Below are 56,829 nucleotides of genomic sequence, written 5' to 3'. Positions count from 1 at the left end.
CTGGTGGGGCGGTGGGTCTCGTGGAGGGACCCGCCGGTCTCGTTCATCGACCCGGTGGTGCCACCCCCGCAGACCGTCGAGGAACAGAACGCCAGCCCCGACGGGTCGGGACGATCCACCGGATTGCCGGCCCCGTAGCTGTACGGGTTCCACTGGGCGGGGTCGGTGACGTCGATGATCGGGTCGGGCTGGGTGAAGGTCCCGGTGACCGGGTCGTAGTCCCGCGCGCCCAATCTGAGGGTTCCGGCCACGGTGTCGGTGATGCCGGCGGCCATGCCCCGGGCCCCGGACCAGCCGCCAGGCTGGGGGCCGCGCAGCCCGCCGAACGGATCAGCCCGGCGCACCAGGGGTGCGGGGGTGGTGGCGGCGTCGACCTGCCAGTCGGTGCCGCTGCCGTCGGTCCATTGCCAGGCCAGCCGGTTCGCCCCGGTGGTGGCGGTGCGCCGGGCGATGGCGGCGCCCTGATACTGGTAGATCCTGGTCGCGGTGACCTGCCCGCCGGTCAGGGACAGTTCGGTGCCGCCGGGCAGGTAGACCGTCTGGACCCCGCCGATACTGGTGGCGACCCGGTCCCCGTCGGCATCGTAGGCGTAGGCCGACGACCTGCCCCCGTTGGTGTTGGTGGCGGCGGCCAGGTGATTCTCGGCGTCGTACTGGTTCTCCACGGTGCCGGTGGCGGTGCCGGCCAGCACCGATCCGGAGACCCGGCCGGTGGTGTTGCCCCCGGCGTCGTAGCCGAAACTCGTAGTCACCGGCGTGGCGCCGGGGGCGGCCACGGTCTGGGAGACCGGCGCGTGAGGCCGGGCGGCAGTAGCCGCCGGGTAGGTCCACGTCGTGACCGTCCCGGAGACCTGGTCGTCCTGGCGGGTCCGGTTCCCGGCCGCGTCATAGGCCCACGACAGCGAGTAGGGCGCCGGCCCCGACGGGGAGGCCGGCGCCGACGCCGGACACGTCGCCGAGGCCACCGTGTAGGCCGTGGCCAGGCGCCCGGCGAAATCATGACCGAAGCACTGCGTGTCGGTCGCCGCCCCGGCCTCCGGCTGGGCGGCCGAGATGCTGCGGGTCAGCCCCGAATCCGTGTAGCGGTACGAGATGTCGGCGTCCGCCTTCGCGGCGTTCTCCCGGTCCAGGCGCAGCCGGGCCAGCCGCCCGGTCGCCGGATCATGATCCATGGTCTGCCAGGTCAGATGGCCCGCCGAGGTTCCCGAGGCGCTCTGGGCCAGCCGGTCATCGGCGTCCAGCACCGCATCGGCCACATACGCCGCGTTCCCCAGCAGCACCGTGTGCCGGTCCACCGCGTCATAGCCGTACCGCAACTCCTCGGCGGCCAACGGACCCGCCCCCGGCAGCACCGTGCGTTTGAGGGTGCCATTCGGGTTGTAGACGAACGACTGGGTATAAGTGCCCGCCAGACGGGCATCGATCAGACCCGCCACCGCCCCAGCACGTCGAACAGTTCGACGACGACCATCATCGAGATGCAGTGGCGGGTAGTACCTCTATGGAGTTGTCAAGGAGCGTGGGCGATACGACCTTGGCGGACGTGCCCTGAGATCAGCGGGTCAGGAGCATTGCTCCCGATCTGCCCGGAATGTCGCGCGTTCCTGGTAGGTGGTGTGGATGGTGACCTTGTCGATGGCCCCTGTCCAGGTGGTGCCTCCCCAGCCGATGCCCAGGGTCTTGCCCTGGGCGGGGGTGATGCCGGTGGCCTGGTAGGTGTCATCGTCGAGGTCGACGTAGAGGTTGGCGCGTCCGGCCCCGTCGTAGGCGATGCCGACGTAGGCCCAGGTGTCGGCCTCGGCGGCGGGGCCGGTGATGGTGGCGTCACCGACCGATGCGGTCCAGTGGCCGTCGGTGATGGAGATCATGAAGGCGCGGTGACCCGGGGGCGGTGTACCAGAGGGCGAAGTGCTCTCCCGCGGCCAGGTCGGCGGATTCGGGGCGGATCCAGGCGGCGGCGGTGAACGCCTGCGTGGAGATCAGTCCGGCTCCGGTGGAGTCCAGCAGGCGGACGTTCTGGCCGCCTGGGTGGAAGGCCTGTCCCTGGGCGGCGGGGCAGCCGGGGGGTGTGACGCCGCCGGTCCACAGTCCGGTGCCCTGGCCGTCCAGCGGCAGGTTGAGTAGCACGGCGGGGTCCCCGGTATCGGTGCCGTCGCCGTCCAGCAGCCATCTGTGGGCCAGGGTCTGGGTGCCGGCGGCCTTCAGGTCCAGGTGGGCAGTCGGGGACTGGTTGCCGGCCCGGTCGACAGCGAGCCCGTAGAGCGTGGTGGGGCCGAGCGGGGGTTTCAGCTTCACCGTCACCCCGGCGCTGGTGCCGGGCACCGCGGTGCCGGGCGGATTGGTGATCCCCCACCGGTAGCCGGTGACGTCGGACGTGGGTGAGGTGAGTGCGTAGCCGGTGGCCTGGTTGGCGACGGGATTCTGTTCGCCGGTGATCACCGGGGCCACCGGGGCGGTCCAGTCGGCGGTCACGGCGTAGGAGCCCGACCAGCCCGAGCATCCGCCGCCGGAATTGGAGCAGGCCTGGACACGGTAGGAGTAGGCGCCCTCTTTCGGCGGTTTCCAGGTGGCGTTGACCGTGCCCGCCCCGGTGATGTATCCGGAGTTGAATGTGGTCCAGGTTCCTGATCCGTAGGGCGAGACCCCGAACTTCGCGAACAGCTTCGAGTCGGTCTTGTCGCCCGAGGCGATGGCCGCTGACAGCGTCAGGGTCTTCGCCGAGGTGTAGGGGGTGCCGTTGTACAGCGGGGCGACGTTCGCCCTGGCGGGGGTGTTGGGGGTGACGTGGTAGACCACGGTCAGCGCGGGGGCCTGGCCCGCGATGGTGGCGTAGCGGCGCCACCCGTCCCTGTTCGATTCGTTGGCCGAGCGCAGCATGAGGGTCATCGCGCCGGTGGTCTGGTAGCCCTTGACGCCCTGGGTCACGTTCCATTCTGTGCGCGAGTAGCCGGGGCATGAACTCGAATGGCCGTGGGCCACCGTCGCGGTGGACTGCAGGATCTTGGCGGCGGGCTGTTTGCTCCACGTTGTGGCTGAGGAGATGGGGTCGGTGGTCCAGGCCTGAACGCCGGGGCCGTAGGTGGCCAGGTTGCAGTTGAAGTTCGCCGAGTGGGTGTTGCGGTGGGCCAGGGTCGCCGAGGCGATGACCCGGCCTTTGAGGGAGGCGAGGTTGAAGCGGTAGTAGACCCGCGAGACCTTGTTGTCACTCCAGCCGTCGTAGCCCACCCGGGCCTCCTCGGTCGATCCCCAGAAGGTCTGGCCGTTGTTCCACACCATCGTCCAGGCGGCCTGCCCCACGGTCATGGCCGGATCCACCACGACCGGGAACACGGTGCCGGGGTCGTCCAGCATCGCGGTGTCCACGCCGAGGGCCAGCCGGTGCCCGTCGACGGCCGCGGTGATCTGTCGGCGGTGGCCGTCCCCGCCCGTGGTGGCCACCGCGGCGGCATCGGAGCGGGCGGGGGCGGGTAAGTCGGAGGCGTCCCACATCGCCAGGCCGGGCGCGGTGAACACCAGGCCGCCCTCACCGTCGGTGACTGTCAATCCCTCACGTGAGGCGTTCAGTGACAGGCCCGGCGAGGCAGCCCACGTGTAGGCCAGGTTCGCCACCACGTCGGCGTCGGCCGCTGCCGCGCTGGTGATGACGAGGTAGGTCGCCACACCGGTCCCGGTGGCCCGGGCCACCAGATCCACCCCTGGTGCGACGTCGCGGTATACGGCGGTGTCCCCTGGTGACCACAGGTGTGGGTAGAACTGTGGGCCAGGACAGCTGGAACCAGCGCCCCGCCTCGTCGGCCAGGCGGGCCAGGACGGTCCCGCCACCGGCCTCCAGTGACGCGTCGACCGCGCCGGCCCGGGGAGCCAGTCGCCCCGCAGCTGGGGTGAGGTCCTGATCGACCGGCCTCCACGCCCCGTTCTGCTTGACCTGGGCGGGAGCCGGCGTGATCGTGGCCTCAAGCGTGCCATCGGGTCGGGCGGCCACCAGTGATGTCTGGGTGGTGGAGGCCGCCACCGGCACCGTGGCCCCGCTGGCCTTCGCCTGGGCCAGCGCCTCGGCCTCAGCCGGTGTCGCCGGGACCCCGGTCGGCTCATTGTCACCGGACTGTGGCTCGGCTGTCGCCGAGACACTGGGGTCAGGCTCCGGGCCGGCCCACGCGGCGGAGGTGGGTGCGCACATCAGCGCGGCCAGGCAGGCCACCGCTGTGAGGCGGCGGCGCAGCAGGGATGTCATCACAAGGGGGCCTCTCGAGTACGGTCGCGTCGTCGCGGCCCGGGTTCTCCGACGACCGGAGCCTAGCCATTAGCACACGAACCTGGCAAAACAACCATTTTCGACAGTGGATGGAGTGTGATCAGCCCGTCTACTTGCGCTGTACGCGGAATCTGGTCCATGCTTCTGTCCATCACGGCAGGCCGGACGCCGATGTGCGGCCTGGGGGTCCGTGACCGCCCTCGACAAGAGAGTCCCCACGATGACGCGCTCACCGCTTCCCGCCCTGTCGACCCCCGCCCGCCGGATCATGGTCACGCTGGCCGGGATCGTGGCCGCCACGGTCGCGGCCACCTGCATGCCCGCCGCCCCGGCCCACGCCGACCAGGTCCGGCGAAAGCGCCCGGCGACCACGGGCATGACGCTGACGGCGGCGAAGAAGGTGAAGGCCGGTACCGATCGTGCCGCGAGCCTGCCGGCACCGGCGTGGAAGGCCCCGTCCGCCCCTCTGCCGGCGGCAGGAGCGGCCTCGGTGGCCCCTGCGGCCACGATGCGGCGAGCGGGTTCGCTGCCGGTCCGCATCGGAACCCTCGCCGCGGCCCCCGCGGGCCTGAGAGCCCGGGCCGGCCGGACGGCGGCCGCGGCATCGGCCCCGGCCAGTGTGACAGTGACCTCACAGGCCCCTGCCACTGCGGGAGCCCCGTCGTGGCGGGTCAGCCTGGCCACCGCCTCGCCGGGGTCGGTGGCGCTGAGTCTGGATGTGGCATGGTTGGGCACCGCGGCATCCCGGGCGCGCCTGGTCCGCCTGCCGGCCTGCGCGGCGACCACACCCGACAGGCCGGCCTGCCAGACCGGCACCGAAGTCCCCACTGCTGCGGTGTCGCGGGGACAGGTGACCGGCGTGGTGCCCCTGGCGGCCGGGACCACGGTGATGGCTCTGACCACTGGGGCGTCGGGGACCGGTGGCGATTTCGCGGCGACGTCGCTGGGCGCGGCCTCGGCGTGGAGCGCGGGCGGGTCGTCGGGGGATTTCACCTGGTCCTACCCGGTGCGCACGGTTCCAGCTCCGGCAGGGACGGCTTCGGGCGTGGGGCTGGCCTACTCGGCGGCCTCGGTGGACGGGCGCACGGTGGCGACGAACAATCAGGCCTCGTGGGCCGGGGAGGGCTGGGACCTGTCCCAGGGCTTCATCGAACGGCGCTACACGCCGTGCGCCGAGGACATGACCGGCTCCAACACGGCGGCGAAGACCGGCGACCTGTGCTGGGACCAAGCGAATGCGACCGCCTCATTCGGCACCCATTCCGGGGAACTCGTCCAGGACGGCACATCGGCCCGGTGGCGGTTGCGCAACGATGACGGGACCCGCTTCGAACTGCTGACCGGAGCCGCCAACGGCGACAACGACGGGGAGTACTGGAAGGTCACCGCCCCCGACGGCACCCGCTACATCTTCGGCCAAGGGGTCGCCGGGTCGGAGAAGACCGCCACCAACTCCACCTGGACGGCCCCGGTCTTCGGAAACCAGCCGGGCGAGCCCTGCCATGCCACCTCGTTCGCGGCATCGGCCTGCAGCCAGGCGTGGCGCTGGAACCTGGACCAGGTGATCGATGCCCACGGCAACGCGATGGCCGCCTTCTACGCCACCGAATCCAACCGCTACGGCCAGAACCTCAACACGAAATCGGCTGCCTACATCCGTGGCGGCTATCTGACCCGGATCGTCTACGGCTACCGCGAGGGCGCCGCGACCACCAGCGCCCCGGCCAGGGTGGAGTTCACCACCGCGGACCGATGCCTGGACGGGGCCGCGTGCGGCGCCCCGTCGACGGCGACCGCCTCTCACTGGCCCGACGTGCCGGTCGACCAGATCTGCACGTCGGCCACCTCGTGCCCCACACTGTTCGCCCCGACATTCTTCACCACCAAGAGGCTGGCGCGAATCGCCTCGCAGATGAAGACCTCCTCCGGGTACACCGATGTGGACGTCTACACCCTGACCCACTCCTTCCCCGACCCCGGCGACGGCACTGCCCCGGCGCTGTGGCTGTCCCGCATCGACCACTCCGGGGCGGGCGGAGCGCTGCCCGACGGGGGCACCTCATTCGGCGGTCAGGCCTTGCCGAACCGGGTGGACGGGGTCGAGGACACCACCGGGGCAGTGGCCGCCCCGTTCTACAAGTACCGGATCGTCGCGGTCACCGAGCCCGGGGGCGGCCAGACCATGGTCGACTACCAGACCGCCCAGTGCACCCAGGCCTCGGTGGCCTCCTTGAAGCCCGAGTCGAACACATCGCGATGCTTCCCGACGTGGTGGACCCCGCCGGGGGCCACAGCACCGGTGCTGACATGGTTCCACCGCTACCCCGTGGCCAGGGTCGCCGAGCACGACACGACCGACGCCACCACCCCCGACGTGGAGACCAACTACTCCTACGGGGCACCGGGATGGCGCTACGACGACTCGGCGCTCACACCGGCCAAGTACCGCACGTGGAGCCAGTTCGCCGGCTATGCCAGCGTCGCGACCATCACCGGCAAACCGGGCCAGGCCGACTCCCTGAAGTCGGAGACGGTGTACTACCGAGGGCTGAACGGCGACCGGGCAGGGCCCACCGGAGGCACCAGGAGCGCGTCGGTCTCCTCGACCTGGGACAGGCCGGACACCGATGACTGGTGGAAGGCCGGAACCCCCCGCCAGACCACCACATACAACGGCATCTCCGGGCCCGTGGTCGATCAGACGGTCACCACCATCGGCGGCCTGACCACCACCGTCACCAATCCCGCGGGACGGGCGGCTGGCTACGCCCCGACCACCACGACCATTGACCACACCGTGCTGGCCGCCGGGGGCCGGCGCAGCCACAAGACCGTCGAAACGTCCGATCAGTACGGGAACCTGACCTCGGTCGACGACGCCGGTGACGTCGCGAAATCCGGGGACGAGCTGTGTACCCGCGCCACCTACGCCACATCGGCCTCCGGTCCGCTGAGTCTTCCGGCGACCACACGAACCCGCGCCACCAGCTGCGCCGGTTTCGAGGCTGCCAGCGCCTCCCAGGTGATCGAGGACACCCGCTACTACTACGACGCACAGGCCCTGGGCACAGCGGTGAAAGGTGATCTGTCGGCCGCCGAATCCCTGGCAACGGTCGCCTCTGACGGGGCGATCACCCGCCAGGTCGCAGCACGGGCCACATACGACGGGCTCGGCCGGCCACTGACCCTCACCGACCCGCTGGGCGCGGTGACCACCACCTCCTACACCACAGACGCCGCCACCGGCCTGGTGACCGGCACCACCACGACCAGTCCCGATCCCGACGGCGCCGGGCCACTGAAACCCCACGTGACCACCACCACCCTGGATCCGCGCTTCGGGACCCCCACCAAGACCGTGGAACCCGGCCGCGAGACCACCGAGACCACCTACGACGCGCTGGGGCGCACCACCACGACTTGGCTTCCGGGCAGATCGAAAGCCACCTATCCCACCAGCCCCTCGGTGTCCTACACCTACCAGGCCGGCGGGGTCGGGACACCGGCCGCGACCACGACATCGACGCTGTCGACGACTGGATCACGACTGGTCTCGACCGAACTGTTCGACGGGCTCGGGCGCTCCCGCCAGACCCAGCGTCAGACCATCGACCGGCACATCGACGCCGACGGCAACCCGATCGAGGCCGTCGGCCGGCTCGTCTCCGGCATCCGCTATGACAGCCGCGGCCTGGCGAGTGTGGAGAGCAGTGGCGTGCTGAAGTCCGGGGCTCCGACCTCCTCCTGGGTCCAGGTGCTGGATTCCGAGGTCGATTCCCAGACCGTGGCGACCTTCGACGGGGCCGGGCGCCAGAGCGCGGCGACCCTGTACTCGAAACAGACGAAGAAGTGGGCCACGACCTGGTCCTACGGCGGGGACCGGGTCACCGTCACCCCACCGGCCGGATCGATGCCCTCGACCACCGTCACCGACATCCGTGGCCGAACGGTGCAGAAGATCGCCTACAAGACGTCGAGTACCACTGGGCCGGCCCAGACCTCGGCGTGGACCCGGACCCCGGCCGGCCAGATCGCCTCGATGACCGATCCCGCCGGATCGGTGTGGCGCTACACCTATGACGCCCGCGGCAACCAGGTCAAGGCCGTCGATCCTGATGCCGGGACATCGACGGCCACCTTCGATGCGGCGGGGCGCAAGATCACCGCCACTGATGCGGGCGGCCGCACCCTGGCCTACACCTATGACGCGTTGGGGCGGGCGACGAGCCTGCGCGACGCGACGCCGGCGGGGAACTTGCGGGCCCAGTGGGACTGGGACACCCCGATGGTCGGCTATCTGGGTTCGGCGTCGCGGGTGCTGGCCGGTGGGGCCCGGTGGGTCCAGGCCACCACGGCCCGCGATGCGGCGGGGCGGCCGACGGCCACCGCGACCACTGTGCCGGCGGTGGCGGGTCTGATCGATGCCCGTCTGGCGGGTACTTATGCCCAGTCGTTCGTCTACTATCCCAACGGGATGCCGCGGCGCACGGTGCTGCCGGGGGCCGGTCCGCTGGCCGCCGAGGAGTTGCGGTACGGCTATGACGCGGTGGACCGGCACACGGTGCTGCTGGGGAACGCGGCGTATGTGGCCGATGCGGTGCTGGACGCCGATGACCGGCTGGCCCAGATCGCCTCGGGAACCTCGGCGGGCCATCTGACCTGGCAGACCATGGATCATGATCCGGCGACCGGGCGGCTGGCCCGGCTGCGCCTGGACCGGGAGAACGCCGCGAAGGCGGACGCCGATATCTCGTACCGCTACACGGATTCGGGGCTGACCCGCAGCATCTCGGCCGCCCAGCCGGAGGCCGGGGCGGCGACCGACACGCAGTGCTTCGGTCATGATTTCGCCGGGCGCCTGGCCACGGCCTACTCGGTGGCCTCGGCGACGTGTCCGGCGTCGGCGCCGGCCTCCCCGTCGGGGCCGGCGCCCTACTCGCTGTCGTGGGCCTATGACGCGGCCGGGAACCGGACCCGCCAGGACGACCAGGTCTCCGGGACGGTCACGACGTGGACCTACCCGGCGGCCACCGGTGTCCGGCCTCACGCGCCGGTCTCCCAGACCGTGGCCGCCCCCGGCGCCACGCCGGTGACTACGAGTTTCGGCTACGACGCCGGGGGCAACACGACCGGGCGGGTCTCCGGGTCGGTGCTGGCCGGCACCGCCACCGGGACCGTGGAGAACCAGTACGACGCCGAGAATCACCTGGCAGCAGCCACCAACACCAACGGGGGCAGGTCGTCGGCCTACGCCTACGATGCCGATGGGGACCGGGTCGCCACCAGTATCGGCGGGACCCAGACGGTCTACCTGCCCGGCGGCACTGAACTGTCGGTGTCCGGCGGGCAGGTCACCGCGACCAGGATCTACACCTATCAGGGCGCGGCCATCGCCCGGCGCACCGCCACCACCGGGGCGAACCGGCTGGCCTGGCAATGGACCGACGGGGCGGGCAGCGACTGGCAGGTCGATGCCGCCACCACCCCCGCACCCCTGATCCGGCGGGCCGATCCGTTCGGGGGGCTGCGCGGCCCCCAGCCTGGCGGCTGGTCCGGGGCCCGGGGCATGGCCGCCGGCATCACCGACACCGTGGCCGGGACCCTGCGGCTGGGGGCGCGGGACTACGACCCGGTCACCGGCGCCTTCACCCAGCCCGACCCGATCATCGACGTCACCGACCCCGCCCAGTGGAACCCGTACAGCTACGGGGCCGGCAATCCGGTGGATCGTCCCGACCCCTCGGGGTTGGCGTTCTGTTCCTCGACGGTCTGCGGGGGTGGCACCACCGGGTCGATGAACGAGACCGGCGGGTCCCTCCACGAGACCCACCGCCCCACCAGCAGCAGCGGCGGGGGCGGCAGCCGTAGCGGTGGTGGCGGGTCTGGGCGCGGGGGCAGCCGGTACCACGGCGGGGGATACAACGGCGGGGGCCACCGCGCCTACCGCTACACCACCCCCCGACGGGCCCCGGCCCGCCACGCCGTCTCCAAAGCCCGATACAAGGCTCCGGCCAGACCCGCGGCCGTCACACCCCTGCCCCCACCACCCAACCCCTACCTGCTGTGCCTCGGATGCGTTCCGTTCGGTGCCATCGCCCAGGGCGCGGCACTCGGCGCGGTCGAAGGAGTCGCTTTCTACCTCATTGTTCAACTCATCCTCGGGGAACCCATCACCGGCAACGGCATCCTGACCTCCGCCGGGATCGGCATGATCTTCGGAGCCGCCGCCCCCTTCATCGGCCGATGGCTCGGACGATTCTTGCGGGGGAGCGAGAGCGAGTTCAAGAATCTTCAGTACGCCGAGAAATACCGGATCAAGCCGTACAAGGAGCAACGGGGCCACACGAAGGGAACCGGCGGCGATCTGCAAGCACACCACCTCATCGAGAAGAGATTTGTCCGAGCCATGGGAGGCGGGAACACGGATGAATGGCCCACAATCGTGGTCACCCGGGCAGAGCACCAGAAATTCACGAACGCTTGGCGCAAAGAGATACCCTACGGTCCAGGCACCAGTAATGCCACAAGAGAAGATGTGGAGAACGCTGCGAGGAAGATCTACGCGGATTATCCGGAGATACTCGAGAAGTTGGGACTGAAATGAGAGAGTTTGTGGAACTTGAGGCCAAGAGAAATCGTGGCTGGCCATGGCCCGAGAAGTCGTTCGGCATGGATCCGATGTTCGGGGCCGGGGGCTGGTGCCATTCCTGCGGGATTCCCCAGGGCCCGCAGACCGGATCCTTGACACTGCAGCGGCGCAACCTCACCCCGGTCGGGGCCTGGGTGCCCTACTGGATCTACGACTTGATCTGCGTGGATGACGGTCTGGCCGAGACGCTCCGGGGCCGGTTCTCACTTGACCTGCGTCCCGTGGCCTGGCCGGCTACCCCTGCCGGGGACGCCTGGCAGATTGTCATACCCACCGTCGGCCAGTCTTGGTATGCCCCCGAGGACCTCCGCCGCCAGACCCTCGCCCGGCACCGGCGCACAGGGGCGAGGTGCCCCGTCTGCGGCACATGGAAGTGGCTGCCCCTGGCCTCCGAGCTCCTCCCTCCGCTGCACATCACTCCGCCCCTGGGAGATGTCGACATCGCCGCCAGCCCCGAATGGTTCGGCGACAGTCTGAGTTACTTCCGGAAGATCCTGGTCCGCCGCCAACTCGCCGAGACCATCACCGCGGCCAGTCCCAAGGACTTCCTCATCCGGGAAGTCACCTGACCCCGACGGGCCAGAACTGACGCCTCCAACCCGTGGGCACCAAGATGGATACCCCTTTCCCCCGATAAGGAGACCGACCCCGCCGTCCCTCAGTTTCGCCTGAATCCCTCACCAGGATCCCGTCCATGCGGGAGCTGGCCCGGCCGCAGGGCTGGCCCGATCACCGCGTCGGCCCGGCCCTCGCGGTGCGGATCGCCCGGTCCGGGGCTCCGGGCAGCGAGACCCGCGGCATCAGTTTGACCGCCACGCCCACCTCGACGACGAAATCCACCGCAGTGGCGTCCACCGCACACGAGACCACGGTGGCGTCGTTGGCGACCGCCGTCCTGCGGGCCGCAGTACAGGCGTCGCCGGAGACCATCTGCGCCCTGGCGCCCGCCAGGGCCGACAGGTCGGCGACCTCGGAGGCGCGGCGCGCCCCGCCCAGCCATCCGAGTAGGCACACGCCCATCCACATCGCTGCGATCACCAGGACTCCCAGGCCGCCGACCAGGATCGATCCCGAGCCTCGTTCATCCCGGCGTCCTCGATCGCCACGCTGGCCCGGGCATCGCCGGCCGGTCATGGCGTCTGCCCCGGCTCCAACGGCGCGGACGCCGTACCGACCACCGTGATCGGGCCCACCCTGCCCATCGACCGCTCCGCGGACACACGGACCCTCACCCAACCTGCCGAGGTGCTCGTGGACACCGTGGCGCCCTGAGGCACATTTCCCCGGGCCTTCGCCGCCACTGTCTTGTCACCACGGGCCAGCTGGTCGGCGATCTCCGAGGCGCTGGAGCGGCAGCTCCCCTGCAACGACACCAGTCCGACCACCCATGCGGCCAGGCAGACCAGCACGGCGGCCGACAGCAGGCTCACCGCCAGCTCCGCAGTCACCATGCCGCGCTCAACCGACCGCGCCGCACCGGGCTTCCAGATACCCGGTTCTGCCCGGTCGGGGCTGCCGGGAGGGTTCCCCCTCCCGGCAGCCCGCATGGTCCGGTATCCGGTCACTTGATCTGCGCTCCGGCCTTCTGCAGGATGCCGAGAACCAGCTTCAGCATCTCGGAGGCGAACTGGGCGCCGGTGAAGATCTTGAGCAGCACCAGGGCCAGCGCCACCGCCGCCAGGATGCCCACCGCGTACTCGGCGGTGGCCATGCCCCGCTGGACGGTCGTCCCGAGCCGGTCGGCGCCGCGGCTCAGGCGGGATCTGCGGCCCCGCCAGGAGACGGTGAGCGGGTGGTCGGCGTTCAGCACTTCGATTGAGGAGGTCATCTCGGTTCCTTTCGTCGATCCGGGTGTTCCCGGATGCGGGATCTCACTTCTCACCTCAGTTATCGCTGTCGGACCCCCCGATCTGTCGTCGGATCCGCAATCTGTGGACAACTTCTTCCGGCCCCTCGGCCCTGTGGACAACTCGCCGTCCCCACCCCTTGCCGCCGCACCCCTCACAGGGCCCGCAGCACGGTCCCGGCGATGATCGGCACCACTCCCACCAGCAGGAATGCCGGCAGGTGGCAGCAGACGAGCGGCATGGTGGAGCTCACCCCGACCTTCCTGGCGCGCTTCTCCGCCTCCTCGGCAGCCGCGCGCCGCATCTCCTCGGCGTGACTTCCCAGCACCTCTGCGACGCCCTCCCCCGACCCCACCGCACGCGCGACGTCGCGCGCCGCGTCCTGCCAGCCCGGCACCTCGGCCAGTCCCAGCCAGGCGTCGGACTCGCCCACCCCGGCAGCCAGCCGGGAGCGCACGGTTCGCAGGTCCTGGGTGCAGGGGTCGTCACCGAACTCGGTGACCCGGTCCAGGGCCGCGCGCAGCGGCACCCCGGCCTCCAGCACGCCGGCCAGCAGGGCGAGGGTGTCGGGCATCGCCAGGGCCCGCCGGGTTCTGGCCCGCCGGGCGGCCGCCGACTCCAACCGCCCGGCGGCGACCACCACGACCACCGCCACCGGCGGCCCCAGGGCCGCCCCGGCCCCGCCGGGCAAAGTCGCCAGCAGCACCACGCCCGCCAACACGCCGCCCAGCAGGCGGGTCCGCAGCGGAGGCGCCCCGGACCGGGGCCGAGCCCAGGCCGGCAGCACGATTCTGGGCCCGGGCCGGATCCTGGCCGACGCCGAGGGCCGACCGGCCAGCCACACCGCCAACCCGGCGAGCAGACCTGCGAGAACACCCGTGCTCATGGCAGCACCTCCCGGTAGACGCGGTCGGCGATCGACTCGCTCCACAGCACCCCTGCACACGACAGCCCCACGGCCGCCAGCACGCAGATCCGTCCCGGCCAGGAGCCGACCAGGAAGCCCGCCGGGCCGGCACCCACGGTGTGGGCCATGAGCAGGCCGGCCACCGGGAGCAGCCCCATCAGCCGCCCGGATGCCCTGGGCCCGGCCAGTTCGGCCTCAAGGGTCGCCTCCAGGCGGGTGCGCCGCCTCATGGCGTCGGCGACGGCGCTGGTGGCCCCGGCCAGCGGGGCTCCGGTGAGCTGGGCCATCCGCCACGCCCTGGCCAGCCCCGCGAGGGACTCCTGGCCGGGCACCCCGGCGGCGGTCATCAGGGCGGCGGGCACGTCTGCGCTGACCACCTGGGCCCGCAGGGCTGCGGCGAGCACCGGCTGCTCCCGCGCCACCGACGTCAACGCCACCGAGGGGACGTCGCCGATCGACAGTCTGCCGGCCAGGGCGCGGGCGGCCTCGGCCACCTGGCGTCCCCGTGTGCGCCGCAGCGACCGGCGGCGGTGCTCTCCACCGACCCGGACGACGGTGGCCGCGATGATCGTGGCGCCCACCGCCCAGACCGCGCCGCTCGGGCCCGCCGCCAGGGCGGCGATCACGATCGCCAGCAGGGCGGCCACGCCTTCCAGCATCCGGGCGGGAATTCGGCGCCGGGTGGGTTCGGTCAGGCCGCGGCGCCCAGGAACTGCTACCCAGGCAGCAGCAGCTGTCAGAGCCGCCGTCAGCGCGGTGATCATGACAGTCTCCTCACCACCGCGTCCGCAGCCGGGCCGGGCAGGTCAACGAGCAGGTCCTCGACGGCCGGGCGCTCCGGCTCGTCGTCCCATGTCCGGCGGGGCTCCGCGACGGAAGCCTCGAGACCGCCCGCCGCAGCCTCGGAGCCGGCATCCGCCACAGCCTCGGGACCGATGAGCCCGGCGAGCCGCCGATACCCCGGCCCCCTCTGCTCCTGGCCGTCCTCACCCCAGGCCAGAGCCACCTCGACCTCGAGCCTTTCGGCGTCCCCGGTCAGCACGCCGATCTGGCTCACCATCCTCCCCACGGCGGTGCGTCGAAGGTGGACGACGACGTCGAGGGCTGCGGCGATCTGGGCCCGGGCGGCGTCACGGGACAGGCCGCCGAGCGCCGCCAGGGCCTCCAGGCGTGCGGTCACCTCGGCGACGCCGTTGGCGTGCACGGTGCCGCAGCCTCCCTCGTGACCGGTGTTCAGCGCCATCAGCAGATCGCGCAGCTCGGCCCCGCGCACCTCGCCGAGCACCACCCGGTCGGGTCTCATGCGCAGCGACTGGCGCACCAGCTGGGTGAGGCTCACCTCCCCGCGGCCCTCGGAATTGGCCGCCCGGGCCTCCAGCGACACCCAGTGCGGATGGTCCAGGGTGAGCTCCCGGGAGTCCTCCACGACCACCACCCGCTGATCGCCGGGCAGCCGGGACAGCAGGGAGGACAGCAGCGTGGTCTTCCCGGTCCCGGTGCCGCCGGTCACCAGGAAGGCCAGACGGCGGTCCAGCACCTCGGTGAGGATCCGGGCGCAGCCCGGCGTCATCCCTCCCCCGGCCACCCAGTCGTCGAGGCTGAGACGCCGCCGGGCCGGGATCCGCAGCGACAGGCAGGTGCCCGGTCGGGCCAGCACGTCCAGGACGGCGTGGAAGCGGGTGCCGTCGGGCAGCCGGGCGTCCACCCAAGGACAGCCGTCGTCGAGCCGGCGCCCCACCCCCGCCGCCAGCCGCACCGCCAGGGAGCGCAGCTCCTCCTCCCCGGTGAACCGCACGTCGGTGGTCTCCAGGCCCCGGCCGCGATCGATGTACACCGCGTCGGGGCCGTTGACCAGCACATCGGTGACGCCGTCGATCCCCAGCAGCGGTTCCAGGCGACCGGCGCCCATGCTGGTGCGCCGCAATTCCTCGACGACGGCCAGCACCAAGGCGTCGGAGGCCACCTGTCCCAGGTCGACCAGGGCTGCGGCGACATCCATCGGCGTCCACGGATGGGCCAGGACGGCGACCGCGGAGCGGACGTCCTCCACCAGCTTGTCGTCACTCATCGGGGACCACCGCCTCCCGCAGGTCGTGGCAGGCCCGTCGCCAGCGCCGGCCCGCCATCACCCATGGGGCCTCCCCGATCTCCTGGCCCTTCGGGAGCCTGCGATCGTCGGGCACCTCCAGCAACGGCTCGACGCCCACCAGGGCGGCGGCGTCCGGGATCGACATCCGGCGCCCGGGGCCGTGCCGCAGCACCGGGGTGGCCCCAGACATCCCCACGGCGCGGGCCGCCATGAGGGAGCGCAGGTCGGCGCCGACGATCTCGACGCGACGGTCGACGCTCAGGCCGGCGACGGCCTCGGCGGGCAGATGGCCCCGGTCGAGAATGACGAGATCGTGGTCGGCGGCCAGCGATGCGACGACGGCGGCCCGGGCGGCCTGCCCCACCTGGCAGGGCTCCCGCCCGGCCGAGACCAGGATCACGCCGTCGAGGGCGGGCAGGTGCTGGGCCAGCTCCCTCACCGTGCCTCGCGCCGAGGCGAGCTCGGGCCAGCGCCAGCCCTCGACGCGTTCGGCCCCCAGCAGCAGATCCATGCCTCCTCCGCCGGGATCCAGTTCGACCAGGGCCGTGCGCAGCCCGGTGGCCGCGGCGTCGGCGGCGACTCCGGCACCCAGCGTGCTGGCGCCGAGCCCGCCTCCGGCCTGGTCGATGAGCATCACGGTCCCCCGACCGGCCTCCTGGACGCCGTCGCGCAGCAGCTCGGCCAGCGTCGCATTGCCCTGGGGGATGACGATGACGCTGGCCCCCAGGGCGGCGGACCATCGCGCCGCCTGCTCGGCGTCCTCGCCGACGACATGGATCCCCTGGCGGACGGGAAGCTGCCAGGCGACCGCGGCGGAGGCGCGGTCCTGCCCCACCAGGAGCGGCCCTGGGGCGTCCCAGGCCGCCACGACGTCCTCCCTGGTGCCCACCGCATGCAGCGCCACGCCGATGCTGGCCGCCACCGATCCGACCACCTCCGCCAGCCGGGGGTCGCCGCTGACCAGAGTGACGGAGGGTTCGGCGGACGGTCCGGGCCTGGCCCGGACGTGTTGTTGAGAAATGTCCTTCATGTCCCAGTTCTAGGTGCCGGGACAGCCGATCTGTCGACGCCGACCACATCTGTGGACAACTTCTCGGTCTCCCCGCGCCTGTGGACAACCCGGCACCGCGGCGGACGCGCCCCTTCCGGGCCGCCGGGTGGCGGCCTCCATGGTGCGCATTGAACCTTCTAGAATTGGCCCCATGCCGTCCTCGTCGAGCCCCGAGTTCCCCCAGCAGGCTCTCGACTGGCTGGCCGGGGGACACGCCGGCCAGGGGGATCGCGTCCTCACGCTGGGATGCGCGCCCTCCTTCTGCCGGATGCTGTCGCGCCGCGGCGTCGACCTGTTCGCGGTACACCGCGAGCCGAAGGTCGCCGCCGTCTGCCATCGGATGGAGCACACGACGGGCATCTGCGCGCTGGCCGAGTCGCTGCCGCTGGATCCCTGCACCTTCGACGCCGTACTGATCCACCAGGCCTTCCAGCACATGGCTCCCGGGCTGGTGCTCTCGGAGATGGCGCGGGTGCTCACGCCGGGATGCTGCGTCGGGGTGTCGTGGATGACCCGCGACGACACGGTGCCGTGGGTGCGCCGGCTGGCCGCCCTGCTGCGCGCCGTCGACCCCGGGGCGATGTCGGGCGGGTACGGTACCGAGGCGGTGGAGTCACTGCTGTCGAGCAAGTACTTCCCCACCGCCGAGCGCACCCAGTACCGCGTCTGGGTGCCGGCCACCCGGCAGAGGCTGGTGGACATGGCGGCCTCGCTGCCGGCGGTCAAGGCCCTGCCCCGGGAGCATCGGGCGGAGCTGCTGAGCCAGGTCGGGGCCCTCCATGACGACTCCGCGGGCCCCGGTGGGCTGAGGCTGCCCTATCAGCTGGAGTGCTGGCGGGCATGGGTGAGCCACGACGAACTCACCGCCTCCATCGACGTCGACGACTCGGGACTCACCATCTCCCTGTGACTCGTCGAGGATTGAAGTGGAATAGGCTGGGCCCACCAGACCGCTGATCCGGAGGCACCCATGGCAGAAACGCGCCAGCTCGGCGAAATCGTCGCCACGCTCAAGAGCGACGGACAGTCGCTGATTCAGGACAACATCGCGTTGGCGAAGGCTGAACTCAAGCCCGCCGCGATCCATGCCGGGATCGGGGGTGGAATGTTCGGCGGCGCGGGATACTTCGCGATCAACGCCGCGACGCTGCTCTACCTGTGCGGCAGCTTCGCCCTGAGCCTGTGGGCGCAGTACCTCTGGGAATGGGATCTTCTGCTGTGCCTGGTGGCGGGCTTCGGCGCCGGTGGCGTCATCCTGCTGGTGCTGGCCGGCATCCTCGTCCTGGTCGGCAAGTCGCAGATCTCCAAGGTCGAGCCGCCCCGCCAGACCGTCCTCGAGGCCAAGCAGAGCGTCGCCTCGCTGAAGTCGGCGTTCCAGCACGGCAAGTACAACGCCACCTCGGCGGCTCTGGCCGAGAAGGAGCACAAGGACGCGGTCCACAGCCGATCCTGAGTTCCGCCCGACCTCGATCTGAAGCACCGTCCCTGCTCGCAGGGGCGGTGCTCCCGTCCCGTGCTGCCCCCGGTGCCGGACTCGCCGCCGGGACTCAGCCGCGCAGACCGCCGAGATAGTCGTCGGGGATCTCCACTGTCCGGCTGCGGTTCCACTGGCGCGACCATCCTCCCCGGACCAGCAGGCGGTCGAGCAGCTGGGCGGTGAATCCCCAGACGAACAGGTCGGGGATGAGGAAGGCGGGCCCGGTGAACCCGGAGGGATGCCGCGCCCGCGCCCGGTTCGCCGGATCGGCCAGATCGACCATCGGTACGCGCCGGACCGACGCCACCTCGGCCGGGTCGACGACGCCGAGCGGCCCCGACCCGTCCCAGCTGGCCACCACGGTGGTGACGTCGGCGGAGCTCACCGCGATGTGCGAGGTGGGCATGGTGCCGACCACCCGGACTCCCCCGACGTCCACCCCGACCTCCTCGTGGGCCTCGCGCAGCGCCGTCTCGACGAGTGTGGTGTCTCCGGTCTCGGCCCTCCCGCCGGGCAGCGAGACCTGACCGGCGTGATACCTGAGCGTCGCATTCCTCCTGGTGAGAACGATGTCGGGCCGGGTGGAGTCGCTGATCAGCGCCAACACCGCCGAGGGGCGTCCGCCTCCGGCGCGGCGTCCCTGGATCGGCCCCGCGTCGTGGCCGGTGGTCCGGATCGAGCGCACCAGAGTGCGCAGGGATCCGAGATCGGAGCCGGCGACCTCGCCGACCGGTTCTGCACTCATGACACCTCCAGGTCCTCGCGGACGGCCCGCCTCAGCTGGTCGGCGGACGTCCATGCGCCGTCCAGCCGCCGGGCAACCGTGCCGTCCGCCCTTACCAGTAGCGTCACGGGGAGCCCGGTGATTCCCCACGCGGACTTCGTGACGGCGTCCCGGTCCTCCAGCTGGGGATAGGTCCAGCCGGCCGCGGCGGCGAACCCGATGCCGTCATCCGAACTCCGCTCCCCGTAATCGATGCCGAGGAAGCCGACCTTCCCGTCGAGTTCGCGGCTCACCGTCGCCATCATGGGCGCCTCGGCGCGACAGGGCCGGCACCAGCTGGCCCACATGGTGATGACGTGCGGATGCCCGTCCAGCTCTCCACTCACCGAGACCTGCGGGGCGCCGCCGATACAGGCCAGGGTGAGCGCCGGCAGCCGGGATCCTGCGACGGCCCGGCCCCTTGCGGCACCGCTCGACTCGGCACTGCTCGACGCGCTGGCGGAGGATCCGGCGGGGACGTCGCAGGAGGCCAGCCCGGCCGAGGCCCGGGCGGCACTGGCCTCAGCGGCGCCGGCCCCCGCGCCCCTGTCGTCGGATCGCGTCTGCCCCGCCTCGACGCAGCCGCTCAGCAGGCAGCAGCCGGCCACCACCGCCGCCATCGCCCGGCCGCTTCTCATCGGCGCGGCTCCCTCACCAACAGGGCCGCCGCCCCGGGATCGGTGGGCCCCTCCCCGAAGGAGGGGCACAGGGCCGCCACCGGGCAGGCCCCGCATGCGGGGCGTCGGGCGTGACAGCGACGCCGTCCGTGCCAGATGACCCGATGGCACACCATCACCCAGTCGTCCGGATCGAAGAGGGCGCCGACATCGGTCTCCACCCCGCCGGGGGTCGTCGACGTCGTCCACCCCATCCGCCGGGAGACGCGCATGAGGTGGGTGTCGGGGGTGATCCCCGGCACCCCGAAGGCATTGCCCAGCACCACATTGGCCGTCTTGCGACCCACCCCGGGCAGCGTCACGAGGCTGCCGAGATCTCCCGGCACCCGGGCGTCGAAGCGCTCCACCAGATCGGCCGACAGCCCGACGATCGCGGCCGCCTTGGTGTGGAAGAAGCCGAGCGGCCGGATCACCTGCTCGACGTCGGCGACAGCCGCCCGGGCCAGCGCGGCCGGATCGGGCCAGAGTCCGAAGAGCACCGGCGTCACCTGGTTGACCCGGCGGTCGGTGGTCTGCGCCGAGAGCACCGTGGCGACCAGCAGCTGGAAGGGGCCGTCGAAGTCCAGCTCGCATCGGGCGTCGGGGTAGCAGACGCTCAGCTTCTGGTACATCTGATGGGCCCGCCGGCGGGTGATCGTGCCGGTCGAGGTGGGTGCTGCCATGCCGCCAAGACTAGGAGATCGCGCCAACGCGATGCCTTCGTCGCCCGGTGCGGGCAACCCGCACGGTCCGGCGTCCGCGGATGAGGCGGCGGAACCCCGGACACGATGCAGTGAGTGGGCCGATGACGGCAAGAATTGTGACAACTGCCACAATAGGGGGCGGTTCACCGGAGCGATTCCGGACTGTGCCCCCGATGCCGGAAGGACATGCATGACGAACGTAGTGGCCACGGCTGCGACGCAGCCCTTCTTGTCGATGCTCGATGCGAACTCGACCGCCCGGATCATCTCGCTGTCCGAGGTGATCGTGTGCTCCCGTGGCTCGGTGCTCTTCGAGGCCGGCGATCCGGCCGCAGATCTCTACCTGGTCGTCGAGGGCAAGGTGAAGCTCACCCGGCCCACGAGCGGCATCGCCAGCCCGCATCGCGAGTCGCTGCTGTGGCTGATGGGGCCGGGCGACATGTTCGGGGAACTCTCCCTGGTCGACGGCGGGACCCGCTCCACGACCGCGACCACGCTCACCCGGGCCAGCCTGCTCCGGGTTCCCGGCCGGGATCTGGAAGACCTCGTGGAGTCGCGCCACGACGTCGCCCTGGCGCTGCTGGGCAGGATGAGCGAACGACTGCGCCGCTCCGACAACACCACCGCCCACTTCGTGGTGGGCGACGTCCCCAGCAGGCTCGCCTACATCCTCACCGACCTGGCCGAGCGGTTCGGCAGGCACGATCCGTCGACCGGTCATATCGTCGTGCGCCACGATCTCACCCAGCAGGAACTGGCGCAGGCGGTCGGCTCCTCCCGGGAGACCGTCAACAAGGCGCTCACCGACTTCACCCAGCACGGCTGGATCACGGCCAGACCCCGGACCGTGACGATCCTGGATCTGGAAGGTCTGAGGCTGCGCACCAGCTGAGGGCGGGTCGCGGCTCAGACCTCGACGGTCAGCTCCACCTCCACCGGGGACCCCAGGGGCAGCACGGCCACGCCGACTGCGCTACGGGCATGTCTGCCCGCATCCCCGAAGATCTCGCCCAGCAGGGCCGACGCCCCGTTGGCGACGCCGGCCTGGCCGGTGAAGCCGGGTGCGCTGCTGACGAAGACGATCAGCTTGACGACTCTCGTGATGGCGTCGACGCCACCGGCCACTGAGGCGGCCGCGGCCACCGCGTTGAGGGCCGCGAGGCGCGCCTGGGCGGTCGCGTCCCCGGCGCTCACCTCGGCCCCGACATGCCCGGTGGCCGACAGTTCGCCGTTGACGAAGGGCAGCTGTCCCGCGGTCACGATCTGATGGCCGCTGCGGATGGCGGGGACGTAATCGGCGACCGGTGCGGCCACCTGCGGCAGCTCGATGCCGAGCCCGGCGAGTGTCTCGGAGGCGCTCATCGCTGATCCTGGCCGGCCGGGGGCACCGGGCGCTTGAAGTAACCCACCAGGGACTCGGGATTCGGGCCCGGCACCACCTGGACGAGCTCCCAGCCGTCGGCCCCGAAGTTGTTGAGGATCTGCTGCGACATGTGCACCAGGATCGGCGCGGTGAAGTATTCCCATCGAGTCATGACGTCACAGTAGCGAGCGGGGCACGCCGATGGCGAGGGCCTCGCTGCGCCATGACCGCCCCTCAGTCCGGATCGCTCACTCCGCGACGGCCTGCTGTCTGGAGACCGAGTCCTCACCGTCGGGGAACTCCGACTCGAGGACGTCGCGCCAGCAGGTCACGCCCGGCCGCTCGCGCAGCAGGCGGCGTCTCTCCCGCTCGGTCATACCGCCCCACACGCCCCACTCGATCCTGTTGTCCAGGGCCTCAGCGAGGCAGCGGGCACGCACACGGCAGTCCACGCAGATCCGTCGCGCCCTGCGTTGCTCCTTGCCGTCGGGGAAAAGAGCATCCGCCATTCCGCGACAGTTCGCGAGTAACGTCCAGTCGTCATCATCGTCGCCTGTCACGTGACACACGCTACGCTGAACGCCCTCCCAATGACAAGGCTCATTGCCAGACACTGTGGAAGCACTGTCGGATCAGTAGGAAGTCGGGGAGCCGCGGACCCGGTGCGACCACGCCTTTCCTCGACGCGTCCCTTCCCCGGGTGACAAGCGGATTCGGGACCCGGCACCACCGCTGAGCGATGTTCCCAGTATCCTCGCGTACCCTTGGGCCCATGGGTTCCCCGAAGTCAGGCACGCTCTACTCGTTGGCCATGTTCGGAGTCGTCAGTGTCCTGGCGGGTCTGTTGATGGCCGGCTTCGTGGTCCCCGGCGCGGCGATGACCGGCGCCGTGGCACGGGCGGGCGCCGACGCACTGGAGGATCTCCCCACCGATATGGACATCGGCCAACAGGCGCAGCGCTCCCAACTCCTGATGGCCGACGGGACCGTGCTGGCGACCTTCTACGCCGAGAACCGGGTGGATGTGTCGCTGGGGCAGGTGGCTCCGATCATGCAGAAGGCACAGGTGGCCATCGAGGACAACCGGTTCTTCGAGCACGGCCCCATCGACTTCCGCGGCACCTCGAGGGCGCTGATGTCGAATGTCGCCGGAGGCTCCACCCAGGGCGGCTCGACCCTCACCCAGCAGTTCGTCAAACAGGTCCGCATCGAGGCGGCCGAGGCCAAGGGCGACAAGGCCGGCGTCCAGGACGCCCAGGAGCAGACCCTCTCCCGCAAGATCCAGGAGCTGCGGTACGCCGTGGCCGTGGAGAAGAAGTACTCCAAGAAGCAGATCCTGGAGAAGTACCTCAACATCGCCTACTACGGCGACGGGGCCTACGGCGTCGAGGCGGCCGCCAAACACTACTTCAACACCACCGCGGCCAAGCTCACACTGCCTCAGGCGGCCCTGCTGGCCGGGCTGGTCCAGAACCCGACCGCCACCGATCCGGTGAACAATCCCGAGGCGGCGATCACCCGCCGCAACACGGTGCTCAGCCGGATGGCCCAGCTCAAGATCATCACCACCGACGAGGCCGAGCAGGCCAAGAAGGTGGCCTTCGACAAGTCCAAGGTGGTCCGCGCCAAGAAGGACTGCATCGCCTCGAAATACCCCTTCGTCTGCGATTACGCCAAGCACGCCCTGCTCAACATGCCCGCCCTCGGGAAGACGAGGGAGGAGCGGCAGACGCTGCTCAACCGCGGCGGGCTGACGATCCGCACCCTCATCGATCCCAAGGCGCAGGCCTCCGCGGAACGAGCGGTGGCCAACATGGTGGGGCCCACCGACCCGGTGATCGGAGGCACCGCGATCGTCCAGCCGGGAACCGGCCTCATCATGGCCATGGCCCAGTCCCGCCCCGAGATGGGCACCGGAGCCGGCGAGACCTACTACAACTACATGGCCTCCACCGGCATGGGCGGGGCCGAGGGCTACCAGGCGGGTTCGACCTTCAAGACGTTCACCATGGCCGCTGCACTGCAGAAGGGCTTCCCGATCCGCACCCGGTACACGGCGTCCTCTCCCATGGACTTCACCGGCGACACCTTCACGAGCTGCTCGGGGGGTTCAAGGCGGGTGACTTCGAAGTGAGCAACTCGGTCGGGCACTCCACGAATATCGATCTGTACGAGGCCGCCGCCTACTCGGTGAACACCTACTTCGTGCAGCTGGAGCGCGACACCGGGCTGTGCAATGTGACCAACATGGCCAAGAAGGCCGGCGTCCAGCTCGCCAACGGCAAGGACATCGTCAAGGAGTACCAGTACATCCCCTCCTTCACCCTGGGCACCGCCGAGGTCACCCCGCTGTCGATGGCAACCGCCTACGCCACCTTCGCCGCTCGCGGCAACCACTGCGACCCGGTGATCCTGAAGTCGGTCGTCAACCGTGATGGCAAGTCGCTGACGGTGCCCAGTGCCGGCTGCAAGCGGGTCGTCTCCCAGTCGGTGGCCGACGGCGTCAACTCGGTGCTGCAGGGAGTCATGAACGGCACCGGCGCCCCCGCGACCATCCCGGGCGGATACCCGCAGGCCGGCAAGACCGGCACCACGGACTCCAACGAGGCCGTCTGGTTCGCCGGGTACACGCCTCAGGCCGCCGGGGTCGCCGTCATCGCGGCGGACAAGACGAACTCCCGGTACCGGGGACGCGAGTACAAGTCGATCAAGGGGCTGTACCTGAGCACCGGCCAGTATCTGCAGGGCTCCGGAGGCGGCGACGCCGGTCAGATCTACCGGACGGCGATGGCATCGGTGCTGCGCAACAAACCGAAGACCTCTTTCACGGATCCGAGCAACACCATCGTCAACGGCAAGCAGGTGAGTGTTCCCGACACCAGCGGCATGTCCTTCGACGAGGCGAAGGCGGCTCTCACGAAGGCGGGCTTCGGGACGTCCACCTCCCGCGTGTACTCGGACTACCCGGAAGGCACCTTCCTCGGGGCCTACCCGAGCAGCGGCACGGTGAGCATGGGCACGACGATCGAACTGCGGATCTCGGCCGGACCCGCGCCGGAGCCGAAGCCCACGGCGACCAAGAAGCCGTCGGCGACCAAGAAGCCGAGCCAGCGGGGTGGCAGCGGCGGCTCCACCGGCGGGCGCTGACGCCGTGAGGGGCGTTGACGCCGCGGCGGGACCGTCGCGCAGACTCGGCTCCGTGCTCGGCCGGACGGCACTGGCGGGCGCCGCGGTGGCTGCGGCGGGGTTGGCCTGGGGGGTGACGGAGGCCCACCTGTTCACCCTGAGACGGGTCGAGGTTCCGGTGCTTCCGGCCGGGGCCGACCCGATCCGGGTGCTGCACATCTCCGACATCCACCTGCTGTCCAGGCAGCGCCGCAAGCAGGAGTGGGTGTCGCGACTGGCGGATCTGGATCCCGACCTGGTGATCAACACCGGCGACAATTTCTGCTCCGACGACGCCCTCGCACCTCTGCTCGACTCCCTGGGCGGGCTTCTGGAGAGGCCAGGGGCCTTCATCTTCGGGTCGAACGACTATCTCAAGCCGTACTTCAGGAACCCGCTCGGCTACCTGGTGCACGGCCGCTCGGTGCACTCCGAGGAGGACTCGCCCCCCGAGCTCGACCACGAGGGGCTGCGCGGGGCCCTCACGGCGGCCGGTTGGCTGGATCTCAACGACCGGCGGGGACGCCTGGAGGTGGCGGGGCGCACCATCGCGTTCCGCGGCACCGACGACGCCCACCATCACCGCGACCACTACGAGAAGGTGGCCGGGCCGGCCGAGGACGCCGATCTGAACATCGGCGTCACCCATGCGCCCTATCTGCGGCTGCTCGACGCGATGACCGCCGACGGGATGGACATGATCTTCGCCGGCCACACCCACGGCGGTCAGGTGTGCCTGCCGTTCAAGGGGGCCATCATCACCAACTGCGACATCGATCCGGCGCGGGTCAAGGGCCTGTCGGCCCACGAGGCCGGCGGCAGGTCGGCGTGGCTGCACGTTTCTGCGGGGCTGGGCACCTCTCCCTTCGCCCCTTACCGGACGTTCTGCCGGCCCGAGGCGAGCCTGGTGACGCTGGTCCCGCGATTGGTGCCTGAGGGGTCAACTGGTCTAAGCTGACTCTCGGTCTTGAGGGCTGCAAGCAGCTCTGGAGTCCATCGGGGTGTGGCGCAGTTTGGTAGCGCGCTTCGTTCGGGACGAAGAGGTCGCAGGTTCAAATCCTGTCACCCCGACAGATGGTCAAGGGCCCGCCGCTGTGCGGGCCCTTGGTTTCGCCCCCGGTCGTTCACCGCTCCTCCGTCGATCCCGATCAGGTCACTGCCCTGATCCGAGCCGTTCCAGGTCGACCAGCTCGACGTCGGAGCGTCGCCGCGCCGCATCGGCGAGTTCGGCGTCGAAGCCCGAACGCCCGAAGACCAGGAGCCGGGCGTCACCAGCCCTGTAACCGCGTCCGATCAGCAGATCGCGGATCCTCTCCAGCCTGTGCAGATCGACGACCTTGCGCGGCGAGTCGGAGTCCTTGGCCTCCCCGAGGGCCAGGATTCGGGCGTGGGGGTCGTGCAGAGCCTGATCGACGGGCAGCGCCACGACGTCGACCTCGTACTGGGACCTGCCCCTGGCGTCGTTGACGACAGTGGTCCCGACCTGCCCGGCCGGGCCGCCGAGAGTCTCGGTCGCGGCATACCGCGCCACCCACTCGCGGGCGACTTGTTCGAAGGCGGGGCCGTAGATCTGGCTGCGCAGGGTCGGCTCGGCCTGCTCGAGTGCTCGTCGACCTCGGCGGTCCTCGTAGACGGCACGGTACGGGTCGATCACCAGGTCGGTGAACCGGACGATCGGGTCGGCGACCTCCAGGACGGGTCTGCGCCGCCGCAACACATCCTCGCGACGTCGCAGGAATCCTGCCGTCCGGAGAACACTGAGAGCATGGGAGAGAGCGGTGACCTGCCGCCCGACGCGCGCCGCGATCGCGGTGGGGGTGTGGGCACCGTCGGCGACCGCGCCGAGTATCGAGTGGTAGAGCGAGCGCTCCACGATCCGCGGATCCTCTCGGAGCAAGTACTCGGCCTCCGAGAACAGGGCGTGGCTCGGATTCGCCACCGTCTGCAGGAGCAGCTCCCGCAGATCTCCGGACGACTGCGGCGAGGCGGTCCCGATGAGATCACGGTATCCCGGGGTTCCGCCCAGGATGGCGTACAGGTGCAGTGCAACCAGAGGGTCCTCGATGCCGTAGTAGCCCGCGGTCTGCCGGTAGTCGAAGGGCCCCAGCCGGAGGTCCAGTTCGGCCCGCCCACGTAGCGCCTTCGTGCCGGAGAGCAGCTCGGCCATCACCGACAGGGAGGATCCGCAGACGATGACGTGCCGTGATCGAGGCATGTCCCCCGCGGGTCGTCGCCCCCGAGTGAGTCGCCCGCAGTCGCCTGATCGTGGCTCGCATCGATGAGGGACTGCAGCACCGAGGGGATCGCTCTTCCTGGAGCACCGGCCATGAGATACGGCAGCTCGTCGATGATGAGCAGGTCCTCGGGGCTGCTGAGCGCCAGGCGCAGGGCCTCGTTCCAGTCCGCGACGCGTAACTGGCCGCGTGAGAGTCCTCGACGTGATCCCAGCAGGTCCGTGAATCGCTGCAGGGCCGGGCCCGGTTCCTCCTCGAGGGCCATGTGGTAGATGCCGTTGCGCTGCGCGGCGAGTCTGCGCAGCATGAAGCTCTTCCCCGTGCGGCGGCGTCCATAGAGGATGCCCAGATGCACGCCGGGCGAGGACATCGCGGCGAATCCCTCCAGGTCGGACCACTCCGCGTCACGGTCGAACAAGTCTGCTGGCCTCATGTCTGCTCATGATATATAACTCCAGTTAATATAACTGGAATTATATATTCTTACGATCAGAGCCATGCCGCCCAGGATCGGCCGCAGTCCGGCACACCGGAAGACATCGGTGAGCACTTTGCCCGGGTTCAGGTCGACCAGGCGGCCCTTCCCGGCCCGGTTGCCGGGACCAGGCTCTGACAGGACGAGCAGGGCCGCCAAGCAGACCCACCAGCTCGGTGAGGCCCGATCTTCCCGTGCGCACCACCGTCCGATGCCGTCTCGTGGGACGGTTCGCCGGCGCACCCGACCGCGGGAACGGAGGCAACCCGGTGCGCGGCCGGTTCACGGCCCCCCACAGAGAGAGGGCCAGGACAGAAAACCCGGTGCATGCTACCGGAGGGCATGGATTGATAGACTCGTTGGCGCTGTCAATCCCGAGGACCAGAGGAGAGGGGACCGCTGATGACGGCGAGTTACAGCCTGCAGCCGAATGAGGTGGTGCTGCTCAAGGATGAGCACGTGATGCACGACGGAATCTGGCCAGCCTACGCGGACGAATTGACCCTGACGAACCACAACTTAGTCCTGCTCAAGAGGGGCACATTTGGCAAACCCAAAGGCTTCCTCATCCTTCCCCTCGATCAGATCAAGGTCTACCAGGGTCGGGCGCAGGCGATAATCGGGGAGGCGAGCAACGGATCGACGACGCTCGACGTGTACCTCCTGAACGGACAGGAAAGGTTCATATTCCAGGCCGGCGGCAAGAAGAAGCTAAAGAAATGGGTTGTCGCGATCAACGATGCCGTTACACATCCGGAGAATCTCAGCAGCCAGAAGACCAATAATGCGCTTCCAGGCGCTGAACTCGTCGCCGGAGCACTCAAGGACACATTCGACGTCTTCAAGTCCAAGTTCGCCTCCCATGTCCAGATCTCAGTCAAATGCTCGTCCTGCGGCGCTCCGGTATCGGGTGCCCGAGGAACGTCAGTCGCTTGCGAGTACTGCGGTTCGACGCAGCAGCTCTGAGCCGCACGGAAGGAGTTCATCATGGGTGTTGTCCAAGCATTCGCCGGAGCGCTGGGCGGGACGTTCGCCGATCAGTGGCAGGAGATCATCACCGCCGGCCGATTCGATGAGCACACCGTGGTCGGACCCGGAGTCCTCCAGCAGGCAACCAACGGTCGCGGATCCAGTGTCCGAGGCTCCGCCGACATCATCTCGGACGGATCGAGGATCTTCATCCCCGAAGGCACGGCTGCGTTCATCTTCGGCCAGTCGGGCATCGAGGATGTGATCTGGACCCCCGGAGGGTATGTGTACCAGAACGGGATGCCGAGCGTCTTCAATGGCGATGACGTCTGGCGATCCATGACGAGTCAGACGACCCAACGACTCCGCTACCGCGGTCAGGCACCGGAGCAGAGGTACGTGGAGTTCATCAATCTTCGGGAGATTCGTGGCATCAAGTTCGGGACGCCGGCACCGATGCTTTACCACGATCAGTTCTACGATGCCGACCTCGAGATCCTCTCCCATGGAACTTTCTCACTTCAGGTCGTCAATCCCGTCGCATTCGTTCAGAAATTCCTTCCCCCGAACTGCCGCCACTACACATTTGCCAGCCCAGAAGCCCGTCGGCAGATCTCGGCAGAATTCATACAGGCGTTCGTCAGTGCCATCAACTCACTGTCATCAGTCTATCGAATCTCGGAGCTGCCCTCGCATTCTGAAGAGATCTCCCGAGCGATCGCAGACGACAGCGCAGCCCTCGGCGCATGGATCGAGCGGTTCGGCCTCGACGTCGTCCAGGTAGCCATCGAGAGCATCGAGTTCTCGCCGGAGTCTCGGGAGATAGTGAAGAGGTACTCGAAGAAGAGCATGAACCTCGCACTTCTCGAAGGAATTTCTCGTCGAGTGTCGAGTATCGCTTCTCAGCACCGAATCGCCCAGAACATGAGGAATCACCGTGTCGATAGTGACGATGACCCTGTTCCAGGGATCGATCCAGGCCGGTCGCATCGACCTCAGATCGGTGCTCTTGAGGCGGCCTCCACGGCTTCACCATCGCTCAACGAGCAGGTCGATGCGGTCAAGAAGTTGAAGGAGCTGCTCGACGCCGGGATCCTCACGCAGGACGAGTTCGATTCGAAGAAGAGCAAGATCCTGGGGCTCTGAAGCCCCCCGCGGAAACGACAGTCCGAGGACACGGACCATCGTTCCGGAAGCACTGACACCGAGGAGCCGATGATGTCCGAATCCCCCACGCTGCTGTTCCTTCACGGCATCGGGTCTGGAGACCGGGAGAACGGCTGGAAGGCGCCCCTGACCGAGACACTCACCGGGCTCGGTCATCCTGGCCTGGACGGGATACCGATCATCGCACCGAAGTATCCGCACAGCCTGCGCGGTGTCGATGACGACATCCCGCTCCCCGAACTGACCGTCCAGGCACCGACCGGCGGGGCGGCCAGCAGGAATCGTCGAGCTTTCGAACGCCGGGAGGCTGCGCTCGAAGCCGTGCTCGGCCGGACCGACCGCGGAAAGAGCCGATTCTCAGGAGACGCCGTCGTGGACGGCGCTCTGAACCTTCCCCAGTTCATCCAGGCGACGAACTACCTTCGAGAGCCCCGCATCCGCGCACATGTCCTGACCAGAATCCTCGAAGTCGTACCGACCTCCGGGAAGCTGGTTCTGGTCGGGCACAGCCTGGGATCGGTGATCGCCGCAGATCTTGTACGTCGACTTCCGGCGAGGCTCGACGTCGTGGGCATGGTGACGATCGGCAGCCCGCTGGGCAATGAAGAGTTCCAGGTCGACGGCCTCGGTGGAGTCCTCAAGAGCCCACCGACGAACCTGGGCTGGTGGGTGAACTTCTGGAATCCCGCCGATCCGGTGGCGGCCGGCCGCGGCATCTCCTCGGTCTTCCCCTGGATGATCGACGTCCGCGTCGACTCACGGGTGGATGTTCACGTCCACGATGCGACGCGCTACCTCAGTAGCGAAGCCGTAGCCAGAGCCATCGGGTACGGACTGCACGGATCGCTGGGGAGAGACTTGGCCCGCATCGACAAAGGTGTTGACATCCCACTCAATTCGTTGGAGAACTGGGTGCTCATGGCTCTGCGCTACGGGCACCTCATCGCGGCGAAACTCGAGGGCGACATGCAGGACCGCTTCTCCGGGGCGCTCCGACACGTGCAGGCGGAGACCTTCAGTCGGGTCAGCGAGCGGAGTCACCAGGAGGGACGGCCGCTCCCGGCCGCGATCGCCGACCTCGCGGTCGACCTGTCGGACCCGGACTCGGTCGCAGCTGAGCCGGAGCGCCTTGCGACCATCTCGCACGAGGACGCCGTCGTCGTGCTGGTGAGCCTCGCCACCACCAACACTATTCGGCCCTTCGAGATCAGCGTGAGTCCGGATACCCTGCAGGAGGCTCTCGAGGACCTGAGCATCGAGTTGGGACTGGGACGACAGTTCGGCCGAGACGTCATCGCCGCCGTCGACTCCGCCCGAAAGGAACTTCTGGGAAGCAGGGCCAATTGGATCAAATGGGCCGCTCTCGGCGTCGGCGCCGCCGCTCTTGTCGCCGCCACGGGCGGCCTCGCCCTGGCTGCGGCCCCCGGGGTGGCGGGTGCGGCGGTCCTCACCAGCGCACTGGCGACCTTCGGTCCGGGCGGGATGGTCGGCGGCCTGCTCACGGCGGGAGCGCTCGTCAGCGCCGGGGGCGGTGGTGTCGCCATCGGTCTCACCAGTCCGGCGACCGCCGCTGAGACCGTCGAAGCCGTCGTCTCGTCCCAGCTGGCCGCCGCTCTTCTGAGGCGCCTTCAAGGCCTCGAGCAGGACCCTTCGACATGGAGCAGTTTCACCGAGACGCGGATCGAACTCCAGCGCGAGCACACCCGACTCTCAGTCTTCTCGGACGACTCCGCCCCGGGGTTGAAAGAGCTGGAGCGCAAACTGGACACGGTGGACCGCGCACTGACCCATCTGGAGAAGGAAGGGCTCGCCCCCGCACCTCTTCCCGAATCTGGCAAGAAACCCGCGACACCGCTCTTCGACGCATTCCGATCAGTTGACATCGATGGGGACGGTATCCCGGACAGGCCTCGGGCCCGCGTCAGGGCCGAAGAGGCCGGGTCGGCGATCAAGGGGGCGTTCGGCTCGCTTGTCCGCAGAGAACAGGAGGTCACCCCGGAGGACGGCGACGGCCATACTCCGGTCGAATGAACCTGTACTGGCCCAGACGGCCTTCAGTTCCTGACGTCGGCGTCGCCCGGGCCAGCCTCCGCCGCCCCCTGCGCGGCGTCCTGGACGGGGTCGTTGTGCGGGCTGAACACCCCAGCCCCGTGCCTGATCCTGTAGTACGCCAGGCAGGCCACCGTGAACGGGATCCCGAACCACAGCGAGGCCTGCTGCTCCGGGTCGAGAGCCACCCCGATCAGCGAGGCCACCAGCAGCACCAGGGCGACCACCGGCACCACCGGGAAGGCCGGGGCGTGGTAGGCCAGCGCCCCGGCGTCTCCCCCTCCCCGCACCAGCCGGATCCGGAAGGAGAGCTGCGAGGCGACGATCGAGATCCAGACCGCCACCACCGCGAAGCCGGCGATCGAGACCATCGCCAGGAAGAGGCTTCCCGGCGCGACCACACTCGACAGCAGAGAAGCCACCCCACCGATCATGGAGACGCTGAGCGCCACCAGCGGAATGCCCCTGCGGGTGGTGCGGGCGAAGATCCTCGGCCCCTGTCCCTCGGCCGCCAGGGAGTGCAGCATCCGGGCGCAGGAGAAGAGCCCGGAGTTGCCCGCCGACAGCAGCGCGGAGATGACGACGAAGTTCATGATGTCGGCGGCCGCAGGCAGCCCCGCCCGGTCGAAGACCGTGACGAAGGGGCTCTCGTCCAGGCCGGCGCTCTTGAACGGCACGATGGCGGCGATCACCGCGATGGCACCGATGAAGAACACCGTGAGCCTGATCACCGCGGTGTGGATCGCCCTGGGGATGGTGTGTTGCGGATCTTCGGCCTCGCCCGCAGCCACCCCGATCAATTCCGTGCCGCTGAAGGCGTAGAACACGGCGAGGACGGTGATGAGCACGCCGGTGAGGCCCTTCGGGAAAAGCCCCTGATCGGTGACGAAATTGCCCAGCCCGGCGGCCGGGACGCCGGCGGCCGGGTTGACCCCGATGATGGTGGCAGCACCCACGACGATGACCGCCAGCACGGCGACCACCTTGATCAGCGACAGCCAGAACTCGGTCTCCCCGAAGACCCGGGAGGAGATCGCGTTGATCGTGAACAGCAGTGCCCCGAACACCAGGCACCACACCCATACGGGCACCCCGGGGAACCAGCGCTTCATGAGGATCCCCGACGCCGTCAACTCGCTGCCCAAGGCCACCGCCCAGCACATCCAGTACAGCCAGGCGGTGGTGAATCCCCAGGCCGCGCCGAGATTGCGGGTCGCGTAGACGTGGAATCCGCCGGAGACGGGGTAGACGACGGCCAGCTCCCCCAGGCAGGCCATCACCAGGTAGGCGACGACGGCGCCGATGCCGTAGGACAGCACGGCGCCCAGCGGCCCGGCCTGGGAGATGGTGTAGCCCGAGGAGACGAACAGTCCGGAACCGATCACCCCGCCCAGGGCGATCATCACCAGGTGGCGCGATCTCATGGACCGCTGCAGCGAGGAGTTCTGCGGCTCGACGGCGGCCTGCGGCGGCTCCACGACGACCTGTTCAGCCATTGCTCTCCTGCTTTCCGACCAGTCCGGTCATCGCCTCGATCTCGCGCGGAGTGACCCGGCAGCATCCGCCGATGAACCGCACCCCCGCCTCGAGCAGGTCTGGCACGGCACCGAGCGGTGTGAGTTCGCCCTTCTCGCGTGGCTCCCAGGTACGGGCGATATGGTCCCACCGCTCCCCGCTGTTGGGGTAGGCCATCAGCGGCAGGTCGGTGCCCTCGGCGAGAATCCGCACGGCGGCCAGGGCGTCCTCGGCCTGGCAGCAGTTGACGCCGAGCGCGCCGATGTTGCGCACTCCGGCCAGGACTCGCGTGACCTCTGACAAGTCGGTGCCGTCCCGCAGTTTCCCGTCGGCGACGGTGACGCTGAGCATGGCCGGGAGCGCGGCGTCCGCCAGGCCCTCCGCCAGGGCCTCGACCTCCAGGATGCTGGGGGTGGTCTCGGCGAGCAGGACGTCGGCGTCGGTGGATGCGAGCACCTCGATCCGCGGACGATGCCAGGCGGCGAGCTCCGCGACGGTCAGTCCGTAGTCCCCGTCGTACTCGGTGCCTCTGCCCGGGCCTGCGCCGTAAGGGCCGATGGAGGCGGCGACCCAGCGGTCGACGTCATCCTCGCCATCCTGGGCGGCAGCCTCGTCAACGGCTCGCCGGGCCACCTCGACGCTGCGCCTCAGCAGCTCGTCGGCCTCGTCCCGCCCGCCGCCGATCGCCGCGAGCCCCTCGTAGGTCACCTCGTAGGACGCCGTGGTGGCGATCCGGGCCCCGGCGGCGAAGAAGTCCAGATGGGCCGCGAGCACCTCCTCGGGCCGGTCACGCAGAATCTGCGCCGACCACAGCTGCCCGGTGATGTCGTTGCCCCGGGCCTCCAGAAGGGTGCCGAGCCCGCCGTCGAGGACGACGACGCTCTGCTTCGCGGCGGCGAACAGATCGGTGGGTGGATTCATGGCGGACAGCCTACGGTGGCACCGGATGCGGGCCGGCGGCGTCCATTCTCGGTCCGGGCCCGTGCAGATCGGACCCGAGCCCGTTCAGTTGTGTAGGAAGTGCGGGAAATGACGCCCGCACTTCCTACACGCCTTCGTGGCTGGAGGCCTCACTCCTGTCCGGCCGGCGGGCCGGGAGGGGTGGGCGGCACCGGGGGCACGGGGCCGCCGTGCGGGCCGCCCGGCCCGTGAGGACCGTGGTGTCCCGGCCCATGGGGCCCCGGGCCATGATGGCCGGGACCGTGCGGTCCGTGCCCATGGGGACCGTGCGGCCCCTCCCGCCCGGGCTCATCCGGTCCGGGCCCGAAGTCCGGCCCGAATCCGGGCCCGGGCCCGAAACCGGGAGCGAATCCTCCGAACCCGGGGCCGAAGCCCGGTCCTCCCCGCCAGCGGGGATCCTCGCTCCGTTCGCGCCAGAATCGCTCGATCATCTCGCGTCGGGGACCCATCTCCGCACCGGACTCCTCCTCGAGGCGCTCGATGATACGGCCGAGATAGTCGGCCAGAGCGGCCACCTCGTCGTCGCTGAGGCACTCCAGGACACCCGAGATCCCGGGGGGCCCAGGCGCGTCCTCCTGGGATGCGGCCTGCCCCTTCTCGGTGAGCCTCACGATGACGCTGCGCCGGTTCTCGGGTGAGGGCTCGCGCTCGACGAGGCCCTGCTTCTCCAGCTTGCCCAGCAGCTCGGCGATCGACTGGCGCGACATCCCCATCAGGTAGGTGAGTTCGCGCTGGGCCATCTCGGGCTTGAGCTTCAGCAGGGCCAGCACCCTGCCCTGACCGTGTCGCGGGTCGCGCCAGGGCTCGCCGCGACCGCCACGACGCCGGTGCTGGAACTGCAGCACTGCCAGATAGGCCAGCCGCTCCGCAGCCAGCCGGCGGGCGTCGTTCTCATCGCTCTCGCCATCATCGACGCCTTCAACGTCCTCGCCGTCATCGACGTCCTCAACATTCTCGTTCTCGTTGTACTCGCTCATCATTCGTTCCTTCCAGGTGATGTTCCGTTCCCATGTACTGTCAGGTACCTGACGTATACCCAGAGTGCGTCTCGGATTCAGAATTGTCAAGTACCTGACTCAGACTCCTTGAGGCAGCCACATCCGCGCGCCCGGAGGTCGGCTAGATTCAGGGCCATGGAGCGCACCAGGCCACGGACCCTCAGAGCGGTCCTGGCCTCCGCGTGGACCAGGGCCCTGGGGCTCGGCCTCCTGCTGGCGATCTGCTCCCTGCTGAGCAACCTCACGACCCGGGCCCAGATCGACGGCCGGTCGAATGCCGTCCTGGCGATCCGGTTGACGGTGAGCAACGTCTTCAACTCCGGCACCGCCTGGGCGGGCCTGGCGATCGCCGCTGGGTGGTGTCTGCGTCGGCCGCTCCGGTCAGCCGTTGCAGCGGTCCTCAGCTGCGAGCTGGCCCTGGCGGTCCACTACAGCCTTGGCATCGCCGTCGGCCAGATGGGCTCCTCCATCTGGTGGGAGAACAAGAGCTGGTTCATCGGAGCCGTCATCCTCGGCGCACCGCTGGGCATGCTCGGTTCGATGGCCAGACGCCGCGACGTCCCCGGACTCATCGCCCGGCTCCTCATCCCGGCCGGAGCGATCCTGGAGCCCTTCGTCCTGCGGATGCTGCCTCTTCCCGACCACCTTCCATGGCCCTACCGCCTGTCCAGCGGGATCTGCGGGATCCTGCTGCTCACCTTCGGCCTGACGGCCGGTTATCTCGTCATCCAGCACTGGCGCCGGACCCGCACCCGAGAGAAAGCGTGACCGCATGAGCCTCTTCGACCACGACGCTCTCCAGATCGATCGCCTGGAATCGTTCAGCCGGGATCCACTGACCATCTGGACGCCATCGGGGCGACCGGTCGCCGTCGCCGAGGCGGCCAGCCGGAGGAACATCATCAACTGGGGGCCGAAGGCCTGGCGCCTCGTCGAGAACGGGCGGACCGTGATGACCATCAGGGATCCGCGGCACCTCGGCCGCGACAAATTCGTCATCGAGGACGCATCAGGCCACCGCCTCGCCAAGGTCACGCTGACCATCGGGACCTACGCGCTCATCGTGGAGGTGGCCGACGGATTCCGCCTCAAGACTTCAACGGCGGCCGGCTTCGGAGCTGCGACCCTGTTCTTTCACGACGATCGCAAGGCGGCGGAGGTGATCAACCCCGGCGAGGACGCCGAGCCGGAGCGGCAGGTGATCCGTTTCGCCCCCAGCCTTCCGCCGCTGTATCGCGGCGCCATCCTTGGAACAGCCGTCATCGCGCAGATGCTCCAGCACAAGAGCCACCTGTCGGACCTGCTGTCCTGACCGGTTCTCCCCGAGCCGGTTCCCCCGGAGAGCCCGGTAGCGCCTTTGCGACCGCTCCTGGATGGACCACGATGGAACCATGTCTCTCGTCGACCAGAATCTCCTCGTCCTGCAGCAGGTGAAGTCCTTCCTCGCCAACGACTTCGACATCCTCGACGCCGGGGGCTCCCCGGTGGCCACCATCCACACCGAGGGCTCCGCCCTGTCACGGATGTTCCGGGGCAATCGCGAACTGGCGGTCCTGGAGAACGGCCGACCGGTGCTGCGGATCACCGATGAGGTGAACGTCTTCTCCCGGGACTCCTACACCGTGGCCGACGGCTCCGGGGCGACGCTGGCGACCCTCACCAAGCTCTTCACCTTCGCCACCAAGAAGATCCAGGCCGACCTCAATGACGGAACCGTGCTTCTGTGTACCGGCTCCCTGTTCGCCCGGAGCTTCACCATCAGCCGCGGCGATGCGGTCGCCGCGCGGATCGAACGCCGGCTGTCCGGCGTTGCCGAGGCTCTCATGGGCCACGACCGCTACGCGCTCTCGATGGATCCCAGTCTCCCGCCGTCATGCCGTGGGGCGACCATCGGCACCGTCATCGCCATCGACCTCATCCGCGCCAAGGAGGCTGCGGCCGCCTCCAGCAGTGGTTCCTGAGCGATGATGGACGCCATGGGTCTGCTCGGCGCCGACGCCCTGTACATCGATGAGATCAAGGACCGGCATTCTGCCGGGGGGCGGATCTACGACCCCACCGGCCGCCCGGTCGCCGACATCCGGCCCGCCAGACAACACCGCCTCCTGGCACAGCGCAACTGGCGCGTCGTTGTGGCCGACACCCTCGTCCTCACCGTCACCGATCCTCGCAATCCGGGTCGCGACCGTTTCGAGGTTCTCGACCCCTCGGGCGCCAGGGCGGCCGTCGTCGCCGTCAAATACCGGTCCCGCGACCAGATCGTCAAGGTGAACGGCGAGGTGCTGACGACCTCGCAGACCACCGAAGGCCTCAGTGCCCGCACTGCTCTCAACGCCATCAGCGGCAGAGGCGAGGCCCCAACACAGACGGTGACCTGGGCCCAGGACGGACGGGTCGCCGCGCGTCTGACCACCAGGATCTCCGTTGCTCCGACACGTCAGCGGCTCGACCTGGCCCCGGACCTGCCCGTCCGGCTGCGAGCCGTCGTCATCGGCTCGGTGATCATCAGGAATCTCAAGGCCGACAAGATCGACACCAGACCCGACCTGACCGACTTCTTCTGAGCGCACAGTACGTTGCATTGTGATATTCGTCACATTTAGCGACGTCACAGCCGTCCCGATTTTCACAACGCCAGAGTTCCGCAATTCGATGGCTGCCGCAATTTGGTTGCGAAATGCTAACGATGCTGTTTCATCGACGCTAACGAGCTGCACATTCCGCGGTTCACGGTGCAGACTCCTGCCAACTGCCCCGGGCCCGGCTGCCCTGGCCCCGGGCGGTCGACGACGTCACATGGGCGCCGTCCAGACCGAGATCACGCGGGTGACGTTTTTTCGCGGACCCACCCTCAGCGTGGTCCCACAGCTCTGAGGAGACATTGATGCGTCGAATCACGCCACTCGTGGCGCTGTCCTTGTCGGGGGTGCTGCTGCTCTCGGCCTGTGGACAGGACGTCGCGGCCGACAACCCCTCGACCGGAAGCACCGGCAACTCCAGCACGTCGTCCGAGCCCGCCAAGGACGGCGGCTCGATCACCGTGCGTGGTTGCACCCCGCAGAACCCGCTCATTCCGGCCAACACCAATGAGACCTGCGGAGGCAACGTCCTCGACGCCGTGACCGCCAAGCTGGTCCACTACAACTCCGACACGGCCGCCCCCGAGCTGGACATCGCCAAGTCGATCGAGACCACCGACAACCAGAACTTCACCATCAAGCTCAACCCCGGCTACAAGTTCTCCGACGGCACCGAGGTCAAGGCCGGCAACTTCGTCGACGCCTGGAACTGGGACGCCTACGGCCCCAACGCCCAGCAGAACGCCTACTTCTTCGAGCCCATCGCCGGCTACACCGACCTGCAGTGCGCCGACGAGGAGTGCAAGTCCAAGCCGAAGACCGACAAGATGAGCGGTCTCAAGGTGGTCGACGACACCACCTTCACCATCAAGACCACCGAGAAGGTCTCCAACCTCAAGGTGCGCCTGGGATACACGGCCTTCTCCCCGCTGCCGGACGCCTTCCTCAAGGATCCGACGAACGCCAAGTGGAAGAAGATGCCGATCGGCGCCGGCCCGTTCGCCGTCACCGGGAACACGGCCACCGCGATCACCCTCGAGAAGAACAAGTACTACGGGGGCAAGAACAAGCCCCACGTCGACAAGGTCACTTTCAAGATCTACAACGACGCCGCCCCGGCCTTCAACGACACGGTCGCCAACAACCTGGACATCACCGATCTGATCCCCACCGATCAGCTCACCAATGATCAGTGGAAGCAGTCGCTGTCGAACCGCTGGGGCATCCGCGAGTCCGGCATCACCCAGACGATCACCCCGGGCACCAAGGACACCCAGCTCAAGAATCTGGATCTGCGCAAGGCCCTGTCGATGGACATCGACCGCGCCACCATCACCAAGCAGATCTTCGCGGGCTCCCGCACCCCCTCCGACGGCTGGGTCTCCCCCGTCGTCGACGGGTACAAGAAGAACCAGTGCGGCCAGTGGTGCAGCTACGACAAGTCCAAGGCCAAGGCCCTCTACGACAAGGCCGGCGGTTACAAGGGCACCCTCACCATCGCGGTGAACGGCGACGGCGACCACAAGGGCTGGTCGCAGGCCGTGTGCAACGGCTGGAAGAAGGACCTCGGCCTCAAGTGCCAGCTCAAGGTGACCCCCGACTTCAAGACCCTGCGCGATCAGGTGACCAAGCGCGAGCTGTCCGGATTCTTCCGTACCGGATGGCAGATGGACTACCCCTCGATCGAGAACTTCCTCACCCCGCTGTACGCCACAGGGGCCTCCTCCAATGACGGCGACTACTCCAGCAAGGACTTCGACGCCAAGCTGAAGTCCGCCGCCGCGGCCACCTCCGAGGACGAGGCGAACAAGGAGTACCAGGCAGCGGAGAAGGTGCTCGCCACCGACCTGCCGGTCATCCCGTTGTGGGCCGCTTCGACCCCGTTCGGGTGGTCGGACAAGGTGGCGAACGTCAAGCTCACCCCCTTCGGCGCCTACGACCTGACCTCGGTCAGCGTCAAGTGATTTCGCATCAGCGCCGCCTGGCGTGACCTGGGACGGTCCGCCGGACTCATGTCCGGCGGACCGTCCGCGGTTGTGAGGAGCCTCCATTGCTGAAATACATCATCAGACGCCTGCTGCAGATGATCCCGGTCGTCCTGGGTGCGACCTTCATCATCTTCTATCTCGTCTTCGCCCTGCCGGGCGACGCCACCGCCGGCCGCTGCGGTGAGCGGCCCTGCCCCCCGGCCTATGTCGCGGCCTTCCGGGCCGAGTACCACCTCGACGAGCCGCTGCTCGTGCAGTACGCCCTCTACCTTGGCAAACTGCTGCACGGCGACCTGGGCACCAATTTCTACGACAACACCGTCGTCAGCGAACTCGCTGCGCGCTACCCGACCACCGTCAAGCTCGCCGTCATCGCGCTGCTCGTCGAGATCATCGTCGGCATCATCGCCGGGGTCATCGCCGGCGTCACCCACGGCCGCTTCCTCGACTACCTCATCCTGGTCTCGTCACTGGTCATCATCTCTATCCCGACCTTCGTCATCGGATCCTTGGCACAGTTGACATTCGGGCTCAAGCTCCACTGGTTCCCGGTCACCTCCGGCGACGGGTCGTGGAGCCAGCTCCTGTTACCAGGGTTCGTCCTGGGCTCGTTGTCGGTGGCCTACGTCGCACGGCTGACCCGCGCGAACCTCATCGAGAACCAGCGCGCCGACTACGTCCGCACCGCCAAGGCGAAGGGCCTGTCGAGCTTCCGGACAGTGACGGTGCACACCCTGCGCAATTCCCTGATCCCGGTGATCACCTACATCGGGTACGACTTCGGATCGCTGATGGGCGGCGCGATCGTCACCGAGCGCATCTTCAACATCAACGGCGTCGGCAACTTCATCTTCCGCTCCATCAATCAGCGAGACGGCGTCTCGGTGGTCGGCGCGGTGACCTGCCTGGTGCTGGTGTATCTGCTCGCCAACCTCCTCGTCGACCTGCTGTACGGGGTGCTCGACCCGAGGATCAGCCATGACTGACACCAAGAACCAGGCCGAACAGGCCACCATCGGCGCCTCCGGAGCAGAACTGGCCGGATCGGCCGTCGCCGAGGATCTCACCGGTATCGACGCCACCACCGGCGGCCCGGTGGTCGGCACCAGGCCGCGCTCCCTGTGGACCGACGCCTGGTACGACCTGCGGCGCAACCCGCTGTTCTGGATCTCCGGGGTGCTCATCGTCCTCTTCATCGCGATGGCCGTCGCCCCAGGCCTGTTCACGAGCAAAGATCCCGGCAGCTGCGATCTGGGATCGGCCCGTCACATTCCCTCGAATGTGCACTGGTTCGGCACCGACATCCAGGGCTGCGACGTCTACTCCCGCACCATCTACGGCGCCCGGTCGTCCATCCTGGTCGGCCTGCTGGCCACCCTCGCCACGACCGTCATCGGGTCGATCGTCGGCCTCGTGGCAGGCTTCCGCGGCGGCTGGCTCGACGCCCTGCTCAGCCGGATCGGCGACGTCTTCTACGCCATCCCGCTGCTGCTCGGCGGCATCATCATCCTCTACACCTTCCCCAACGACACGAACACTCCCTACATCGTGATCGTGCTCAAGGTGGTGGGTGCTCTGGCGCTGCTCGGCTGGCCCTCGATCGCCCGGTTGATGCGCTCCTCGGTGCTGCAGGTGATGCCCCACGACTACATCCAGGCCGCCAGGGCCCTGGGCGCGAAGCCGGGACGGATCATCGTCAATCACGTGCTGCCCAATGCGATGGCCCCGGTGCTGGTGGTCGCCACCATCAACCTGGGCACCTATATCGCCATCGAGGCGACGCTGAGCTACCTGGGCATCGGGCTGCAGGAACCTGCCATCTCCTGGGGGGTGTCCATCTCGGACGCCTCCGGGCTGGGGTATGTGATGTCTGCGCCGTTCATGCTGTTGTTCCCGTCCATGTTCCTGTCGCTGGCGGTGCTGGCCTTCATATTCCTGGGTGAGGCCGCGCAGGGCGCCTTCGACCCCAAGCGCCACTGATCGGAAGGAGCGCGCGAATGTCACAAAAGTCGAGACGTCTCGACCTCAAGCCGATCGACGGCAAGCTGCTGGAGGTCGACGACCTCCACGTCGAGTTCCGCACCCGCGACGGCATCGCCAAGGCCATCAACGGCGTCAATTTCTCACTGTCCGAACGCGAGACCCTCGCGATCCTCGGCGAGTCGGGATCGGGGAAGTCGGTGACCGCCCAGGCGATCATGGGCATCCTCGACACCCCGCCGGCCTATGTCACCGGCGGCCAGGTGAAGTACTGCGGCGTCGATCTGCTCAAGATGCCCGAGAAGGATATGAGGAAAGTCCGCGGAGATCACATCGCGATGATCTTCCAGGACGCCCTCAGCTCGCTGAACCCGGTCTTCCCGGTCGGCTGGCAGATCGCCGAGATGTTCCGCCAGCACCGGGGCATGAACCGGTCGGACGCCCAGGACCAGGCCGTCAGACTGATGGAGAGGGTGCGCATACCGGCCGCCAGGGAACGTGCGGGCAACTATCCGCACCAGTTCTCCGGCGGTATGCGCCAGCGCATCATGATCGCCATGGCGATCGCCCTGAACCCGTGGGTGCTGATCGCCGACGAGCCCACCACGGCTCTGGACGTCACCGTCCAGGCGCAGATCATGACTCTGCTCAAGGAACTCCAGGAGGAGTCGGGGATGGGGTTGATCCTCATCACCCACGACCTGGGGGTGGTGGCCGACGTCGCCGACGACATCGCGGTGATGTACTGCGGCCGCTTCGTCGAGCACTGCGACGTCCACCGGCTCTACGCCAACCCGGCGCACCCCTACACCGTGGGTCTCATCGATTCGATCCCCCGGCTCGACCAGAAGGGCGAGCAGCTCTTCGCCATCGGCGGTCTGCCGCCCTCCCTGACGCACCTGCCCGAGGGGTGCTCGTTCAACCCTCGCTGCCGGTTCGCCACCGACGAGTGCCTGGTCAACGGCGCTCCCCCGTTCACCGAGGTGGAGGCAGGCCGCTATGCGGCCTGCTACCACGCACAGGAGGTACTCAATCGTGAGCGTGTCTGAACACGGCCCGCAGGCGGGTGTGGCCGAGACCCCGCAGCCGGCCATGACCCTGACCGGTGCCCCGAGCCGCGCGGCCCGTCACCAGGGCGTCGAGCCCATCCTGTCGGTGCGCGACGTCACCAGGTACTACCCGCTGACCAGTGGCGTCATCCGTCACACGGTGGGCCATGTCAAGGCAGTCGACGGGGTCTCCTTCGACCTCTTCCCCGGTGAGACGCTGGGGATCGTCGGCGAGTCCGGATGCGGCAAGTCGACCCTGGGGCGCCTGCTGGTGAGCCTGGAGGCGCCGACCACCGGGTCGATCAGGTTCCAGGGCCAGGAGATCACCAATCTCAAGGGCTCGGCCATGCGCAAGCTCCGTCGTGACATCCAGATCGTCTTCCAGGATCCGTACACCTCCCTGGATCCCCGCAAGACGGTCGGCGACATCATCGCCGAACCGTTCAAGATCCATCCGGAGGTCGTGCCGGCCGGTCGGCGCCGGGACCGGGTCAAGGAGCTGCTCGACCTGGTGGGCCTCAACCCCGAGCACATCAACCGGTACCCCCACGAGTTCTCCGGTGGTCAGCGCCAGCGCATCGGCATCGCCCGTGGCATCGCCCTGAACCCGAAGGTGCTGGTGTGCGACGAGCCCGTCTCGGCGCTGGACGTCTCGGTGCAGGCGCAGGTGGTGAACCTGCTGGTCAAGCTGCAGCATGAGCTCGATCTGGCCTATGTGTTCATCGCCCACGACCTGTCGGTGGTGCGCCACATCTCCGACCGGGTGGGTGTGATGTACCTGGGCAGGTTCATGGAGATGGGAGACGAGGAACAGATCTACGACCGGTCGACACACCCCTACACCCAGGCGCTCATGTCGGCGGTGCCGGTGCCCGACCCGCAGGCCCGCGAGACGCGGGAACTCATCGTCCTGCAGGGCGATGTGCCCTCCCCGGCGAATCCGCCGTCGGGGTGCCGCTTCCACACCCGGTGCTGGCGGGCTCAGCCCGAGTGCGCCACCACCGATCCGGAGCTGATCCGCCGTGATGACGGCGCCGGCGGCCACGACTCGGCATGCATCTTCGCCGAGCTCTTCTCGCAGGCGGCCGAGGAGATCACCGGGGCCGACCAGCACGGCTGATCCGGCCCCGGACTCACCCCAGCCTCTTCTTCTGTCGGAAGTAGAGGAGGGTCAGGCCGACGGCCACAAGAATCCCGACCGGGACCAGTCCCAGCATGATCTCGAGAATGGATATGTCGACATACCGCGTCTGCGTGATCTGGCGCTGATACCCGGTGTTGGACGCCGCCACCTTGAAGTCGTAATCGTCGGTGATCGTGCGCGGAGCCAGCACACCCGACCAGGAGGTCAACCAGACCCGGTCGTCACGGCCGTCCATCAGGCCGCGCTCCAGGCCGGCCGTCGCCGCCGGGATCGGGCCGGAGAAATCGAGGCTCAGAGGGTTGCTCGGGGCGGCCTGGGTGGCGATCTCCATCCGCCGGGTCGCCAGCAGGTGGATGCGCACCCGCTGGGAGACGGTGGCTGCCCCCGAGAGCTTCATCGGGTAGACGACCCTCTCGGCGGGGAAGGTCATCCGTAGTGGTGGAAGCGTGCGGCCGAGGCTCGTGGCTCCTTCGGGGACGAGCTTGACGGCGTTGATCCTCCAACCCTGGTCCAGATAGCTCTGGAACATCGGCAGCAGCTCATTGCGGGAGCCGAAGCCATTGGCCCTCAACCAGTCGTTGATGGCGGTGGCCTTCGTGCCGGACAGGGTTGTCACATCGAAGGGCCCGATCCTGACGTGGGACTCCACGGTGGCGGCACCCGCGGGGACGCCGTCCGGCTTGCCGCTCGACTCCCCGAACCCGACGGCGAGCCGGTACTTCTTGCGCGTCACGACCTTCGGCGCCGCGGCGGCGTCCAGCCGCGCCATCACGCCGGTGGCGCCCAGCGACAGCTTCGTGCCGTCAGGGGCAGGCATCAACCATGCGGCGGACTTTGCGTCCCCGGTCATCGACAGCGTCATGTCGATGCGCTCCGTGCGACCGTCGCTCCAGATCACCGCGGCCTCGTCGTCCACCTTGGCGTTCGAGGCGGGGTCGGTGGCGATGCCGCCGCAGGCGCAGGCCACCGCCGTCGATGCCGGAGCCAGCCCCAGCCCGGTGGCGACCAGCATCATGGCGAGCAGAAGCCGCAACGGCTTGGCGACGAGACGAGGCATGCCTCGACGGTAGAGCCATCCGGTGCCAGCCATGCGGTGTTGGCTAAGGTTCGGTGCGTGCTGACCCTCGTCTCCCCTGCCAAATCACTCGACCTGGACTCGCGCCCGACCACTCGCCGGTCCACCCTGCCCCGCTATCTGGACCAGTCGGAGAGGCTCATCGAGGTGATGCGCGGCAAGTCCATCGCCGAGCTGCGGGGACTGATGGGGATCTCCGAGGAGCTGGCGGTGCTCAACGCCGAGCGCTACCGCGACTTCTCGACGCCGTTCACCCCTCGAAACGCCCGTCCGGCTGCGCTCACCTTCAACGGCGCGGTCTACCAGGGCATGGAACCGCGCACCTTCGACGCCCGGGACTGGACGGAGGCCGGCAAGACGTTGCGGATCCTCTCGGGTCTCTACGGGATCCTGCGGCCGCTGGACCTCATCCAGCCCTACCGCCTGGAGATGGGCGTGAAAGTCGCCAACAACCGCGGCACCGATCTCTACTCATTCTGGAAACCGCGTCTGACGAGGTCTGTCGCCGAGGATCTGGCGGACTCCCCCGGCGCGAAGGTGATCGTCAACCTCGCTTCCGCCGAGTACTCGGCCGCAGTGGATCTGGACGGCCTGTCGCGCCTCTTCGAGGAGGGCAACCGTAGCGTCCCGGAGTTGGGCGCCAAGGTGATCTCGCCCCGTTTCGAGGACCGCGACCAGTCCGGGCGGTGGAAGGTGATCTCCTTCTCGGCCAAGCGCGCCCGGGGGCTGATGGCCGGCTGGCTGGTGCGCGAGCGGGCGCGCTCTGCGCGGGCGGTCACGCGATTCGATCTGGGCGGTTACCGGTACGCCCCCGAGGCGTCGACCGGTGCGGTGCCGGTCTTCCGCAATCTCGGCTGACCGTCGGTGCCCGTCGTCGGACGGGGCCGATCAGCGCCTCACCGGGCCGAGCTGCGACCGTAACGCCGGTTGAACTTCTCCACCCGTCCGGCGGTGTCGACGATAGTGGCGCGCCCCGTGTAGAAGGGGTGGCTGGCCGACGAGGTCTCGGTCTCCACCAGCGGATAGGTGTTGCCGTCGCGCCACGTCATGGTCCGGTCGGTGGCCGCGGTGGAGCGGGTCAGCATGCTGTCGCCCGTCGAGACATCGCGGAAGACCACCGGGCGGTACTCGGGATGGATCGTGCTCTTCATGTTCGTCTCCTTCTCCGGTGACGATCTCCGCCACCCACGGTATTGAGAACGCCTCTCATCAATATCTATTCCCGGGGGACGCCCCGTCCGCAATCTTCAACGGGCGACCACTATGCGACCAGCTGTGCGCCGGCTCGGACGGCATCTTCCCGGGTCGGGGCGACCCCGTAGTCTGGGCGCCATGCAGAAGCCTGAAGTGACCCTGCCCGATTCCGCTCCTGCCGACCTGGTGATCGAGGACATCACCGTCGGCGACGGCGACGAGGCGGCGGCCGGAAATCTCGTCGAGGTGCACTACGTCGGCGTCGCGCTGAGCAACGGGCGCGAGTTCGACGCCTCCTACAACCGTGGCGAGCCGCTCACCTTCCAGCTCGGCGTCGGCCAGGTGATTCCCGGCTGGGACAAGGGGGTTCAGGGCATGAAGGTGGGTGGACGCCGCAGGCTCGTCATCCCCTTCGACCAGGCGTACGGAGCCCAGGGCATCCCCGGCGTCATCGCCCCCAAGGAGACGCTCGTCTTCGTCTGCGACCTGGTCAGCGTGATCTAGGGCCGGCGCGGTCCAGGGCCAACGCGATTCGAGGGAAGGGCCCTCGAAGCTCTGTCGAGTTGATGTCCGTCATTGCGCATCAACTCGACAGAGCCGGTGCCCCCCCCTGTCACCGCCCGGTATCACGTTCGGGAGATCCGCAGCCCTCAGCCGATCGCACCGACACGTGATACCGGATCTCAGTGTTTGGCGGCCTCGTGGTCGACGACCTCGTGGATGAGCCTCTGCATGAGTGGGAAGGAGCGGCGGTACCGGTCGAGGTAGAAGCCGTACTCCTGGTGACGGTCGGCGTCGGGCTCGAGGATGTCGATCTGGTGGACCATGTTGGCGGCGGCCTCGCCGAGATCTGTGTACAGGCCCGCGCCCACGGCGGCGACCATGCAGGTACCCAGCACGACGGCGTCGCCGACCTCGGTCAGTGCGATCGGCACCCCGGTGACGTCGGAGTGCATCTGCATCCAGGCCCGGCTCTTGGTCGCACCGCCGCAGGCCACCATCTTGGTGGGGCCGAAGCCGGCGTCGGTCATGGCGATCAGGCTGTTGGCGGTGCCGAAGGCGATGGCCTCCTGGATGGCGTGGTAGACGTGGGCCGGGGTGTGGGCCAGCGACAGTCCCCACATGATGCCGCGGGCCTTGGAGTCGGTGTAGGGGGTGCGGTTGCCCTGGAAGTACTCGTTGACGATCAGCCCGTCGGAGCCGATCGGGATGTCGGCGGACTGGGTGTTGAGGACGTCGTAGGGGTTGAGTCCGACCTTCTCGGCGGCCGAGGCGATGTCGGAGGCGAAGTTGTCCTTGAACCACTTGAGCACCGATCCGGTGGAGACCCCCGAACCCTCCACGGTGTACTGGCCGGGCACCACGGCGTCGGTGTAGGAGCCCCAGAAGCCCTCGCCGTGGATCTCGGAGGTCATCTGGCCGTAGAGGACGTGGGAGGAGCCGGTGATCAGCGCCATGTCGCCGGGCGCCACGACGCCCAGGCCGATCTGGCCCGCACCGGCGTCGCACAGTCCCTGGGCGACCGGGATGCCGGGGCGAAGACCCAGCAGCTGGGCGGGGATCGAGGCCAGCGTGCCGACCTGGTCGCCGACGTTGAGGACGCGCTCGGGGACCTTGTCGAGCAGGTCGTCGGCGCCCACCGCGGCGAAGAAGTCGGCGGGCCAGCCGCCGCGGGCCCGGTCGTAGTAGCCCCGCAGCGAGTTGGAGTGGATGTTGGTGGTCCACTCGCCGGTGAGTTTGTAGGTCAGCCAGTCCGCGGCGTCGACGAGGTGGGCGGCGCGGACGTAGTTGTCGGGCTCGTTCTCACGCAGCCAGGCGGCCTTGAAGGGGAAGGCCTCGGCGGGGGCCGCGCCCTTGCCGCCATTGTTGACCAGGCGGGCCGCAGAGTCGGACTGCTCTGCGCGGGCGGCCTGGGCGGTGGCGCGGTTGTCCATCCACATGATGGCCGGACGGATGGATTCGCCCTTGGCGTCCATCGAGACCAGGGTGAAGGTGGTGGCGTCGTAGGAGATGCCCGCGATCGCCGCCGGCGAGATGCCGGCGGCCGCGATGGCCCGGTGGGCGGAGGCCTGGAGGGCGAGCCACCACTCGTCGGGGTCCTGCTCGGCCCAGGCCGGGTGCGGGAACCTCGTCTGGTAGGGCGTCGCCGCGAACGCCAACGGGTGTCCCTGAAGATCGAAGATCGCGACCCGGCACGACTCGGTGCCGTAGTCGATGCCCAGCAGGTATGGTCCGTCGTCGATCATGGCGTCTCTCCTTCGAGGGGCGATCGGTTCAGGGCCCCGATCACGGATTTGGCTTCGCAGCTGTGGGAAGTCGGCTGACACGTTGGAGACACAGTACTAGCCCGGCGCTCGGGGGCATCGGGGATTCGGAGGGGTCGAGCGGGAGAGGCCGGTGTGCAAGGCTGACTCGTGCATCATCGACGAGGAGGCACCGTGGAGTCGGGATTCGTGGAGTTGAGCTTCGTGAAGTTGACCACCGACCAGGCGATCGCCCGAGCGGTATCGCTCGCCGCTTCCGGAACGCGGCATCTTGTGGGGATCACCGGGGAGCCGGGGGCCGGGAAGTCGACGCTGTCCGCGCGGATCCGCGGCGTCCTCGGTGATCGGGCTGCGGTTGTGCCGATGGACGGGTTCCACCTGGCGCAGACCCGGCTGGAGGAGTTGGGCAGGGCGGACCGAAAGGGAGCCCCCGACACCTTCGACGCGTGGGGTTTCGTGGCCCTGGCGAGACGCCTGGCCGAGGCCGCCGAGCCGATCACCTATGCCCCGGAGTACCGGCGGGATCTCCACAACGGGGTCGCCGGGGCGATCGCGGTGCCGCGGGATGTGCCGCTGGTGATCGTCGAGGGGAATTACCTGCTCGTTGACGAGGAGCCGTGGAATCTGCTTCCCGGACTGCTGACCGAGACATGGTTCATCGATGTGGACGAGGACGTGCGGATGCAGCGTCTGGTGTCCCGCCACGAGCAGTTCGGCAAACCCCATGACGCCGCGGTCGCCTGGGCCGGTGGCCCGGACGAGCGCAATGCCACCCTGATCCGCTCCACCAGATCCAGGGCGGACGCCGTGGTGAGGGTGTGATCCGGTGCCTATCAGCTACGGGCCTGCTTGGGCGGCGACGCTGGCCAGCGGCAGAATTCATCAGACGAATCAGGAACCCACCTTTGCCGATTTTCGACGTTGACTCTTACCGTGCGCCTTGATTCGTGAATGGAGACCCTGCCTCTTATCGTGCACTGGAATTGCAGAGGTGGGGCGGTTCTCCGGTATCTGGCCTGCAGCATTCTCCCGAACGATGTCCCGAACCCTTTCGATCCCCAGCTTCTCCAGCTGCCGGATCCGCTCACGGGTCACCCCGAAGACTCCTCCGATCGCATCCAGCGTCTCCGGCTCCCCGGTCTCGAATCCCCACCGCAGCATGAGGATCCGCGCCTCTCGCGGATCCTCGAACTGGAGGATCTCCATCGCCTTCCACACGAAAGGCGTGTTCGGGTCACCATGGAGACCCGGCACCACAGGGCCGTCACCGTGGATCGGCGTCATCTCCACCGAATCGGATACGAGTTCGTACAGGGACTCGATGCTCACCAGCGGGCGCGCCATCCGGCTCATGCGCACCAGTTCGTCGTAGGAGATCTCGAGTTCCGGTATTCCATCGGTGCAGGATTTTGAACAGTCCCCCCACTCGAGATCGTGATCCCTCAGCCAGTTCCTGGCCTTGTTGATCCGCTCGCCGAAGTGCACGGGGATGCGGATAGTCGACCCCTGAGCCGCTGTCGCCCTGGTCACGGCCTGCTTGATCCACCAGGTGGCATAGGTGGAGAATTTGTATCCCTTGCTGTAGTCGAATTTCTGCACCGCATGGATCAGACCGACATTCCCTTCCTGGATACGGTCGATGAATTCCAATCCGGTGCCCACCGTCCTCTTCACGACCGACACCACCAGACGCAGATTCGCCGTCACCATCTGCTCGAACGCAACCGTGCCTTGACCGGCCAGGAGTTCCAAATCGGCACGAGTCGCGGCGGCATCCCAGGCTCCGATGTCGAGCAGATGTGAGGCGTACACACCACACTCGATCCGACGCGCGAGGGCGGCCTCCTCCTTGCCCCCGCGGAGAAGCCGGTACCGGCCGATCTGACGCAGATAGTCGCGGACGATGTCGTCGCTGATCCGGATCCCGCCCAGAAGCTCCTCGTCGTCATCCCAGTCCGCATCCTCCCAACCGGCGGCGTCATCTGTGGCCGGAGCCGCGATGGTGACAGTCGGCTCGTCGTTCTCCCCCACCGGCTGCGGCGACTGATCGTCCGTGTCACGATTCCGGCCCGTTCCGGGACGGGTCGTTGTGACCTCGACCGGCGTCGTCCCGACCGGCCCGCCCGGCTCCGGTCCGCCCTCGATGCCAGGACCGCGACCGATGAGCCCCTCCCGCTCCGACTCCCATTCGGGCTGCTCCTGGGTGACACCGAGGAACTCCAGCAGTCGCACCGACTCCCCTGCGACGCCGAGGTCGAACTCCTCCCACTGTCTGGCCCAGGGCAACGACTCCTTGAAGAAGGCCGGCATCTCACCGAAGTGATGCGGATCCTCGACGGTGTCAATGGCGTACATGACGACGAACCGGGCAGGGCGATCGCCGTTCTTGCGGCGCAGCACGCGGCCCATCCGCTGGATCATCTGTCGTCGTGACCTGTTCGATGCGACGACCACTCCGAGGTCGGCGCCGGGCACGTCGACTCCCTCATCGAGCACCCGGGGCGCGGCGAGCGCCTGCGTCACTCCCGCCGCGAACTCGAATATGCTCTCCTCGCGCTCGTCGGCGCCCTGCCCCGAATGGACTGCCCCCGACGAGATGCCCTCTCTCCCCAGAAGTTCGGCCGCCGACCGCGCGGACTCCTTGGTCTGGGTGAACACCAGCGAACCGTGCGACCTGCTGACAACCGGAGCCAGGATTCGCAGTACCTTCTGCTTCATCCGTGTACCGGCGAGCAGGTCCTTGCGCCCAGCGAATCGGGCGAGATAGGCGCTCGCCAGCCCGTGCCACATCGAGGAATGGTCCCTCGCCAGTTCACTCACCTGCGCCATGAACACGGAGACGGGTTCGGACGGGACGCCGGCGATGTCCTTGAGTTGCGTCGCCTTCGCACTCATCTCATCGGTGAGCCGTCGGTACTCGGCGTTCTCGGAGGCCTCCAGCGGAACCCCCACCAGGGCGATGTCGTAGGGGGCGATGAGGTTGTCCTCCACCGCTCTCTGATACCCGAGATCGAAGGAGACGCGACGGAAGTAGGCCTTCAGGATCTCGTCCCCGTCATCCTCCCTTTCGACCGTGGCGCTCAACCCGAGCCGCCAGTCGTATCCGGGCCGCAGCGCCACCGAGTAGGCCGGTGCGCCGTAGCGGTGGCACTCATCGGCAACCACCATGCCCGCCTCGCGGCGCATCAGGAAGGTGTGGCTCATGGCCGTCTGGACGGTGGAGACGCGGACATCCCAGATCGGCTTCTCCTCAGCCTTCTCGGCCAGAATCGCGTTCGGAAGGAGCAGCCTCAGGGCACGGACCCACTGCTTGACCAGGTGATCGCTCGGCACCAGGACCACGCATCTCCGGCCGGTCCTCAAGGCCTGTGCAATGGCCACGACGCCGACCATGGTCTTGCCGGTTCCGGTGACGGCCTGCACGATGCCAACGTGGTCGCCGGTGTTCCAGGCATCGACTGCGTCGCGCTGCCAGGCCCACAGTCTCGTACCGGGCTTCATCGTCCAGGGATCGTCGGTCAGCTCGGGAAGATCGACATCATCAACATCATCGTCATCGACCGGCAAGGCCCGCGACGCGGTACCGCCGACGTACCCCATCTGGTCGTCGCCGTCCGGTTCCGTCTCGGGTTCGTACTCGAGTTCCTCGAGCGCGGGAGGATCGGTGTTTTCCCTCGCCTCTGGGGCCCCGGGGCCATCGGTGACCGCGTCATCGGTCTCGGCGGAACCCGTTTCAACAACTCCACCCGCCTCGAACGGCAGCATCGGCTCGCGGCACGGCAACTTGTTGAGCGGGTGCGAACCCAGACCCCCGATCGTCCCCAATGCCGGGCGTCTCATCGCCGTCCTCCTGCTTCCTCGCGGCGTCGACCTGCATCGTCGACGGCCCTCACTCTAGAGAGGGCCTCTGACAGTTCTTCCTCAGCATCCATATAGCGTTGTCATCGCCTTATTCACCCGTGCCCCAGCCACCCGTGGACGCATGCCCGGCTCGGAAATCCGCTCATACTGCCAGCATCGACCCGCTACGGTGACCCCATGACGGCGCGCACAGTCCCGGACCGGCCCACCTTCGTCACCGATTCGGAGCGGGACGTCTGGCAACGGTTGGCCCGCCAGCTGCCCGACGACTGCGTGCTGCTCACCAACCAGCGCATCTCCGATGAGCACAAGGATCACGAGGCCGATCTGATCGCGCTGATGCCGGGCTCCGGCGTCGTCACCATCGAGGTCAAGGGCTCACACGTCTGGCACGACGGCGAGTCGTGGCTCATCAACCGCGGCGGCACCACCGCCGCCATCGACCCCGTCAACCAGGCGATGCTCGCCGACCACGCCCTGCGCCGCTACCTGTCCGCCGACCCTCGCCGACCTGGACGCCGACTGCGGTTCTCCCACCACGTCGTCCTGCCCTACACCGACGTCAAGGCCGACTTCAGCCTGCCCGAATGCCCACGCTGGCAGATCTCCGGACGCGCCGACCTGCCCGATGTCGGCGAGCGGATCTGGGACACCACGAGCCTTCACGCCGCCGACGCCGCAATCCCCGACGCGCACGACGTCGCCACCATCGAGGCGATCCTGTGCGGCCGCAACCTCCCGGACAGAGACGTCCGCGCCCTGGCCGGAGACCGCCGGCGACTCTCCGACCATCTCACCGAGGAGCAGGCGACGCTGTTGTCGGTGACCCGGCTCATCCCCCGCGTCGAGGTGCGCGGCGGAGCCGGATCCGGCAAGACCGTGATGGCCGTCCGCCAGGCCCGCGATCTCGCCTCCGGCCGCTATGGCAAGGCGGAACGCATCGCCGTGCTGTGCTACTCCTACGGTCTGGCCGCCCATCTGCGCAAGAGCCTGCTCACCGGACCGCGCAAGAAGCAGCCGGCCTTCGTCGGTACCTTCGAGGACCTCGGGCGGTCCTGGGGGATCGAGGCCGCCGGACGCGACGACTCCGACTTCTGGGAGCGCCGTCTTCCCGAGGAGATGGCGGAGGCGGCCCTCGGGCTGACCGACGGGAAGAAGTTCGACGCCGTGATCGTCGACGAGGCCCAGGACTTCGCCGAGAACTGGTGGACGCCGATACTGCGGGCCCTGCGCGACGAGGAGGCAGGCGGCCTCTACGTCTACTCCGACGAGCAGCAGCGCGTCTTCCCCCGTTACGGCCGCCCGCCTGTTCGCCTGGTGCCGCTGGTGCTGGACCACAATCTGCGCAACACCCGGCAGATCGCCCGCTGTTTCGAGCCTCTGGCCCCCACCGGGCTGTCGGCGCGCGGCGGTGAGGGGCCGGAGGTCGAGTTCATCCCGGCAGCCGGCGACGACGCCATCGGATCAGCCGACGACGCCGTCGAGGCCCTGTTCGCCGACGGCTGGCAGGCCGGGGACATCGCGCTGCTCACCACCGGGCGGCGCCACCCCGTCCAGAAGGAGCGGCAGGACGAGCTGGGAGCGCGCGACTACTGGGAGACCTTGGACGAGGACGACGTCTTCTACGGCCACGTGCTGGGGTTCAAGGGCCTGGAGCGGCGCGTGGTGGTGCTGTGCGTCAACGAGTCGTCGGTGAGCGAACGTGCGGCCGAGCGCCTCTACGTGGGCATGTCGAGGGCCACGGATCTGCTCGTGGTGGTGGGCGATCCGCGTCTCATCGCCTCCGCGGGCGGGGCCGAGGTGGCCGAGCGGCTCGGCATCGGGGTCTGAGCCGTCACAGGTCCTGATCATTGTGATTGTGTGAGGCGAGTTCGCCCCACAACGTCACAATCTCTGCCGGGTCCGCTGGCGCGGGCCCCGTGGCTACTCGACGCCGAGGGCCCGTCCGAGCGACTCGCCGATCGGTTCGTGGATGACGATGTCAGCCTCGTCGTCGAAGGGCGTCGCCTCAAGGTTGATGAGCACCAAGCATGTGCCGTTGAAGAAGCGGATCATGCCGGCGGCCGGGTACACATTGAGCGAGGTCCCACCGACAACCAGCACGTCAGCGGCCTGGATGGTGGCCAGGGCGTCGTCGATGACGGCCCGGTCCAGAATCTCGTCGTAAAGCACGACGTCGGGGCGGATCATCTGCCCGCAGGCCTGGCAGCGGGTGATCCCCGTGCCCCGCATGATGGCCTCCAGGCCGTAATGGCGGCCACACCCCAGGCAGTAGTTGCGGTGCACCGAGCCGTGCAGCTCGATCACTCTGGAGGAGCCGGCGTCCTGGTGCAGGCCGTCGATATTCTGCGTGACGACGGCCGCCAGCCGGCCCTGCTCCTCCATCGCCGCCAGCCCCCGGTGGGCACGGTTGGGCCGGGCATCAGGATGTACGAGATAGTGCCGGTAGAAGTCCATGAAGGTCTCCGGCTCCTCGACGAAGCACTCGTGGCTGAGCATGTACTCGGCCGGGTGGGGAAGGTCGTGAGCCGTGGTGTAGAGCCCTCCCGCCGACCGGAAATCGGGGATTCCCGATTCGGTCGAGACCCCGGCACCGCCGAAGAAGACCGCCCTGCGGGCCCCGGCCAGCACGGACGCGAGATCATCCATGGCCAGATCCTCCCACACCCGTCCTGCCATCTCGTCGACCTCTGGCCGGCGCCGCGATCCGTACCTATGGTCGGGGTATGAATACGACACGCATCTCCTGCACGCTGGCCATCGCAGCCCTGCTCGCAGTCGCGGGATGTTCGTCGGAGGGAGAGTCCCCGTCGACCCCCTCCCAGCCCTCGTCTGCATCGGCCTCCGGGGCCCCGGCCGAATCCTCGGCGCCGTCGACCGGCACGGCCCAGCCCTCCGCATCCGCCCAGCCGTCGGGTTCCACGATCGCCACCAGCACTCCGTCGGCGAGGATCGGCACCGACGAGGCCGGGCGCATCGCCACCGACAAATACGGCGGCCGGGTGATCAGCGTCGAACGTGACCACTACCGCGGCACCGAGGCCTGGGAGGTCGAGATCGAGGGCAGCGATCAAGGCCGCATCGAGGTGAAGGTGGACATGGCCACGGGAAAGATCCTGCAGATGGAGCGCGACTGAACCGGCATTCACGTCCCGGATTTCCCGCTCAACCGGGGTTCTCGTCCCGATCGGGCTGGCGGATTCAATCGGTGAGTGCAACAGTGAACTGTTCGAAGAGTATCTCGCGGGGAGTGGCGTATCCCAGGACTTTGCGGGGTCGGTCGTTGAGGAGGTCCTGGACCTGGGCGATCTGCTCGTCGGTGATCTGGGAGAAGTCGGTGCCCTTGGGGAAGTACTGACGGATCAGACCGTTGGTGTTCTCATTGGTGGGTCGCTGCCAGGGCGAGTGCGGATCGCAGAAGAACACGTCGATATGGCTGGCCATGGCGAACCCGGGACTCTGGGCCATCTCGGTGCCCTGGTCCCAGGTCAGTGTCGTGATCTGGACCTGGTCGGGCAGCCCGGCGATCAGGCCGGCCAGCGCCTCGGCGACGGTCGCCGAGTCGTGGTCTGTCGGCAGCCGGGACATCAACAGGGTCCTGGACCGGCGTTCGACCAGGGTGATGACCGCGTTGGCCCCGCCGGCCCCGATGATCAGGTCCCCCTCCCAGTGGCCGGGCACCGCCCGGTCATCGGCTTGTGGGGGACGGGTGGTGATCTCGTGGCCGGTGACCCAGGGCCGGTTGCCGCGGGCGGGCAGCTTGGAACGGGGTTTACGGCCCTTCCGCCCACTGCGCAGGGCGGAGGCCACCTCCAGTTCGTGACGCAGTGACCCGGCGCCCTGGACGTAGAGGGCCTGATAGATCGTCTCGTGGCTCACCGCAGCCTCTTTACCCCACCAGCGTTCCAGGCGTCCGGAGACCTGCTCGGGTGACCAGCCGGCGTTCAGGCCCTCGATGACCCGGGCGCGCAGCAGCGGATCGGCATCCAGTTTCCGGGGCTTGGGCCGGGCCCGCATCCGGTCGGCCCGCTCCTGGGCGGTCGGGGCCCGGTAACCCACCGCCGTCGATCCCCGGGCGATCTCCCGACAGATCGTGGAGGGCGCGACCCCGAGCTCGGCGGCGATCTGGCGCATTGACCGTCCCTGGGACCAGTAGACATGGATCAGGGTCCGGTCGGCCAGGTCCAGCCGGGCCCCATGAGAGGGACGGACCTGGGGGAACTCGACAGCCTGGGCGACATAGGCACCTGTCATCCCGCCATTGTGGCCCCGAGCCAGACTGATACCGGCCTCACGGATCCATCGACCGCCCAGATCCTGGGACACCCCGGCACGCCGACAGGCGGCGATTGCCGACATGCCCTGGCCCACCAGGTCCAGGACCTGCAACCGCACCCACTCACCC

At 68.6% G+C, this 56,829-nt stretch carries 50 protein-coding genes, 1 tRNA gene and 1 pseudogene (2 of these 52 only partly in view); 25 read left to right on the top strand and 27 right to left on the bottom strand.

The annotated features are described in order from the left end of the window. The 3 genes from JS278_RS03005 to JS278_RS02995 all read right to left on the bottom strand — a co-directional run. Positions 1-1,436 carry the 5' portion of an RHS repeat-associated core domain-containing protein gene (locus JS278_RS03005; RefSeq protein WP_114043906.1) on the bottom strand. Its footprint begins 793 nt before the window's first position, so the window shows 1,436 of its 2,229 coding nt (coding positions 1-1,436); its start codon is at positions 1,434-1,436; the stop codon falls past the left edge of the window. A gap of 126 nt (positions 1,437-1,562) precedes the next feature. Next, a complete protein-coding gene (locus JS278_RS03000) occupies positions 1,563-1,868 on the bottom strand; it encodes a LamG domain-containing protein (protein ID WP_114043905.1) in 306 nt (101 codons plus the stop codon). Then, on the bottom strand, positions 1,825-3,684 hold the full coding sequence (locus JS278_RS02995) for a DNRLRE domain-containing protein (protein WP_147243137.1): 1,860 nt from the start codon (positions 3,682-3,684) through the stop codon (positions 1,825-1,827). The genes JS278_RS03000 and JS278_RS02995 overlap by 44 nt, the downstream gene beginning before the upstream one ends. Positions 3,685-4,472: 788 nt before the next feature. On the opposite strand from JS278_RS02995, the gene JS278_RS02990 reads away from it, so the two are divergent. Both JS278_RS02990 and JS278_RS02985 read left to right on the top strand, forming a co-directional pair. Further along, positions 4,473-10,856: an RHS repeat-associated core domain-containing protein gene (locus JS278_RS02990; RefSeq protein WP_147243136.1), complete on the top strand. Its 6,384-nt coding sequence runs from the start codon at positions 4,473-4,475 to the stop codon at positions 10,854-10,856. Beyond that, a complete protein-coding gene (locus tag JS278_RS02985) occupies positions 10,853-11,470 on the top strand; it encodes a hypothetical protein (RefSeq protein ID WP_147243135.1) in 618 nt (205 codons plus the stop codon). The genes JS278_RS02990 and JS278_RS02985 overlap by 4 nt, the downstream gene beginning before the upstream one ends. Before the next feature lie 160 nt (positions 11,471-11,630). Here the strand turns inward: JS278_RS02985 and JS278_RS02980 are convergent, their stop codons facing one another. The 7 genes from JS278_RS02980 to ssd form a co-directional block, all read right to left on the bottom strand. Next, the gene (locus tag JS278_RS02980; protein ID WP_114043901.1) at positions 11,631-12,035 is read right to left on the bottom strand and encodes an Rv3654c family TadE-like protein; all 405 of its coding nucleotides are present in this window, start codon (positions 12,033-12,035) and stop codon (positions 11,631-11,633) included. Next, on the bottom strand, positions 12,032-12,352 hold the full coding sequence (locus JS278_RS02975; protein ID WP_114043900.1) for a TadE family type IV pilus minor pilin: 321 nt from the start codon (positions 12,350-12,352) through the stop codon (positions 12,032-12,034). Before JS278_RS02975 ends, JS278_RS02980 begins: the two co-directional genes overlap by 4 nt. 110 nt (positions 12,353-12,462) lie before the next feature. Next, positions 12,463-12,729 carry a DUF4244 domain-containing protein gene (locus JS278_RS16315; RefSeq protein ID WP_245935178.1) on the bottom strand — a complete coding sequence of 89 codons (267 nt, stop codon included), beginning with the start codon at positions 12,727-12,729 and terminating at the stop codon, positions 12,463-12,465. Between the two features lie 173 nt (positions 12,730-12,902). After that, positions 12,903-13,634, bottom strand: a complete 732-nt coding sequence (locus tag JS278_RS02965) for a type II secretion system F family protein (protein WP_114043899.1) — start codon at positions 13,632-13,634, stop codon at positions 12,903-12,905. Beyond that, a complete protein-coding gene (locus JS278_RS02960) occupies positions 13,631-14,419 on the bottom strand; it encodes a type II secretion system F family protein (RefSeq protein ID WP_114043898.1) in 789 nt (262 codons plus the stop codon). The genes JS278_RS02965 and JS278_RS02960 overlap by 4 nt, the downstream gene beginning before the upstream one ends. Beyond that, positions 14,416-15,723, bottom strand: a complete 1,308-nt coding sequence (locus JS278_RS02955) for a TadA family conjugal transfer-associated ATPase (RefSeq protein ID WP_114043897.1) — start codon at positions 15,721-15,723, stop codon at positions 14,416-14,418. The genes JS278_RS02960 and JS278_RS02955 overlap by 4 nt, the downstream gene beginning before the upstream one ends. After that, entirely contained in the window at positions 15,716-16,774 is a 1,059-nt protein-coding gene (gene ssd, locus JS278_RS02950) for a septum site-determining protein Ssd (protein ID WP_114043896.1), read from the bottom strand. Before ssd ends, JS278_RS02955 begins: the two co-directional genes overlap by 8 nt. 172 nt (positions 16,775-16,946) lie before the next feature. Here ssd and JS278_RS02945 point away from each other — a divergent pair, with 172 nt between their 5' ends. Both JS278_RS02945 and JS278_RS02940 read left to right on the top strand, forming a co-directional pair. Next, the gene (locus JS278_RS02945; protein ID WP_114043895.1) at positions 16,947-17,705 is read left to right on the top strand and encodes a class I SAM-dependent methyltransferase; all 759 of its coding nucleotides are present in this window, start codon (positions 16,947-16,949) and stop codon (positions 17,703-17,705) included. 60 nt (positions 17,706-17,765) lie between these two features. Beyond that, positions 17,766-18,248, top strand: a complete 483-nt coding sequence (locus tag JS278_RS02940) for a phage holin family protein (RefSeq protein ID WP_114043894.1) — start codon at positions 17,766-17,768, stop codon at positions 18,246-18,248. Positions 18,249-18,342: 94 nt separating this feature from the next. On the opposite strand, the gene JS278_RS02935 is transcribed toward JS278_RS02940, so the two are convergent. The 3 genes from JS278_RS02935 to nth form a co-directional block, all read right to left on the bottom strand. Further along, positions 18,343-18,879, bottom strand: a complete 537-nt coding sequence (locus tag JS278_RS02935) for an NUDIX hydrolase (protein WP_181833868.1) — start codon at positions 18,877-18,879, stop codon at positions 18,343-18,345. A 134-nt stretch (positions 18,880-19,013) separates the two neighbouring features. Then, entirely contained in the window at positions 19,014-19,673 is a 660-nt protein-coding gene (locus tag JS278_RS02930) for a TlpA family protein disulfide reductase (RefSeq protein WP_147243134.1), read from the bottom strand. After that, the gene (gene nth / locus JS278_RS02925; RefSeq protein WP_114046078.1) at positions 19,670-20,323 is read right to left on the bottom strand and encodes an endonuclease III; all 654 of its coding nucleotides are present in this window, start codon (positions 20,321-20,323) and stop codon (positions 19,670-19,672) included. Before nth ends, JS278_RS02930 begins: the two co-directional genes overlap by 4 nt. Positions 20,324-20,585: 262 nt before the next feature. Here nth and JS278_RS02920 point away from each other — a divergent pair, with 262 nt between their 5' ends. Beyond that, positions 20,586-21,287: a Crp/Fnr family transcriptional regulator gene (locus tag JS278_RS02920; protein WP_114043891.1), complete on the top strand. Its 702-nt coding sequence runs from the start codon at positions 20,586-20,588 to the stop codon at positions 21,285-21,287. A 14-nt stretch (positions 21,288-21,301) separates the two neighbouring features. Here JS278_RS02920 and JS278_RS02915 read toward each other — a convergent pair whose 3' ends face one another. The 3 genes from JS278_RS02915 to JS278_RS02905 all read right to left on the bottom strand — a co-directional run bounded on the left by JS278_RS02915 (position 21,302) and on the right by JS278_RS02905 (position 22,267). Then, positions 21,302-21,757, bottom strand: coding sequence for a RidA family protein (locus tag JS278_RS02915; protein ID WP_114043890.1), 456 nt, complete (start codon positions 21,755-21,757; stop codon positions 21,302-21,304). Further along, positions 21,754-21,930 carry a Sp36 family protein gene (gene sp36 / locus JS278_RS02910; RefSeq protein ID WP_114043889.1) on the bottom strand — a complete coding sequence of 59 codons (177 nt, stop codon included), beginning with the start codon at positions 21,928-21,930 and terminating at the stop codon, positions 21,754-21,756. Before sp36 ends, JS278_RS02915 begins: the two co-directional genes overlap by 4 nt. A gap of 76 nt (positions 21,931-22,006) precedes the next feature. After that, entirely contained in the window at positions 22,007-22,267 is a 261-nt protein-coding gene (locus JS278_RS02905) for a WhiB family transcriptional regulator (protein WP_245935176.1), read from the bottom strand. A 230-nt stretch (positions 22,268-22,497) separates the two neighbouring features. Here JS278_RS02905 and JS278_RS02900 point away from each other — a divergent pair. The 3 genes and pseudogenes from JS278_RS02900 (at position 22,498) to JS278_RS02890 (ending at position 25,994) form a co-directional block, all read left to right on the top strand. Beyond that, positions 22,498-24,905 (top strand): annotated as a pseudogene (locus JS278_RS02900) (transglycosylase domain-containing protein). A 52-nt stretch (positions 24,906-24,957) separates the two neighbouring features. Further along, positions 24,958-25,881 (top strand): metallophosphoesterase, encoded by a 924-nt coding sequence (locus JS278_RS02895; protein WP_181833812.1) that lies wholly within the window; start codon positions 24,958-24,960, stop codon positions 25,879-25,881. Positions 25,882-25,920: 39 nt separating this feature from the next. After that, positions 25,921-25,994: transfer RNA gene (locus tag JS278_RS02890), tRNA-Pro, on the top strand. Positions 25,995-26,076: 82 nt separating this feature from the next. On the opposite strand, the gene JS278_RS02885 is transcribed toward JS278_RS02890, so the two are convergent. After that, positions 26,077-27,138, bottom strand: coding sequence for an ATP-binding protein (locus JS278_RS02885; RefSeq protein ID WP_147243133.1), 1,062 nt, complete (start codon positions 27,136-27,138; stop codon positions 26,077-26,079). Beyond that, positions 27,090-27,590 (bottom strand): AAA family ATPase, encoded by a 501-nt coding sequence (locus JS278_RS02880; RefSeq protein WP_147243132.1) that lies wholly within the window; start codon positions 27,588-27,590, stop codon positions 27,090-27,092. The genes JS278_RS02885 and JS278_RS02880 overlap by 49 nt, the downstream gene beginning before the upstream one ends. A gap of 444 nt (positions 27,591-28,034) precedes the next feature. Between JS278_RS02880 and JS278_RS16145 the strand changes: the two genes are divergently transcribed. The 3 genes from JS278_RS16145 (at position 28,035) to JS278_RS02865 (ending at position 31,799) form a co-directional block, all read left to right on the top strand. Then, complete coding sequence (locus tag JS278_RS16145; RefSeq protein WP_220150026.1) at positions 28,035-28,598, top strand: TFIIB-type zinc ribbon-containing protein; 564 nt, start codon at positions 28,035-28,037, stop codon at positions 28,596-28,598. A gap of 21 nt (positions 28,599-28,619) precedes the next feature. Next, positions 28,620-29,747 (top strand): SPFH domain-containing protein, encoded by a 1,128-nt coding sequence (locus JS278_RS02870; protein ID WP_114043886.1) that lies wholly within the window; start codon positions 28,620-28,622, stop codon positions 29,745-29,747. 72 nt (positions 29,748-29,819) lie between these two features. Beyond that, positions 29,820-31,799, top strand: coding sequence for an alpha/beta hydrolase family protein (locus tag JS278_RS02865; protein WP_114043885.1), 1,980 nt, complete (start codon positions 29,820-29,822; stop codon positions 31,797-31,799). Positions 31,800-31,822: 23 nt separating this feature from the next. On the opposite strand, the gene JS278_RS02860 is transcribed toward JS278_RS02865, so the two are convergent. From JS278_RS02860 to JS278_RS15960, 3 genes are all read right to left on the bottom strand, one after another. Then, complete coding sequence (locus tag JS278_RS02860) at positions 31,823-33,313, bottom strand: amino acid permease (protein ID WP_114043884.1); 1,491 nt, start codon at positions 33,311-33,313, stop codon at positions 31,823-31,825. Beyond that, positions 33,306-34,253: a homocysteine S-methyltransferase gene (gene mmuM, locus JS278_RS02855; protein ID WP_114043883.1), complete on the bottom strand. Its 948-nt coding sequence runs from the start codon at positions 34,251-34,253 to the stop codon at positions 33,306-33,308. The genes JS278_RS02860 and mmuM overlap by 8 nt, the downstream gene beginning before the upstream one ends. A gap of 149 nt (positions 34,254-34,402) precedes the next feature. Further along, positions 34,403-35,269 carry a MarR family winged helix-turn-helix transcriptional regulator gene (locus tag JS278_RS15960; protein WP_181833811.1) on the bottom strand — a complete coding sequence of 289 codons (867 nt, stop codon included), beginning with the start codon at positions 35,267-35,269 and terminating at the stop codon, positions 34,403-34,405. Positions 35,270-35,425: 156 nt separating this feature from the next. On the opposite strand from JS278_RS15960, the gene JS278_RS02845 reads away from it, so the two are divergent. From JS278_RS02845 to JS278_RS02805, 9 genes are all read left to right on the top strand, one after another. Beyond that, the gene (locus tag JS278_RS02845; RefSeq protein ID WP_114043881.1) at positions 35,426-36,058 is read left to right on the top strand and encodes a hypothetical protein; all 633 of its coding nucleotides are present in this window, start codon (positions 35,426-35,428) and stop codon (positions 36,056-36,058) included. A 4-nt stretch (positions 36,059-36,062) separates the two neighbouring features. Continuing rightward, positions 36,063-36,602, top strand: coding sequence for a hypothetical protein (locus tag JS278_RS02840; protein ID WP_114043880.1), 540 nt, complete (start codon positions 36,063-36,065; stop codon positions 36,600-36,602). 79 nt (positions 36,603-36,681) lie between these two features. Beyond that, the gene (locus JS278_RS02835; RefSeq protein ID WP_147243131.1) at positions 36,682-37,251 is read left to right on the top strand and encodes an LURP-one-related/scramblase family protein; all 570 of its coding nucleotides are present in this window, start codon (positions 36,682-36,684) and stop codon (positions 37,249-37,251) included. Between the two features lie 3 nt (positions 37,252-37,254). Further along, a complete protein-coding gene (locus tag JS278_RS02830) occupies positions 37,255-37,854 on the top strand; it encodes a hypothetical protein (RefSeq protein WP_114043878.1) in 600 nt (199 codons plus the stop codon). 320 nt (positions 37,855-38,174) lie between these two features. Then, positions 38,175-39,833, top strand: coding sequence for a peptide ABC transporter substrate-binding protein (locus tag JS278_RS02825; protein WP_114043877.1), 1,659 nt, complete (start codon positions 38,175-38,177; stop codon positions 39,831-39,833). Between the two features lie 86 nt (positions 39,834-39,919). Next, on the top strand, positions 39,920-40,843 hold the full coding sequence (locus JS278_RS02820; RefSeq protein WP_114043876.1) for an ABC transporter permease: 924 nt from the start codon (positions 39,920-39,922) through the stop codon (positions 40,841-40,843). After that, positions 40,836-41,837 carry an ABC transporter permease gene (locus tag JS278_RS02815; protein WP_245935175.1) on the top strand — a complete coding sequence of 334 codons (1,002 nt, stop codon included), beginning with the start codon at positions 40,836-40,838 and terminating at the stop codon, positions 41,835-41,837. Before JS278_RS02820 ends, JS278_RS02815 begins: the two co-directional genes overlap by 8 nt. Positions 41,838-41,854: 17 nt before the next feature. Further along, complete coding sequence (locus JS278_RS02810; RefSeq protein WP_114043875.1) at positions 41,855-42,886, top strand: ABC transporter ATP-binding protein; 1,032 nt, start codon at positions 41,855-41,857, stop codon at positions 42,884-42,886. Positions 42,887-42,929: 43 nt separating this feature from the next. After that, positions 42,930-44,006: an ABC transporter ATP-binding protein gene (locus JS278_RS02805; RefSeq protein ID WP_114046073.1), complete on the top strand. Its 1,077-nt coding sequence runs from the start codon at positions 42,930-42,932 to the stop codon at positions 44,004-44,006. Between the two features lie 13 nt (positions 44,007-44,019). Here JS278_RS02805 and JS278_RS02800 read toward each other — a convergent pair whose 3' ends face one another. Next, positions 44,020-45,087 (bottom strand): DUF2330 domain-containing protein, encoded by a 1,068-nt coding sequence (locus JS278_RS02800; protein ID WP_181833810.1) that lies wholly within the window; start codon positions 45,085-45,087, stop codon positions 44,020-44,022. A gap of 57 nt (positions 45,088-45,144) precedes the next feature. On the opposite strand from JS278_RS02800, the gene yaaA reads away from it, so the two are divergent. Then, complete coding sequence (yaaA, locus tag JS278_RS02795) at positions 45,145-45,963, top strand: peroxide stress protein YaaA (protein WP_114043873.1); 819 nt, start codon at positions 45,145-45,147, stop codon at positions 45,961-45,963. A gap of 38 nt (positions 45,964-46,001) precedes the next feature. Here the strand turns inward: yaaA and JS278_RS02790 are convergent, their stop codons facing one another. Further along, positions 46,002-46,256: a type B 50S ribosomal protein L31 gene (locus JS278_RS02790; RefSeq protein ID WP_114043872.1), complete on the bottom strand. Its 255-nt coding sequence runs from the start codon at positions 46,254-46,256 to the stop codon at positions 46,002-46,004. A 181-nt stretch (positions 46,257-46,437) separates the two neighbouring features. Between JS278_RS02790 and JS278_RS02785 the strand changes: the two genes are divergently transcribed. Next, positions 46,438-46,803 carry an FKBP-type peptidyl-prolyl cis-trans isomerase gene (locus JS278_RS02785; RefSeq protein ID WP_114043871.1) on the top strand — a complete coding sequence of 122 codons (366 nt, stop codon included), beginning with the start codon at positions 46,438-46,440 and terminating at the stop codon, positions 46,801-46,803. Positions 46,804-46,982: 179 nt separating this feature from the next. Here the strand turns inward: JS278_RS02785 and JS278_RS02780 are convergent, their stop codons facing one another. After that, a complete protein-coding gene (locus JS278_RS02780; protein ID WP_114043870.1) occupies positions 46,983-48,545 on the bottom strand; it encodes an FGGY-family carbohydrate kinase in 1,563 nt (520 codons plus the stop codon). Positions 48,546-48,737: 192 nt separating this feature from the next. Between JS278_RS02780 and JS278_RS02775 the strand changes: the two genes are divergently transcribed. Further along, positions 48,738-49,385, top strand: coding sequence for a nucleoside/nucleotide kinase family protein (locus JS278_RS02775; RefSeq protein WP_245935174.1), 648 nt, complete (start codon positions 48,738-48,740; stop codon positions 49,383-49,385). A gap of 69 nt (positions 49,386-49,454) precedes the next feature. Here the strand turns inward: JS278_RS02775 and JS278_RS02770 are convergent, their stop codons facing one another. After that, positions 49,455-52,403: a sigma-70 family RNA polymerase sigma factor gene (locus JS278_RS02770; RefSeq protein WP_114043869.1), complete on the bottom strand. Its 2,949-nt coding sequence runs from the start codon at positions 52,401-52,403 to the stop codon at positions 49,455-49,457. 198 nt (positions 52,404-52,601) lie between these two features. Here JS278_RS02770 and JS278_RS02765 point away from each other — a divergent pair, with 198 nt between their 5' ends. Next, positions 52,602-54,254 (top strand): nuclease-related domain-containing DEAD/DEAH box helicase, encoded by a 1,653-nt coding sequence (locus JS278_RS02765; protein WP_114043868.1) that lies wholly within the window; start codon positions 52,602-52,604, stop codon positions 54,252-54,254. Positions 54,255-54,347: 93 nt separating this feature from the next. On the opposite strand, the gene JS278_RS02760 is transcribed toward JS278_RS02765, so the two are convergent. Next, a complete protein-coding gene (locus JS278_RS02760) occupies positions 54,348-55,079 on the bottom strand; it encodes an NAD-dependent protein deacylase (RefSeq protein WP_425451487.1) in 732 nt (243 codons plus the stop codon). A 71-nt stretch (positions 55,080-55,150) separates the two neighbouring features. Between JS278_RS02760 and JS278_RS02755 the strand changes: the two genes are divergently transcribed. Further along, the gene (locus JS278_RS02755; RefSeq protein ID WP_114043867.1) at positions 55,151-55,561 is read left to right on the top strand and encodes a PepSY domain-containing protein; all 411 of its coding nucleotides are present in this window, start codon (positions 55,151-55,153) and stop codon (positions 55,559-55,561) included. A gap of 64 nt (positions 55,562-55,625) precedes the next feature. Here JS278_RS02755 and JS278_RS02750 read toward each other — a convergent pair whose 3' ends face one another. Then, positions 55,626-56,829: the 3' portion of an IS30 family transposase gene (locus JS278_RS02750; RefSeq protein WP_181833770.1), read on the bottom strand. 20 nt of this gene lie beyond the right edge of the window; only the last 1,204 of its 1,224 coding nucleotides appear in the window; its start codon lies off the right edge, out of view; the stop codon is at positions 55,626-55,628.

The organism is Acidipropionibacterium virtanenii, from assembly GCF_003325455.1.
GTDB lineage: Bacteria > Actinomycetota > Actinomycetes > Propionibacteriales > Propionibacteriaceae > Acidipropionibacterium > Acidipropionibacterium virtanenii.
Note: the sequence above shows the minus strand (reverse complement) of the source record. Positions and strands in the feature narration are given on the sequence as shown.

Excerpts from the sequence above, each read along its gene's own strand:
- JS278_RS03000 (WP_114043905.1), bottom strand. The coding sequence starts at position 1,868 with ATGATCTCCATCACCGACGGCCACTGGACCGCATCGGTCGGTGACGCC.
- JS278_RS02905 (WP_245935176.1), bottom strand. The coding sequence starts at position 22,267 with ATGGCGGATGCTCTTTTCCCCGACGGCAAGGAGCAACGCAGGGCGCGA.
- JS278_RS02825 (WP_114043877.1), top strand. The coding sequence starts at position 38,175 with ATGCGTCGAATCACGCCACTCGTGGCGCTGTCCTTGTCGGGGGTGCTG.
- JS278_RS02955 (WP_114043897.1), bottom strand. The coding sequence starts at position 15,723 with ATGAGTGACGACAAGCTGGTGGAGGACGTCCGCTCCGCGGTCGCCGTC.
- nth (WP_114046078.1), bottom strand. The coding sequence starts at position 20,323 with ATGTACCAGAAGCTGAGCGTCTGCTACCCCGACGCCCGATGCGAGCTG.
- JS278_RS02800 (WP_181833810.1), bottom strand. The coding sequence starts at position 45,087 with ATGCCTCGTCTCGTCGCCAAGCCGTTGCGGCTTCTGCTCGCCATGATG.
- JS278_RS02785 (WP_114043871.1), top strand. The coding sequence starts at position 46,438 with ATGCAGAAGCCTGAAGTGACCCTGCCCGATTCCGCTCCTGCCGACCTG.
- JS278_RS02780 (WP_114043870.1), bottom strand. The coding sequence starts at position 48,545 with ATGATCGACGACGGACCATACCTGCTGGGCATCGACTACGGCACCGAG.
- JS278_RS02880 (WP_147243132.1), bottom strand. The coding sequence starts at position 27,590 with ATGAGGCCAGCAGACTTGTTCGACCGTGACGCGGAGTGGTCCGACCTG.
- JS278_RS02940 (WP_114043894.1), top strand. The coding sequence starts at position 17,766 with ATGGCAGAAACGCGCCAGCTCGGCGAAATCGTCGCCACGCTCAAGAGC.
- JS278_RS02990 (WP_147243136.1), top strand. The coding sequence starts at position 4,473 with ATGACGCGCTCACCGCTTCCCGCCCTGTCGACCCCCGCCCGCCGGATC.
- JS278_RS02860 (WP_114043884.1), bottom strand. The coding sequence starts at position 33,313 with ATGGCTGAACAGGTCGTCGTGGAGCCGCCGCAGGCCGCCGTCGAGCCG.
- JS278_RS02965 (WP_114043899.1), bottom strand. The coding sequence starts at position 13,634 with ATGAGCACGGGTGTTCTCGCAGGTCTGCTCGCCGGGTTGGCGGTGTGG.
- JS278_RS02985 (WP_147243135.1), top strand. The coding sequence starts at position 10,853 with ATGAGAGAGTTTGTGGAACTTGAGGCCAAGAGAAATCGTGGCTGGCCA.
- JS278_RS16315 (WP_245935178.1), bottom strand. The coding sequence starts at position 12,729 with ATGACCTCCTCAATCGAAGTGCTGAACGCCGACCACCCGCTCACCGTC.
- JS278_RS02755 (WP_114043867.1), top strand. The coding sequence starts at position 55,151 with ATGAATACGACACGCATCTCCTGCACGCTGGCCATCGCAGCCCTGCTC.
- JS278_RS02945 (WP_114043895.1), top strand. The coding sequence starts at position 16,947 with ATGCCGTCCTCGTCGAGCCCCGAGTTCCCCCAGCAGGCTCTCGACTGG.
- sp36 (WP_114043889.1), bottom strand. The coding sequence starts at position 21,930 with ATGACTCGATGGGAATACTTCACCGCGCCGATCCTGGTGCACATGTCG.
- JS278_RS02770 (WP_114043869.1), bottom strand. The coding sequence starts at position 52,403 with ATGAGACGCCCGGCATTGGGGACGATCGGGGGTCTGGGTTCGCACCCG.
- JS278_RS02920 (WP_114043891.1), top strand. The coding sequence starts at position 20,586 with ATGACGAACGTAGTGGCCACGGCTGCGACGCAGCCCTTCTTGTCGATG.
- JS278_RS02885 (WP_147243133.1), bottom strand. The coding sequence starts at position 27,138 with ATGCCTCGATCACGGCACGTCATCGTCTGCGGATCCTCCCTGTCGGTG.
- JS278_RS02765 (WP_114043868.1), top strand. The coding sequence starts at position 52,602 with ATGACGGCGCGCACAGTCCCGGACCGGCCCACCTTCGTCACCGATTCG.
- JS278_RS02915 (WP_114043890.1), bottom strand. The coding sequence starts at position 21,757 with ATGAGCGCCTCCGAGACACTCGCCGGGCTCGGCATCGAGCTGCCGCAG.
- JS278_RS02845 (WP_114043881.1), top strand. The coding sequence starts at position 35,426 with ATGGAGCGCACCAGGCCACGGACCCTCAGAGCGGTCCTGGCCTCCGCG.
- JS278_RS02830 (WP_114043878.1), top strand. The coding sequence starts at position 37,255 with ATGATGGACGCCATGGGTCTGCTCGGCGCCGACGCCCTGTACATCGAT.
- JS278_RS02835 (WP_147243131.1), top strand. The coding sequence starts at position 36,682 with ATGTCTCTCGTCGACCAGAATCTCCTCGTCCTGCAGCAGGTGAAGTCC.
- JS278_RS16145 (WP_220150026.1), top strand. The coding sequence starts at position 28,035 with ATGACGGCGAGTTACAGCCTGCAGCCGAATGAGGTGGTGCTGCTCAAG.
- JS278_RS02960 (WP_114043898.1), bottom strand. The coding sequence starts at position 14,419 with ATGATCACCGCGCTGACGGCGGCTCTGACAGCTGCTGCTGCCTGGGTA.
- JS278_RS15960 (WP_181833811.1), bottom strand. The coding sequence starts at position 35,269 with ATGAGCGAGTACAACGAGAACGAGAATGTTGAGGACGTCGATGACGGC.
- JS278_RS02980 (WP_114043901.1), bottom strand. The coding sequence starts at position 12,035 with ATGACCGGCCGGCGATGCCCGGGCCAGCGTGGCGATCGAGGACGCCGG.
- JS278_RS02840 (WP_114043880.1), top strand. The coding sequence starts at position 36,063 with ATGAGCCTCTTCGACCACGACGCTCTCCAGATCGATCGCCTGGAATCG.
- JS278_RS02930 (WP_147243134.1), bottom strand. The coding sequence starts at position 19,673 with ATGAGAAGCGGCCGGGCGATGGCGGCGGTGGTGGCCGGCTGCTGCCTG.
- mmuM (WP_114043883.1), bottom strand. The coding sequence starts at position 34,253 with ATGAATCCACCCACCGATCTGTTCGCCGCCGCGAAGCAGAGCGTCGTC.
- JS278_RS02815 (WP_245935175.1), top strand. The coding sequence starts at position 40,836 with ATGACTGACACCAAGAACCAGGCCGAACAGGCCACCATCGGCGCCTCC.
- JS278_RS02790 (WP_114043872.1), bottom strand. The coding sequence starts at position 46,256 with ATGAAGAGCACGATCCATCCCGAGTACCGCCCGGTGGTCTTCCGCGAT.
- JS278_RS02810 (WP_114043875.1), top strand. The coding sequence starts at position 41,855 with ATGTCACAAAAGTCGAGACGTCTCGACCTCAAGCCGATCGACGGCAAG.
- JS278_RS02805 (WP_114046073.1), top strand. The coding sequence starts at position 42,930 with ATGACCCTGACCGGTGCCCCGAGCCGCGCGGCCCGTCACCAGGGCGTC.
- ssd (WP_114043896.1), bottom strand. The coding sequence starts at position 16,774 with ATGAAGGACATTTCTCAACAACACGTCCGGGCCAGGCCCGGACCGTCC.
- JS278_RS02865 (WP_114043885.1), top strand. The coding sequence starts at position 29,820 with ATGTCCGAATCCCCCACGCTGCTGTTCCTTCACGGCATCGGGTCTGGA.
- JS278_RS02975 (WP_114043900.1), bottom strand. The coding sequence starts at position 12,352 with ATGGTGACTGCGGAGCTGGCGGTGAGCCTGCTGTCGGCCGCCGTGCTG.
- JS278_RS02870 (WP_114043886.1), top strand. The coding sequence starts at position 28,620 with ATGGGTGTTGTCCAAGCATTCGCCGGAGCGCTGGGCGGGACGTTCGCC.